The organism is Streptomyces sp. NPDC019443 (genome assembly GCF_044389785.1).
GTDB lineage: Bacteria > Actinomycetota > Actinomycetes > Streptomycetales > Streptomycetaceae > Streptomyces.
Genome location: NZ_JBIRYJ010000004.1, coordinates 343353 through 400861 on the forward strand (window position 1 = coordinate 343353; position 57509 = coordinate 400861).

Sequence of the window (57509 nt, forward strand, 5' to 3'; positions counted from 1 at the left end):
CTGCGTTCACATTTATGACCGCACATCCTCTTGACCCGCCACCCGGCCAGGCGGTTCAATCCCCGAAGTCCCCACTCCCGCACGGGGGCGCCGCTGATCGGACGTACTGACGAAGAGCTTTGACGTTCACAAGGCGGACCCAAGGAGGGGGCACATGAACAGTCTCGACTGGACCGTGCTCATCAGTTACTTCGGTGTGATGGTCGCGATCGGACTCTGGTCGCACAAGCGCGTCGACAACGTCAGCGACTTCTTCACCGCCGGCGGCAAGATGCCGTGGTGGCTGTCGGGCATCTCGCACCACATGTCCGGCTACAGCGCGGTGATGTTCACCGGCTACGCGGCCATCGCGTACACCTACGGCGTCACCTCGTACGTCACCTGGTCCTTCCCCATCGCGATCGGCATCGCCATCGGCTCGCGGGTGTTCGCGCCCCGGCTCAACCGGGTGCGCTCACGGCTGCATGTGGCCTCGCCGCTCGAATACCTCAAGAACCGCTACAACCTGCCCACCCAGCAGGCGCTCGCCTGGTCCGGCGTACTGCTGAAGATCGTCGACGTCGGCGCCAAGTGGGCCGCCATCGCCACACTGCTCTCCGTCTTCACCGGTGTCTCCCTCAATACGGGCATCCTGATCACCGGAGCGGTCACCGCCGTGTACTGCACCGTCGGCGGCCTGTGGGCGGACGCCCTCACCGAACTCGGCCAGTTCATCATCCAGTTCATCGCCGGCATCGCGATGCTCGTCGCGGTCATGGCCGAACTGGGCGGTTTCGGCTCCCTGTGGAACGTCTGGGACGAGCCGCAGCTCAAGGGCCACGCGGAGCCGCTGGCCGGCCCGTACATGATGGTCTTCCTGATCGCGTACCTCTTCATCAAGACCTTTGAGTACAACGGCGGCATGTGGAACCAGGCGCAGCGCTACATGGCCACCGACTCCGCGAAGTCGGCGGAGCGGTCCGGCCGGCTGTCCGCCGTGCTGTGGCTCATCTGGCCGCTGGTGCTGTTCTTCCCGATGTGGGTGGCGCCGCTGATCATCGACACGAAGGTGCCGGCCGACTCGTACGCGCTGATGGCCGAACAGCTGTTGCCGCACGGTCTGCTGGGCCTGGTCATCGTGGGCTTCTTCTCCCACACCATGGCCATGTGCTCCTCCGACGCGAACGCGATCGCGGCGGTCGTCACCCGCGACATCATGCCCGCCGTGTCCCACAAGGTCCGCGAGTGGGACACCCGCGCGGGGCTGCTGGCCGCCCGCTGGGCCACGCTGCTCTTCCTCGGTCTCTCGATGGCCATCGCGACCCAGGTCAACTCGGACTTCTTCGGTGACATCATCACGGTCGTCATCAAGTGGGTGGCGGGGCTCATGGGTCCGATCGCGATTCCGCTGATGCTGGGCATGCTGCCCTGGTTCCGCAAGAGCGGACCTACGGCGGCGCTGGTCAGCTGGGGACTCGGCCTGATCACCTTCTGGCTGGTCAACTACCCGATCAGCTGGAGCGTCGACGGCGGCGTACCGCTGCAGTACCAGGTCTCCATCCCGCTGGCGGTCTCACTCGTCCTCTACATCCTGATCGGCCTCGTCAAGCCGGAGGACACCCCCGAGCGCGACGACCTCATCGCCCGGATCAACTCGGACGGAGACGGCCCGGGCCCGGCGTTCGCCGCGGCGACCGTGCCGGCGCCGGCCCAGCCCGCCGAGGCGAAGGTCCTCGGCCGCGAGGGCGCGGACGGCTGACGCTCTCGCGCTTCGCTGCGGACGAGGGCCCGGCTCCCGAGGAGGGGGGCCGGGCCCTCGTACGTACATCAGCTGCGCGGGTAGCGCGACAGCCAGCCGGGCGCGGTGACCGTCGGGCCGTGCAGGGCCGGGCCCTGGGTCATCTCCATCGCGAAGTCGTCGGCCAGCTCGAGGATCGTGGGGCGGCCCTCCAGCTCGCAGAGCCAGGCGGGCGGCAGCGCCGTTTCGCCGTGCAGCGCGCCCAGCAGCGAGCCGGTGACGGCGCCGGTGGTCTGAGAGGGGCCGTCGTGGTTGACGGCGAGACGCAGGCCGTGCCGGATGTCCTCGCCGACGAGAGCGGAGTAGACAGCGATGGCAAGGGCGTCCTCGGCGTTGTGGCCCTCGCCGAGCGAGGCGATCCTGGCGGGGCTCGGAATGCCCTGGCGTACGGCGCCGAGCGCGTGCTTGAGGGCGTCCGTGACGGGCTGGTGGCCGGGGCGCGCGGCCAGCTGGGCGAGGGCGCGCTGCACCGAGCCGTCGAGGGTCTCGCCGCGGGCCAGACCGTGCACGATGACGGCGAGCGCGCCGGCCGAGAGATACGCGGTGGGGTGGCCGTGCGTCTGCGCCGCGCACTCCACGGCCAGCTGGCACACCAGCTGCGGCTCCCAGCCGACGAGCAGCCCGAACGGCGCGGAGCGCACCAGCGCGCCCGCGTCGCGCGCGGCGGGGTTCTTGGGTGCTTCGAGGGTGCCCATGGTCTCGTCGCCGAGCCCGATGAGGCAGACCTTGGCGGGGTCGCGGCGGGTGTAGAGCCATTCCTCGCGGGCGAGCCAGCCATTGTCCTTGCGGCGCTCGTCGGGGCCCCAGTCGCGCTGGGTGGCGGCCCATCTCAGATAGGCGCGGTGCACATCGGTGGGCGGGTGCCAGGCGCCGGTGTCCCGGCGGACCTGCGCGCGGATCAGCCCGTCGACGGTGAACAGGGTCAGCTGGGTGGCGGCGGTGACGGCCCCGCGGCGGCCGTGGGCGGGCACGAGGTCGCCGAGGCCGTCCGGGCCGTGGGCGGCGCGGATCTCCTCCACGGTGAGGGCGGCGACCCCGGCGCCGAGCGCGTCGCCGATGGCACCGCCGAGCAGGGCGCCGCGCACCCGGGCGCGGAAGTCCTGCTGCTCGGCACGGCCCCAGACGGCTGTGGCTGTTGCGCTCACCGCGCGTCCCTCCCTGGACGTCGAACGTATGCCTGGCGCAGCACTGTAATCGAACGGGAATGGGGGGTTCGGGGGCGCGAGGGGTGACCGGGGCCGCCCGGTGGCCGGTTTGTCCTCAATCGCCGGACGGGCTGGAATTCGCGCCCCGGGCCCTGGTCAGGCGGCGCGCGCCCTGGCACGAAGGGTGACCCGGGACCACCCGGCACCCGTTCACCCTCTGCCGGACAGGCCGGAATTCGCGCCCCGGGCCGCGGTCAGGCGGCACACACCCCGGCACAAAGAATGACCCAGGACCACCCCGCGCCCGATTGCCCTCAAACGCCGGACAGGCCGGAAATCGCACCCCGGACCCTGGTCAGGCGGCGCAGCCGCGGCTCCAGTTCTGTCGGGTCCGCGCCCGGGCATGCGAGCAGCTCGGTCAGGTCGTCCGCCGCGTCCGCCACTGCGGTCCAGATGGGCGTCTCGGCGAGGAGGCCGGCGAGCAGAGTGTCGGCGCGGGGCCAGTCCCCCTGCGCACAGGCGACGACCAGCAGCTCAGGATCGGCGGCACGCCACAGCTCAGCAGCCTCCGCCAGCCCCTCCGTACGACTCACAGTGAGCGCCGGCTGGAGCGAGGTGGCGTCCACGGCGAGCAGCCTCTCGGCCGCCTCCCTCGCCAGGTCGAAGCGGCCGGTCCTGCGGTGGGCGCGGGTGAGCAGGGCGAGGTGGTTCACGTCGTCCCGGTCGTCCACGGTGGCCTCCCCCAGGGCTGTCAGCGCCTCCTCCGGGCGGTCGAGGTACAGATAAACCCTCGCCCGTGCGCGGTGCACCGCCGGGTCGTCGTCGCCGAGCTCCAGCCAGCGCTCGAGGTCCGCGAGCGCGGGCAGCAGACGGCCGGTCACCATGCGCACCGACGCCCGGCGTGCGTGCGCCCAGAGGTAATTCGGGTCGAGCGCGATCGCCCGGTCCAGCTCGGCCAGCGCCTCCTCGTACCGTTCCAGGTCCTGGAGGACCGCACCCCACTCGGCGGCGATCCATGCCTTGTCCGGCTGGAGCTCCGCCGCGCGCGCCAAGGCCGCCAGCGCCTCGTCGAGCCGGCCGAGGCTGCGCAGCGCCTGGCCGCGGCTGCCGATGGTCCAGCCGTCGTCGGGGCGGATCCCGTCCGCCCGGTCGTAGTCCGCGATCGCCTGCTCGTGTCGCCCGGCCCGGCGGTGGGCCTCGCCCCGCAGGGTGAGTTGGACCGCGTTGTCCGGGTCGAGGGCCACCGCTTCGTCGAGGTCGGCGAGTTCGCCGTCGGAGTCCCCGAGCGCCCGCCGCAGCCAGGCCCGTTCCAACAGCGCCAAGGGCGCTTGGGGGTCCAGCGCCACGGCGCGGTCCAGGTCCGCCCGTGCCTCCTCGTACCGGTGCAGCTGTCCGTACACCCGGCCGCGGGCGAAATACCCGTAGGCGTACTCCGGATCGTGCGCGAGCGCCCGGTCGTAGTCGGCGAGCGCGTCCTCCTGCCGCCCGGCTTCCCGGTGCGCGTACCCCCGCTGCGCCAGCGCCCAAGCCTTCGAGTCCGCCACCTCCACGATCCGGTCGAGATCGGCGAACTCCCTCACCGAATCACCCCGTTCGCGATGGATCTCGGCCCGCCGCAGCAGTGCCCACAGATAGTCCGGCTTCAGTTCCAGTGCTTCGTCCAGGTCCGCCAGCGCCTCCTCGCCGCGTCCCAGCGCGTGCTTCGCCATGGCCCTGCTGCCCAGTGCCCACGTGTACGCCGGGTCGAGCGCGAACGCCCGGTCGAACTCGGCGATCGCCTCCTCGTACCGCCCTTCGTGCCGCAGGACCTCCCCGTGTTCGCCAACGATCCACGGATTGCCCGGGTCGAGCTCCCGGGCCCGGCCGACATCCGCCAGGGCGCCGTCACTGTCACCGAGTGCGCGCCGGATCTGGGACCTGCGCACCAGCGACCAGACATGGCCGGGCCTGGCATCCAGCACCCGGCTCAGATCCGCCAGCGCCTCTTCGCTGCGTCCCAGCAGGTGCTTGGTCTGGGCCCGGCCGGAGAGCGACCAGGTGTCGACGGGGTCGAGTTCGAGGGCCCGCTCGAACTCGGCGAGGGATTCCTCGTACCGTCCCGTCAGGCGGTACGTCTCCCCCAGCCCGTAGTACGCCCGTTGGCAGCTCTCGTCCCGGCTGATCGCCTGCCGGTAGTCGAGCAGTGCCTGTTCGTACTGACCGGCATTGCGGTGGTCCCGGCCGCGGACCACCAGCGCCGCCACGCGCGTCTCGTCGTCCGGCTCCGGCCGGGCGAGGATCAGGTCCAGCACCCCGGCGCCCCGGCGCTGTTCGTCCTCCAGGGCCGCCAGGCAGTCCGTGCCCAGCGCGCGCAGCAGCCCGCTGTCGCCGTCGGCGCCCGCGTCCGCGACGGCCCGCGCCCAGCGCCTGGCCGCCACCGTGCCCGCGTCGCAGGCGTCGATCCCGTCCCGCAGCACCGCGGGCAGCGCCGTCCGCGGCCGCGCGCACAGAAGGTGGTATTTCTCCTCAAGACGTAACTCACGCCAGGCGTCCTGCCCCCACAGCTCGTTCGCGCCCAGGCCGTCGCCGGCCTCCGCCCGCCAGCGGGCGAACGCCTCCGCCAGCCGCGTGTGCCCGGCCCGCCAGCGCTCCGGCGAGGTGTTGCGCCGCAGCCGCAGCATCGGCTGCCGTACGACATCGTGGTACTGGGCCCGGCCGCCCCGGTCGCTGACGAACGGCAGCCCACGCAGCCACCCGAACAGCCCGGCCGCGTCGTCCCCTTCGACGGCCGCCCGGAAGACGTCCTCGTTCAGCCGGCGCGGCAGTGCCCCGTCGAGGGCGGCGGCGCGGCGGACCGGGTCCTGCTCCCACTTCAGGAAGCGCTCGACGGCGGTGGCGCTGGGGTCGTCCACCGCGCCCGGGTTCTCGGCGAGGGTGGAGACGAGTACGGGCAGCCGGCCGGAGAGCCTGAGCACGTCCCGTACCACCTCCTCGTCCACCACGCCCTTGGCGGCGAGGAGCTGGCGGGCCTCCGGCTCGGTGAAGGGTGCGAGCGGGAGGTCGGTGACGAAGTCGACGTAGTCGGCCCAGCAGTTGGGGTCGAGCGGCCGCTGCCCGGAGAGGGTGACGACGACATGGGCGGGCAGCGAGCCGTACTGCCCGGTGGTGATCAGATCGCGCAGCCAGGTGTCGAGGAAGGGCCCGGTGCGTTCGTACGTGTCGAAGAAGAGCGTGATCCAGGGGACGCTCGCCCCGACCCGGTTCAGCTCGGCGACCAGGACCGGAGTGAGGGCCCGGACGGGGTTGAGGACCAGCTGTACGTCCTCCTGCTTGCCGAAACGGGTGGTGAGGACGGCCCTTACGTGATCGGCACCGCGGGCGACCTGCGCCGGGTCCACGGCTCCGGCGAGCGCGCCGACGCCCGGCACCATGCCAAGTCCGATCAGAGAGGCCTGGGCCGCGGCCATGCTGCCCGCGGAGGGCTGCTGCGGCTGCGGCTGTCCGTCCGCCGCCGCGTTGGTCAGGATCTCCGCCTCGTACCGGCGCTGGCGGTAGGTCGCCAGCTGCCGGTCAAGGGCCTTGAGCGCCTGCCCCTGCTCGGCGAACTGGGCGCTGATCGCCTCCATCGCCTCCGGCACGCTGTTCACGGACTCGTCGAGGACGGCGGTGAGCGCCTGGCGCCGGCGCGCGGTCTGCACCAGTTCGCGCACGAGGGAGGTCTTGCCGACACCCGCGTTGCCGTGGATATGGAAGATGAAGCGGTGCCGCGGGTCCTCGGGGGGCACGTCGAAGTTCTCACGGAAGGCGGCGAGTTCATCGCGCCGTCCCACGAATCCCGCGCGCCTGCGGATGTTGATCAGTTCCTGCATCGACAGTCTCGCGGCACCGGCACTCATGGGGTCAGTCTGGCAGCAGCGGCAGCAGCTCGGGCAGATGTCCGTCGGACGCGGCGGCGGCACGCACCCGCTCCTGGGGGACCTCGCCGTACAGAGTCGTACGCGGCCTGGCCGGCCTGCCTGCCGCCTCCGCGATGGCGATCAGGTCCTGTACGGAGCGGTACGAGCCGTAACTGGACCCCGCCATCCGGGAGATGGTCTCCTCCATCAGCGTGCCGCCGAGATCGTTGGCCCCGGAGCGGAGCATCTCGGCCGCGCCCTCCGCCCCCAGCTTCACCCAGCTGGTCTGGATGTTGGTGATGTGGGGGTGGAGGAGGACGCGGGCCATGGCGGTGACGGCGCGGTTGTCCCGCGTGGTCGGCCCCGGCCGCGCGATCCCCGCCAGATACACAGGCGCGTTCGTATGAATGAAGGGCAGCGTCACGAACTCCGTGAAGCCTTGCCGCCCAGAATCCAGTGCGGCCTGCTGGATCCCGGCGAGCGTGCGGAGGTGGCCGAGCCAGTGCCGGGGCTGGTCCACATGCCCGTACATCATCGTCGAGGACGACCGGAGGCCCAGCTCGTGCGCGGTCTTGACGACCTCGATCCAGGTCGCGGTGGGCAGCTTGCCCTTGGTGAGGATCCAGCGGACCTCGTCGTCGAGGATCTCGGCGGCGGTCCCGGGGATGGAATCGAGTCCGGCCTCCTTTGCGGCAGTCAGCCACTCACGGATCGAAAGGCCGGTCCGCGACGCGCCGTTGACGACCTCCATCGGCGAGAACGCGTGCACATGCATGCCCGGCACGCGCTCCTTCACTGCGCGGGCGATGTCGAAGTACGCCGTGCCCGGCAGGTCGGGATGGATGCCGCCCTGCATACACACCTCGACCGCGCCGACGTCCCACGCCTGCGCGGCCCGGTCGGCGACCTGGTCGAGGGAGAGGGTGTACGCGTCGGCGTCCGTACGCCGCTGCGCGAACGCGCAGAAACGGCAGCCGGTGTAGCAGACGTTGGTGAAGTTGATGTTGCGCGTGACAATGTACGTGACGTCGTCGCCGACCGTGTCGCGGCGCAGCTCGTCCGCGATCCGCGTGAGCGCGTCGAGCGCGGGGCCGTCCGCGTGCAGCAGGGCCAGGGCCTCGTCGTCCGTCAGCCTGGTCGGATCGTCGGCGGCCTGCTTGAGCGCGGCTTTCACATCGGTGTCGATACGGGAGGGCACCATGCCGGGCACGGCGGCCTCGCGCAGCGCGTCCCAGTCGCCGTACACGTCGTCGAAGTCGTCGCGGCGGTCGGAGGTACGGCCTTCGGTGTCGATGGTCCGGTGAAGGTCCGTCCTGCCCGAGGCGGTGAAACCTTCGTCCGGCTCCTGCCAGGGATGGCCCTCGACGACGGCGTCCTCGCGGGCCAGCCCGGTCTCTTCGTCGACGAGCGCGCGGACGTGGGGAAGCAGCCGGGGATCGAGCCAGGGCTCGCCGCGCTGCACGAACTCCGGGTACACGCAAAGCCGTTCGCTCAGCTCAAAACCGGCCTTTGCCGACTCCTCGGCGAGCTGCTCGATCTGCGGCCAGGGCCGCTCCGGATTCACATGGTCGATGGTGACGGGCGAAACCCCGCCCCAGTCGTCGATGCCGGCGCCGATGAGCCGCGCATACTCGCCCGCCACCAGGTTCGGCGGCGCCTGCAGACACGCGGACGGCCCCATGATGTGGCGCGCGACGGCGACGGTGGCGACGAGCTCGTCCAGCTCGGCGTCCGGCATACCGCGCATCGCCGTGTCCGGCTTGGCGCGGAAGTTCTGCATGATGAGTTCCTGGATGCCGTGGTAGGCACGGGAGATGCGGCGCAGCGCGAACAGCGAATCCGCCCGCTCCTCGTACGTCTCGCCGATCCCGATCAGCAGCCCGCTGGTGAACGGCACGGAACTGCGCCCGGCGTCCTCCAGCACGCGCAGCCGCACGGCCGGCTCCTTGTCCACAGACCCGTAGTGCGGCCCGCCGGGCTCGCTCCACAGCCGGGTCGCCGTGGTCTCCAGCATCATGCCCATGGACGGCGCGACCGGCTTGAGCCGCTGGAAGTCGGTCCAGGTCATGACCCCCGGGTTGAGGTGCGGGAGCAGCCCGGTCTCCTCCAGGATGCGGATCGCCATGGCCCGTACGTACGCGATGGTGTCGTCGTAGCCCTCGGCCTCGAGCCACTCACGCGCCTCGGGCCAGCGGTCCTCGGGCTTGTCGCCGAGCGTGATCAGCGCTTCCTTGCAGCCCAGTGCGGCACCGCGCCGGGCGATGTCGAGGACCTCGTCCGGCGACATGAACGCCCCCAGACTCCGTCCGGGAGGTGCCCCCTCCGTAGCCCGTGCCCGGCGCAGCTTGCCGGGCACGGTGGCGAAGGTGCAGTAGTGGCACTTGTCGCGGCAGAGTCTGGTCAGCGGAATGAACACGCTCTTCGAGTACGTGATGACCCCGGGCCGCCCCGCGGCCTGCAGCCCGGCATCCCGCACGCGCGCGGCGGACGCGGCGAGATCCTTGAGGTCCTCCCCGCGCGCCTGCAGCAGCACGGCCGCCTCGGCGGTGTCGAGGGCGACGCCGTCCCTGGCCCGCTTGAGGGCGCGGCGCATGGCGTTCTCGGTGGGCCGTCCAGGTCGTCCGGGCTGGTGATCCGTCATGGATCGAGCATACGAGCGGAGGCTCCGGGCCCATCACGCCTGGGCGACGATTGCAGTCGCAGCGGTGATCTGCAGCATGAGCTGGGTGAGGACGAGCGATTTCCGCGAGCGCCTCGCCCAGTCGGCCGAGGAGGTCACGACCATCGCCGCGACTCCGGCTGCGGCACTCCCCCAGAACGCGTACCACGCCACGCCGGCCAGGATGTTGTAGCCGACGACGCACTCTTCGCGGTAGCTGATACAGCGCGCGAACCGTTCAGACATCAGGACGGACAGCCACGCGACAACCGCGGTCGGGAAGAGCGTCAGCAGCCCGATACGGGCCCGACGGCGCCATCGCCGATCAGTGTCCTGGCCGTGGAGGGGTGGAGCATCATTCATGCCTCCAGTTCGCCACAGGCAGCCCCGCCCGAGATCCGTTCATCAACTCATTCACGTACTCGCCTCGCTTCACGGCATCAGTCGGCGAAGTCCTTGAGCTTCTCTGTCTCCAGCGTGATCCCGACCGGGTCGGGGAGCTCGACGACGGCACCGAAGGGGCGGGTGGTGATGCTGCGGTAGGAACCGCCCTCGGGCTCGGCATGGACGGTAACCGAGCAGGTGTCGCGGTCGATGAGGAGGTAGACGGGGATACCTGCCTCCGCGTAGCCGCCGGGCTTCTCGACGCGGTCACGCCGGTCGGTGTCCGCATCGCGCGAGGTGACCTCGACGGTCATCAGGACGCCGTCGGGCGCCGCCCACTCGCCCTGCGGCACGAAGTGGTCGATGAGCGCGAGAGCCCCGTCCGGACGGGCCCGCCCCCCGCGAGACTCCTCGACCTTCAGACCCTGCTCGGGGTAGAGGCGATGATCGGGGCGGTGCTGCATGCACAGTTCGAGGAGCCACATCATGATGGCTCCGTGGACACCGTCCGGCACCGACTTGACCTGGACCTTTCCCTGGACGAACTCCAGCCGCACCAACTCTGGCGAACGACGGGCGAGTTCCTCGTACTCGTCGATGGACATCTGAGGCCGCATGCTCATGCGCGACTCCTCGGGGGCAGCCCGGCGGCGATGCGTGCGGCGTCGGCGTGCGCGGCCACGTCCGCCGGGCGGGGGCCGGGGAGGAAGGTGGCCGGGATGTCCTCCTCGTCCTCGCTGCGGCAGGCCTCGCACATGCCGTTGATCAGCGGCTCGTCCTCCTCGGTCGTGTCGCAGAACATGCAGACCATGACACTGCGCAGTACGGTCTCGGGCTCGCGGGCGGGCTTGGGCGGCATCTTGTCCTCCAGTCGTCGTTTCGCGATCCCCGCCGGGTTGTGGACCAGGACGGGCAGTCCGGCGGTGAGCGCGTGGATCAGGTGCTTCACGCTCGCGCCGTACTCCAGCCAGGACGCGGCGAGGGGTTCCAGCCGCTCGCAGTCGGCGGCGGAGAGGGTCATCCGGGAGTCGGTACGGCCGAGGGCAGCGAGGGTTCGGTAAGCCGTGGTGCGCTCCGGTGCGGGCTCGGCGGCGGCCGGCTCGTCGTCCGGGGCATCGTCCGGAGCGTCGAGCATCACGCCTCTTACGCTCTGGCAGAACTCCTGCCACCAGGCGGCACTGCGCGCGGTACGCGACCAGTACGTACGCGTCACCCAGCGCACCCCGTCGTCGCGGACTACCTGCTCCTTGATCCGGCGCAGATGGCCTGCGTTCGTAAGTGCCTTGAGCGCGCTGCGGATAGCCGCCTGCCCATAGTCGGCGATGTGTTTGGCAAGGGTCTTGTGGTCCATCGCCGCGCCCTCGGCGAGGCGGTCGATGAAGGCGGCGACGGCCGCTTCCCGCTTGGGCAGATGTGCGAAGTCGCCGCTGTGGCGCGGGGACTGATCGGGCGCGGGGCGCTTGCCGTAGCCCGGGCTGGCCATGGGGTGTGCGGGCGTGGGCAGGGCGCAGTTAGAGTTGATGTAAGCCACGAGATCGTCCTGTTCGATCTTGGAGGTCAGACCCCGGCTGGTGCTGGTAACACCGGTCGGGGTTGTTTATTGCTGCGATCGCTAGAGGCATATGACAGCGCGTGGCAACTTGAACACCGAAAGTCAACCCTTGTGGGCATGGCGCGAGTTGGGTGGGTGGGTGGGATCAATCCACCAACCATTCCTTGCAAAGAGAGCTCGGGACTCGAAGCCTCCATGGCAACACAGGCAAGATCGCCGCGAGTGTGAAGAACCTTCGGGACTTCAAGACCGCGTTCAACAACGTCGGCCAGGGCATGAAGCAGCTGGACTCCAGCCACTGGAAGGGCGAGGCGGCCGAGGCGTTCCGCGACAAGTTCTCCACGCTGCCCACCGACTGGCTGCATGCGTCGGACGCCTTCGAGGATGCGGCGAAGGCGCTGGAGACGTACTCAAAGACGGTCACGTGGGCGCAGGGTCAGGCGAAGGAGGCGATCGCCCTCTACAAGAAGGGCAAGGAGTCCTCGGAGAACGCGGTCGACTCGTACAACAAGAAGGTCGACGCCTACAACGCTGCGCGCAACGGCTCCGATCCGTTGCCAAAGACGGACCCCTTCTCCGACCCGGGCAAGGGCGAGCGGGATCGCGCGCAGGAGATCCTGACCGAGGCCCGGCGGCAGCGCAACGAGGCGGCGGACACCGCGAAGAAGGCGGTAGCGGCGGCGCTGGCGCACGCTCCGAAGGAGCCGACTGGGCTGGATCGGGCGAAGTTCGACCTGGCCGACTACGGCGTCGCGCAGGGTGTCGAGATGACGCACGTCGCGGCCGGCGTGGTCAAGGGCACGGCCGGACTCGTCAACTTCGTCCGCAGCGTGAACCCGATCGACGGCTACAACCTCACGCACCCGGCCGAGTACTGGAAGGGTGTGAACACGACCCTGGCCGGGCTGGCCACGACGGTGGCCCACCCCGACCGGGCACTCAAGGGCGCGTGGGACTCAAGAGTGACCCCGGCGAGTTCGGAGGCCGCCTGCTCCCCGAATTGCTCGGTACGAAGGGCGCGGGAGTCGTCCGCGGCGGCATCCGCGCCGGTGCGAAGGGCCTCGGCGACGCCCCGAAGGGCAAGGGCCGCGGTGGCCACGATGACGATCCCGACGGTACCGGGCGCAAGTGCACCGAGCGGACGTGTGAGAAGGACCCGGTCGATGTCGCGACTGGCCGGATGGTCCTGCCGCAGACGGACATCGCACTGCCGGGTTCGCTTCCGCTCGTGTTCCAGCGCACTTTCGAGTCGTCGTACCGCGCGGGCGGCTGGTTCGGCCCGACCTGGGCGAGCACGGTCGACCAGCGCCTGGAGATCGACTCCGAGGGTGTGGTGTTCGTCTGCGACGACGGCAGCCTGCTCGCGTATCCGCATCCGGCGCCCGGTGTTCCCGTCATGCCCACGCACGGCCGCCGCTGGCCGCTCGACCGCGACACCGACTGGGACTACACGGTCACCGACCCCGACACCGGCCGCGTCTGGCACTTCGCCACGCCGAGTTGGCGCTGCTCGTACAGATCGATGACCGCAACGGCCGCTGGATCACCTTCGAGTACGACGAGGCCGGGGCACCGACGTCGATCGTGCACCACGGCGGCTACCACCTGAAGCTCGCCACCAGCGAGGGCCGCATAGCCGCCCTGCAGCTGGCGGGAGCGGCCCCGGACGGCACCGACCAGGAGATCCTCCGCTACGGCTACACCGGAGGCCACCTCACCGAGGTCACCAACTCCTCCGGCCGCCCAATGGGCTTCGGCTATGACGAGCACGGCCGCATCACGTCCTGGACCGACACCAACGGCAGCCATTTCGACTACGTCTACGACGACCGCGACCGTTGTACGTTCCGATCCGGTGCGAACGGGCACCTCGAATCCCGTTTCACCTGGGACGACACTGACCGGGAAAGCGGCCTGCGCATCACCTCGGTCACTGACGGGCTTGGCCACACCAACCGCTACCTCATCAACGAACGGGTCCAGGTCGTAGCCGAGATCGACGCGACGGGGGCCGTCACCCGCTTCGAGCGCGACCGCTACAACCGGGTGCTGTCGGCGACCGATCCGCTCGGGCACGTCAGCCGCTACACGTACGACGAGCGGGGTCGACCGACCGAGATCATCCGCCCCGACGGTCGAGAGCTGTACGCGGATTACAACGAGCTTGGACTACCGGTACGCGTTACCAGCGCGGACGGGACGGTCGCCCGCCAGACGTGTGACGAACGCGGCAACCGCACGTCGGTCACCGATGCGTCGGGTGCAACGACGCGGTTCTCGTACGACGAGGCGGGACACCTCACATCGGTGACGGACGCGCTGGGCCACACCACCCGAGTGCGCTCCGACAGGTCGGGACTCCCCATCGAGATCACCGATCCATTGGGGGCGACGACGCGGTACGAGCGGGACGCCTTCGGCCGCCCGCTCACCATCACCGACGCCCTCGGTGCTGTATCACGCCTGGAATGGACCGTAGAGGGCAAGGTCGCCCATCACGTCGAGCCGGACGGCAGCGAGCAGTCCTGGGTCTATGACGGCGAAGGCAACTGCCTCTCCCACACCGATGCCATGGGCGGGGTCTCCACCTTCGAGTACGCGGACTTCGACCTGCTGGTGGCGCGTACTGGGCCGGACGGTGTGCGGTACGAGTTCAGCCACGACACCAATCTCAAGCTGACCCAGGTCACCAATCCTCAGGGGCTGGCCTGGAACTACGAGTACGACGCGGCCGGCCGACTCATATCCGAGACCGACTTCGACGACGTCGGGCAGTGTACTCGCTGGCCTGGTCCTCCAGGTGCCCGAGACAGAATCTAGAGCCGGGTTCGAACCATGGCTGAATACCCACGAACGGCGTGGCGGCCTCCGTGCACTCAAACCGGAGAATTTCACCTCCCCGCCGACAGACGCTCGCTGGGTGAGCAACGACGGAACCTACTTGGTTTGCGCCCATGAGGCGCTTGCCACACGAGGGGGAGGCGTAATTCGACTAGGGGTCACCCCTTCGCTTTCCCTCGCATTCGTCGACCAAATTTACTCTGGATGGATTCTGCAAGATCCTGTTGACTACCTGGTTCAAGAGTGGGAGTACCCTCCCCTCGATGCTGCACCAGATTCTCTGCGCGATCTACTAAAGGACTATCTAGCCCTCATCGTAGAACCCAAGATTGACAGGATGCAGGATGGTGATCCTGAGCTTCGTGAGGAACTAGAGAATCTCATCGAGCATTGTTCCTCTCACCCTGACGATCCCAGAAGAGACGTTCTCCGGGACCAAGTCATCGACCTCCGCGATAACTGGTACGAGGACGCCGTTTAGCAGCCTCCAACCTTTGGAGGGTGATTGGTGGCCTCGCTCGTCTATTTTCGCAGGGTTGCCGAATCTGATGACGCCGAGGCGGCCGCCGGGGCGCAGGACACGGGCTGCCGTCGACACAGCCGACGACGTGCAGTCGGCCCGTCGCTACGACTGTCCGTGTAGGGCAGTTGTTCGGCATCGCCCGTGACGAACACGGCCCGTTTCGCAACCCCCGCGGCCTGCGCCGCTCCTTGGGCGAGGGCAGTGTTGGCGGCGGAGTAGTCGACGCCGTCCACCCGTACCCCGCAGATGTCGGCGAGCAGGATTGCAGTGGTGCCGCGGCCAGAGGCGACATCCAGGACGCGAGACTGCGACCCCCGCGGCTGGGCGAGGGTCGCGACAGCGGTTACTCCTTGCCGGCCGAGCGGGCGCCCTGACGGCGTGCCCGGTGCGCACGTTTGGTCGACGTGCTCTCGTCGATTTGCTCGATTGTGTCGTAGTTGCGCCAGCCGGTGAGGCGTCCTTCGGGGTTGTACCTGGCTGACAGTCCGGGGGGATCCATGTGATTTCCGTGTTCCCGGACCAGGTTCTGGGGCAGCATGACCACTGCTGTGATGCCGCGGGGGGATGACCTGCGGAGCTGGACGCGGATGCCATGGCGGCCGGAGAGCTGGCCGACGACGAACACACCCATGCGCCGCGCCACCGAGACGTCGACAACTGGCGGGTTCAGGAGCCTCTCGTTGGCCTCCTCCAGGTCCTTTGTGGTCATGCCGATGCCGCTGTCCTGGATTTCGACCTTCGCGCCGCCGCCGGACAGCAGCTGGCTCGTGACGCGCACCTCGGTGTCCGGCGAGGAGAACGTGGCCGCGTTCTCCAGCAGCTCCGCGACGAGGTGAACGATGTCGTTCACTGCCCGGCCGTCGACGTCCGCGGTTACCAATCCGCGTAGCTGCACACGCTGGTACTGCTCGACCTCACTGGTGGCGGCCCGGAGGACATCCACGAGCCGGACTGGGGCGCTCCAGCGGCGGCCCGCCTCCTCGCCCGCGAGGACGAGTAGGTTCTCCCCATTGCGGCGCATGCGGGTGGCCAGGTGGTCGAGCTTGAAGAGGCTGGCGAGCAGGTCGGGGTCCTGCTCGCCGTTCTCCAGATGGTCGATCAGCTCCAGCTGCCGTTCCACGAGGTACTGGCTGCGCTGCGAGAGGTTGACGAACATCGCGTTGATGCGGCCTCGCAGTTGCGCTTGCTCGAACGTCAGCCGTACGGAGTCGCGATGGACTTCGTCGAACGCCTGGGCGACACGGCCGATCTCGTCGACCGAGTTGATGCCCGCGGGCTCGACCTTGATGGCCTCCAGTTGTGTGTCGCTGGAGCCCCGCAACAGCCGGACCACCTCGGGCAGGCGGCGTTCCGTGATATCGAGCGCGGAGGCGTGCAGGGTGTGCAGCGGGCCGACAATCGATTGCATGACGACGTGCGTCACACCGAACGTGAGCAGGAGGATCAACAGCACGACCAGCGAGGCGATGAACACTGAGCGCTCGGCCTGGTGCTGCTCGCGCGAGCTCTCGTCTTCGACCGATCCGACGAGCCGCTTCTCGACCAGACGCATCAGCTCGAGCTTGCTCGTCATGGTGTCGAACCACTCGTCGGCGTCGAGGCGGAGGCGGCTGGTGCCCTGCCGGGCGAGCACCTGTTTCTGGAGCACCTCAGTCTTGTTGACGTCCCTTCCGGTGACGGTGCGCTCGTAGAACTGACGCTGGGCCGGCGGCGCAGCGGACCGGAACTCGCCGATCAACGCCTGTTGCTGCCGGCCGGCGAGGGTCAGGCCCTGGGCTTCCTTCGAATCGAAGTGTCCCTGGGTCAGCACCCCGCCGAGCAGCGCGCGTTGCCGGGAGGCTGCCTCCGTGGCCTGTGCGAAGGTCTCGAGCTCACCGGCCCTCACGGCAAGGGTCTGGTGGGCGATGTCCGGCGTGAGAAGGTCAAGGGCGTCGGTGAGCTCGGCGATCAACGCCGTGTGTGCGTTGACCACGGGCAGCAAGCGCATTTTCGAGTGGGCTACCGTGTGGCGCAGTGACGCCACCTTCCCGCCAAAGGCGTTGAGCACCGCGAGCCGGGTGGCCAGGACGGGGTTCGTCCCGCGGTGGACATGGGCGGCCTCGGCACGGACCCGGGCGAGCGCCGCGTCGACCTGGGAGCGCTGAGTGTCCAGCTGGCTCGTGTCGCCCGTACGCCCGGCCGCAACGTAGAGCGCGGTGAGATCGCGTTCGTCCTCAAGCTCCTCCAACAGCCCCGTGCCCTTGTCGACGGTACGAACGAGCTGGCGGACGTTGTTGACGTCCTGTGCGTTCTGCACGGCCGAGCCGATCCGCAGACCGCCGAGTACGAGCGTGGTGATGATCGGGATGAGCACCACAGCCACCAGCTGGGTACGCACACTCCAGTTACTCGGGGCGAACTCCGCCTGGTTGCTGCCCCTGTACGGGCGACGCCCTCCACCTGCACGCGCGGGGCCCGGATCGGTATTGCCCGGCTCGGTACTGCCGTTGTCGGAACCGTTGCCTCTCGCCTGGGGCGTCTGCACCGGTTCCGTGCCGTGGCGATGCACCGCGGGTTGTGTTTGCACTTGCCCTCGCACCTTCTTCCCGCCATTGAACGTGCGCGATTCAGGGGCGCGTGCACGCATCGCGGACGCTCCACTCATCGCGCGAGTGCGCTTGTCGTGACGTCGCTGAACGAGGCCATGGCCTCGTGAGTCCCCTGGCAGGTGCCTGGGGCAGCGAATTACGCGTCGGTCTCGGAGCTGTTCAAGATCGCAACCACTTCGTCGGCGGTGTCGGGAGCCACCCCCGTGCTGGCCCACCGGCCGGACACCACGTTCATGACGCCGCCCCTGTGCCTGGCCACTCGCTCCTCCGCCCGCTCGCCGCGGTGACGGTCGCGAGGGCGGACAGGATGAGCACGGTCGACGCCGCGCCGGGGTCCTCGTGACCGATGGTGCGGGCGCCGAGATAGCTCGCGCGGCCCTTCCGGGCCTGCATGCCCACGGTCTGCTTCAGGCCCCGCACGGCGGCGTTGAATGCCGCGCGGGTGGCGTTGCTCAGGTCGCCGCCGGTGTCGATGACGGCCTGGTAGGCGGTCACGGCCGGGCTGAGGGCGTCGATCATCGTTTTGTCGCCCTCGAGTGCCGCGCCGATCCGCTGGATGCCTGTGAGGGCAGCCGTCAAGGCCGCCCCAAGTTGTGCCGCAGACACATCGGGTTCCTCGCCCAGGGTCCGCGCGGCCTGCCGGAACCCGGTGCCGTACAGCGGTCCCGAGGCGCCGCCGGTCTTGCTGATCAGTGCCCGGCCGACGGTGGCGAGCACCGCACCGGGGGTGGACGGGTTGGTTTCATCCAGCATTGCCACCGCCGCTTGCAGGCCACGGCGCATGTTGATGCCGTGGTCGGCGTCGCCGACAGCGGAGTCGAGGCGGGTCAGATGATCGGTGTTGTCGACCACCAGTCGGGCCGCCTCCTGGATCCAGGCCCGGAACATGCTCGCGTCCATTGTCGTCCTTCTCCCTCGTGGTGTCCGTCGCGGTGTCCGAGGCCGTTCAGCGTCCCCAGCGCAGCGCGGGGGTCTCGACGGGGGCATCCCACAGATAGGTGAGCTGCGGCGTGAGCCGGCACACCGTGATCGTGCAACCGGCCATGTCCAGGCTGGTGATGTAGTTGCCGACCAGGTTGCGGGTGATCCACACGCCATGGTCGGCGAGCCACTCGGCAACCGCGGCATACACCACGTACAGCTCAAGAAGCGGGGTGCCACCCAGGCCGTTGACCATCACGAGCACTTCGCCCGAGAGCGGCATGTCGGCGTGGATGGCGTCCAACGCGACACCGACGATCTCCTTGGCGGAGACGAGCCTGCCGCGGGCGCGACCGGGCTCGCCGTGGATGCCGACGCCCAACTCGATCTCGTCCTCGCCCAGCTCGAAACCGGGCTTGCCCGCCGCGGGCACCGTGCACGGCGTGAGCGCCACCCCGAACGAACGGGACCGGTCGTTGACCTCCCGGCCCCAAGCCGCAGCCGAGGCCAGGTCCGCGCCAAGCTCGGCAGCCGCACCGACGATCTTCTCCACGAACACGGTCGCCCCGGTACCCCGTCGGCCGGCCGTCCACGTACTGTTCTCCACGGCGACATCGTCATTGACCACGACGCCCTCCACCTGCACGCCGTCGTCGGCGGCCAAGTCGGCGGCCATCTGGAAGTTCAGCACGTCGCCGGTGTAGTTCTTCACGATGTGCAGCACCCCCGCCCCGCCGTCAACGGCCCGCGTGGCGGCGAGGATCTGGTCCGGCACGGGAGAGGTGAACACCTCACCAGGACAGGCCGCATCCAGCATCCCGTAGCCGACGAACCCGCCGTGCAGCGGCTCGTGCCCGGACCCGCCACCTGACACCAGGCCGACCTTCCCAGCGGTTGGCCCGCCCGCGCGGATGATGTAGCGGTCGGACGTGTTGACCATCAGTGAGGGGTGCGCGGCGGCCACGCCGACGAGAGCATCGGCAAGCACCTCGTCGGGCGAGTTGATGAGCTTCTTCACGGTTCAGGCCCCTTCTCGACTGGATAAGGACGTCGGCAGAAATCCATCACGTGGCATAGATCAGTGGGTTTCGTCAGGGCGTCACCTTGCGCGTCACACATGTCCATTGATGGGCCGGCCTCGGATCGGACCCGCCCACGCTCGACTGATCGCGCCATGTGCGCGGGTCGGGTCAGGGCAGCGACGGCTGGCAGCACTGCTCGACGAGTCGCCAGACCTCTTCGGGGGTTTCGCGGGTGAGCGCGATGGCCGCCAGGGAGGCGCAGGTGTCATGGCGCAGGCGGCGGATGCGGGCGCGGACCTCGTCGAGGGCGGCTGGTGCCACGGAGAGGCTGTCGCAGCCCAGACCGATGAGGAGGGGAGTGACGAGGGGGTCGGCTGCGGCGTCGCCGCAGACGGAGACCTGACGATTGTGGCGGTGGGCGGCGGTGACGACCTGGGCGATGGCGTGGAGTACGGCGGGGTGTGCCGCCATGGCGGGGGAGGCAGCGGGGTCGCGCCGGTCCAGGCCCAGGATCTGGCAGGTGAGGTCATTGCTGCCGATGGACAGGAACGCCGCCTCGCGGGCGAGGTCGTCGGCCGCGGCGACGGCTTCGGGAAGCTCCACCATGATTCCCAGCGGCGGAGTCGGGACGCCGGCTTCGTCGGCTGCGGCCTGGAGAAGGCGTCGACAGGCACGGAGTTCGTCGATGCTCGCGACCATCGGGATCATGATGCGCAGATCGGTCTCTGCTCCCGCGCCGAGCAGGCTGCGGAACTGATCGGCGAAGGCGTCCGGTTGGGCCAGCATGAGCGGCAGACCGCGGCCGATCCGCGCGCCCTGGAGGCTGGACAGGAACGGCGGCAGTTTGTCGTCGGCGAAGTCCAGGGTGCGGGCGGTGACGGTCTGTCCGGCGAGTGCGCGCAGGACGGGGACGAGGGTGGCCGCGTGCTGGTTGCGGGTGGGCCAGGCGGGGTGGTTGAGGAAGGGCAGCTCGGTGCGGAGCAGGCCGACACCCTCGGCGTTGGCCGCGAGGGCTGCGCGGGCGTCGGACGGGGTCGCCACGTTGGCCCGGAGCACCATGGGGTGGTGGTCGAGTGTGCGGGCGGGCAGGTGGCGCCCTTCGGCGAGCGCGAGCCTGCGGGTGCGGGCTGCGTCCATGGCGTGGAGCGCGGTTGCCCGTTCGTTGTCGTCGGGGTGGGCGACCGCGGTGGCCCGTTCGGCGTCGAGCAGGATCTCCTGCCCGTCCGGCAGGCCGAGCAGCTGGGGGTCGACGGCCAGGAGGAGGGGGATGCCCTGTGAGCGGGCGACGATCGCGGCGTGGGAGTTCGGGCCGCCGGTGACGGAGATGGCGGCGGTGACCGTCTGGCCGGGTTCCAGCAGGTCCGCCGCGCCGATCTCGTGCGCGACCAGGACGAGGGGCTGGTCGGGCGCGGGGCCCGTGTCGCCGTGCAGGTGAGCCAGGACGCGGCGGCCGACCTGCCGTACGTCGGCGGCGCGTTCGGCGAGGGTGGGGTCGTCCAGGGCGGCGATGACTGCGGCGTAGGTGTCGATGGCCTGCCGGACGGCGACGGCTGCCGGCTGCCCTTGGTGCGCTCGTTTGATGGCCTGGTCGCGCAGATCGTGGTCCTGCGCGATGTAGCTGTTGACATCCATGATGTCGGCCTGTTCGTCCTTGCCCTGTTCGCGCAGGGAGGTGGACAGGGCAAGCAGGCGGGTGGCGATGGCGTCGAAGGCGTCGGTGATCTGCGGTGCGGGGTCGCCACTGGTGCGGTGGGGGAGCGCGGTGCTGGTGGGCGGGCGGTCGGTGCGGTGGAGGAACCCCAAGGCTATTCCGGGTGCGGCGGTATGCCCGGCGTAGGTGCGGCGGTTGGTCATCGGGCCACCACCTCGGCGAGTGCGCGGAAGATCAGGGCGGTGGACGTGGCTCCCGGGTCCTGGTGGCCGATGCTGCGGGCGCCGAGGTAGGAGGCACGGCCCTTGCGTGCCTGCATGGGGGTGGTCGCGCGCATGCCCTCCGCGGCAGCGTCGGCGGCGGCCAGGGCCGCGGCGGCGAAGTCGGCTCCGGCACCGGCGTACCGCTGGAAGACGGCCAGCGCGGGAGCGTAGGCGTCGATCATGGTCTTGTCGCCGGGTGCGGCCGCGCCGAGCTTCTGGACACTCTCCAGGCCGGCGGCGAGTGCGGTGGCGAACTGCTGCGTGTCGGCGGTGGGTGCGTCAAGGGTCTTGCCCATGGCGCGGAACGCGCCGCCGTAGAGCGGGCCGGAGGCGCCCCCGACGCTGGAGATCAGGGTGGTGCCTGTTTTGACCAGCACGGCCCCGACGGTGTCCGGCTTGTAATCGGCCAGGGCCGTGGTGACGGCGGAGAAGCCGCGTTTCATGTTGACGCCGTGGTCGGCGTCGCCGATGGCCGAGTCGAGCTGAGTGAGGTGGTCCTTGTGCTTGTCCACGGCGGCGGCAATGGCCTGCACCCACGTGCGGGCGAGGTCGGTGTCCACGGAATCTCCGTTCATGGTCGGTGCGTGGCAGGTTCACGGTTGGGTGAGCCGGGGGCGGGGGCGGATGCGGGGGTGCGGTCCGGGCGAGCTGGCGCGGGAAGGATCCCGCCCGGCCCTCGCGTATCGCGCGGCCCCGCCCCCGGCTCGGTTCAGGCGCCCCAGCGCAGGGCTGGGGTGTTCACGGGTGCGTCCCACAGGGACAGCATGTCGGCATCGGCCTTGCACACGGTGATGGAAACACCAGCCATGTCCAGGCTGGTCACGTAGTTCCCGACGAGGTTGCGGGCGATGACGACGCCCTTGTCCGCCAGGGCGGCCGCGACGTCGTTGAAGACCACATACAACTCGATAAGCGGTGTGCCGCCCAGGCCGTTGACCATGACGATGGTCTCGTCCCCTGCGAAGAGCGGCTGGTCGGCCAGGATCGCGTCCAGGGCAGTGGCCACGATCTCCTTGGCCGGCCGGAGCTTTTCCCTGCTGCGTCCGGGTTCGCCATGGATGCCGACGCCGACCTCCACCTCGTCCTCCGGCAGGTCGAAGCCCGGCTTGCCCGAAGCGGGGGTGGTACAGGCGGTCAGCGCCACAGCGAAGGACCGGGAGGCGGCGTTGACCCGCTTACCCATCTCCGCCACCGCGGCGAGATCGGCGCCCTTCTCGGCGAGAGCGCCGGCGATCTTCTCGACGAAGACGGTGGCTCCGGTGCCCCGGCGCCCCGCGGTCCAGGTGGAGTCCTGGACGGCGACGTCATCGTCGACCAGCACGGTCTCCACCGTGATGCCTTCCTCGGTGGCCAGTTCAGCGGCCATCTGGAAGTTGAGGACGTCACCGGTGTAGTTCTTCACGATGAACAGCACGCCCGCGCCGCCGTTGACGGCCTGCGCGGCGGTCAGCATCTGGCCGGGTACGGGCGAGGTGAACACCTCCCCGGGACAGGCCGCGTCCAGCATGCCCAGTCCCACGAAACCGCCGTGCAAGGGCTCGTGCCCGGAACCACCGCCGGAGATCAGGGCCACCTTGCCCGTCCTGGTGCCGTCCGCGCGGGCGATCACCTTGTTCTCCGCGTCGACTTTCAGTTCGGGGTGGGCGGCGGTGATGCCGGCCAGGGCCTCCTCCAGCACCGCCTCGGGGGCGTTGATGAGCTTCTTCATGACAGGGCTCCTTCGGCAGAGGCCGGCTGGGCGGCCCGGTTCTCGGCTGCTGTTGCGGCGGCTGCTGTGCGGTGGGCATTGAGGGCGGTGTAGAGGAGGCCGGCGGCGAGGGCGCCGATCACCTCGGCGGCCAGGTAGACGGGCAACTGGTCCCAGTGGACCGTGCCGTTGAAGAGCTCGCCGGTGATCATCGGGCCGAGCGTCCTGGCCGGGTTGATGGACGCCGCGGTGGCGGGCGCCACAGGAATGATGATCGCGAACACGCCGAGGCCGATGGCCAGACCGGCGAAGCCGCCGGCCGCGCGCCGGTCGATGGCCCCGAAGACGACGAACGCGAGGATGAACGTGCCGATGGCTTCGGCGAAGAAGGCCTGGCCGGCGCCGACACCGGTGCCGTAGGCGGCGATACCGAGGCCGACGTCGACCGCCTTCTTCCCCAGCACTCCGACGATCGCAAGCGCGCCCAGCACCGCACCGGCCACCTGGGCCGCGATGTAGCCGGGGACGTCCCGCCAGGGCATCTTCTTCGTGGCGGCGAGCGCCAGGGTGATGGCCGGGTTGATCTGGCAGCCGGAGATATGGCCGATCGCGTAGACCATGGCGATGACGGCGGTGGCGAAGGCCAGCGAGATCATTCCCAACTGCGCCATGGTGAACGGGGCGTCGCCACCGACGATGAGCGTTGCGGGGACCGAACCGACACCGATGAACACCAGCACCGCGGTGCCCAGCATCTCGGCCACAAGCTTCTGTGAGTAAGAGTTTTCTTCCATGATGGCGCCCAGCGCCGAGCGGCAGCTTGGGCGTCTCACCTCCTCCGCGTGGAGCGGGCTATGAAGGGAGGTGGCCGCCAGGTGGTCAGGGGTCGGGCACCTGGCGGCCGGCTCAGGGGAACCGGATAACCAGCGGAATCCGGCAAGACGTTCACTATGGATGAACGTTGTTCCGGAAGTTAAGCCCGCGTTTCAGACCTGTCAAGAGGTTCGGCCACTATCGGGCACTACGGGCACGGGAAAGGCCCCACGGCGATGCGCCGAGGGGCCTGGGCAGAGCGGCAGGTGGCGGGGTCGGAGGCGCCGCCGCCGAGCTGCGGGTGAATGCGGAGTGTGCAGGTCAGGTGCCCGCGAGGCTGGTGATTGCGGGGCGGGCGGGTCAGGGGCCGGGCATGCGGGCGGCCCCCCGAGGGGCACCCAGGTCACGGGAGAGGTTGCGGGCGGTCTCCCGGACCGCGACCGCGAGCTCCTGACGTGCCGATTCGGCCAGCAGCCGCTCGACGGGGCCGACGATGCCGATGGCGCCGACCACCTCGCCGGAGCGGTCGAAGACGGGCGATGCGATACCCGCGTCCCCGATGGCGGACTCCTGATCCTCGATCGCGTACCCCGTCCTGGGGATCTCCTTCAGCTGGCCGGCGAGCTCCTGCGGGTCGGTGATGCTGGCGCCGGTGAGCACTGCCGGGTCGCCCGCGAGCAGCCGCTCCCGCTCGGAGGTCGGGGCGAAGGCCACGACGGCCTTGCCCAGGGCGCAGGTGCTCCACGGGATGCTGGCTCCCACCTCGAGGATCTGCACGGCACCCTCCGGCCGGAAGGCGTGGTGCACCACCAGGACGTGGTCGCCGGTGAGCACGGCCACCCACACCGCCTCGTTCGCCCGGGTGGCAAGCTGGTCCGCCCAGGTCAGTGAGCGGGTCCGCAGCTCCTGGGTGTCCAAGTAGGCGTTGCCCAGCTGTACCAGGTGCGGGCCGAGCTGGTACTTGGAGCTGTCCCGGTCCTGCACCACCAGCCCCTCGCGCTCCAGCGTTCGCAGCAGCGCATGGACGGTGGGTTTGGCCACGCCCAAGCGGTCGGCCAGCTCGGTCACACCCAGTCGGGGCCCAGTGGATGCGAGCTCCCGCAAGATCTGCACCGCCCGATGAACCGCTTGCACCATCGAAGAATTCTCCTCGTTCAGTATTGATGAACAGCGTTCTGAGATATAGCGTGGTTGTTCATGAGCAACCCTGTCGGCATCGTACTCGTGTCCCACAGCGCCGAGCTCGCCGCTGGCCTTCGCCTGCTGGTAGAGCAGATCGGCTCCGACACAGTCCCCCTCGCCACTGCCGGAGGAACCGACGACGGCCGGATCGGCACGAGCTACGACCTCGTCCTCGCCGCCATCCAGCAAGCCGACCGCGGAGCCGGCGTCGTCGTCCTTCCCGACCTCGGCAGCTCCGTCCTGACCGCCCGCACCGTCATGGAAGACCATCCCCGCACCGACGTCACGATCGTCGACGCGCCCTTCGTCGAAGGAGCCGTCGCAGCCGTCGTCACCGCCGCATCCGGCGCTGACCTGCAGACCGTCGTCACCGCCGCCAAGGAGGCCCGCAATGTCCTCAAGCTCTGAGACCACCACCACCACGACCACGGCGAGTCACGAAATCGCCGTTGTCCTGCCCGCCAACCTGCACGCCCGCCCAGCAGGCCAACTCGCCCGCGCCGCAGCCGGATTCACCAGTGCCATACAGCTGGAGCACAGTGGCCGGACCGTCAACCCGACTGGCGTCCTCGCCGTGATGGCGCTGGGCGCCACCGCCGGCAGCACCGTGACCGTACGCGCCGAAGGCCCCGACGCAGAACAAGCCGTCACGGCACTGACCGACATCCTCGCCACCGCCGAATAACCCGGCGCCCGGCCCACCGCACCGAACGAGCCGCCGATTCCGCCATGAGGATCCGAGACGAGTGGAGGTGGCCGAGGATGACCACCCCGGCCATGCCCACGTCCGACATCGACGTGGACCTGCCCCCACGGACCGAGCACATCTGCCCGCTGCCGCACATCCCTGAGAGCCTCTCCGCCGTGCGCCGCCGCGCACGCACAGTCCTGGCCCACTGGGCCCTGCCCACGGAGACAGCCGACGACGCCCTCCTGGTGATCTCCGAACTGATCACCAACGCGATCGCCCACGCACTGCCCCCAGCAGTGCTGCGGCTGTCGATGCTCGTGATCGGCGGCCGTCGCGGCCTCCGCATCGAGGTCACAGACGCTGGGCCCCTGCCCCGGCCGTGCCCATCACCCGACAGCCCGCACTCTGCGGAATATGAGGAACACGGCCGCGGGACCGGCATCATCGCCGCCCTCTCCGTGCGGCACGGCGTATCCCATCACCTCCACAGAATCACCCGATGGGCGGACCTCCACGTGGCGTCCGGCCACACCGGATGTGCTGCGGCTGCAAGCCCTTGAGGACCTCCCGGCGCGGACAGGAACGGCCGGACTTCATGCTGTCCGTCGCACCCTAGGGCCGGCGGGCGCCGAAGGCACCCCGGGCGCCGCACCGCTGTGCCGCGGGTCTCACCACCGCCGCGGAGCTGGCTCGACGAGCTCCTCCGCACCGCCGCCGAGCGGGGCCAGGACACCTTCGGCAGACTGCTGGTCACCGACACCGGGTCTTTCGCCAGGGCCTGGCCGGCCGCCGTCCTGTACACCGAGGAGGTGGCAGCCGAGCTGTGCCGCGCAGCATGGAGCGATACCGGTGAAGCGCGCGAGTACGGTGGTTGAACCGGTGCCCCCCGATACCCCGACGACTCGGGAGCCGAGACGCCCAGCCCCTGACCTCAACCCCCAAACCCCCACCCACAGCCGACGAGCACCCCAGAAGCCCGGGAGTGAGCGATGCCCTTCGCCCGCCTAGCAGCCGCGACGACCCCCACCGCCCACATCGGCCTCGGCCTTGCGGCTGTAGGCCGCCCCGGGTACATCAACCTCGGGAGGGACGCCGATCTGCCGGCCGAGCGCAGTGTCGAGGCCCTGCGCCGCCGGACGCACGAACTGCTGGACGCCGCCTATGCCCAGGGCGTCCGCTACGTGGACGTGGCCCGCTCCTACGGCCGCTCCGAGGAGTTCCTCGCCGACTGGCTGGCCCGGCGACCCGACATCGACGACCTGGTCGTCGGCAGCAAGTGGGGATACCGGTACACGGCGGACTGGCGCACCGACGCCGACGTCCACGAGGCCAAGGACCACAGCGTCAGCACCTTCGAGGAGCAGCGCGCCGAGACGGCCGCGCTGCTGGAGGACCGGCTCGACCTGTACCAGATCCACTCCGTCACGCCCGACAGCCCTGCCCTCTCCGACAAGGAACTCCACACCAGACTTGCCCAGTTCGCCGCCGAGAGCGGAGTGAGCGTGGGCTTCACCACCAGCGGCCCCTCCCAGGCCGAGACGATCCGGGCGGCCCTCGCCGTCACGGTCGACGACAAGCCGCTGTTCCGTACGGTGCAGAGCACCTACAACGTTCTCGAGACCTCGGCCGGGCCCGCGCTCGCCGAGGCCCACGACTCGGGCGTTAGCGTCATCGTCAAGGAGGCCATGGCCAACGGACGCCTTGCCGCGCCGCACGCCCCGGCCGCGCTCCGGGAGATCGCCGAACAGACCGGCCTGGGCTGTGACGCGGTCGCGCTGGCCATGGTCCTGCACAAACCCTGGGCATCGATGGTCCTCTCGGGCGCCGCGACGGCCGTGCACCTGTCCTCGAACCTGCACGCGGCGGTCGTCGACCTCGATGACGAACAACTGGGCCGCCTGGCCGACATGGCGGAGAAACCGTCCGACTACTGGCGTGAGCGAGCCGCACTCCCCTGGACCTGAGCGCCAGACCCGCTGCGCCCCGCGGGAGGTCCGGGCGGCGCTCGGACCCTGCCGGCTGCCGGCAGCCCAGTCAGGGCGTCGAAGTCAGCGCGGGTCGGCCCGATCGCCGGATGGATCGTTGTCAGCAGCACGTGCCCGAGGTGGCAGCCACGCTGCCGCTGAGACCCGAAACCGCCGACTACCCCCGCCGGAACAGCTCCCCAAGCTCTCGCTCATGCCGCTATCCCGGCCGCGGTTCGGACCGTGGTGGGTCGGCTGCGAGACGGCCTCTGGTTCCGCCGTGATCGCGAAAGCGGCTCCCGTCAACAGTGGTTCACCGATAATGACGATCAGCCGTGTGGCGGAGCGGATGCACACGCACATACGGATCGGTGGCCGACGACGGCTCGTGACGACTGGGGGACGACCAAATGCGTATAGGGGTGTACCTCGCACACCCGAGGCCGGGGAGCTTCAACCACGCTGTGTTCGATGCCGTGGTGGAGGAGCTGCGCGGGCGAGGGTGCCAGACAATCGCCCATGACCTCTGCGCTGAAGGATTCGCACCGCTGCTGTCCGCCGATGAGACGGGCACGGTCCAGTCAGCGCAGTACGCCCACGACGCGCAGGTGGCGCTGCACCGGACAGAGGTGGCCACCCTTGATGCCATGGTGTTCGTCCACCCGAACTGGTGGGGTATGCCACCCGCTGTCCTTACGGGCTGGGTGCAGCGCGTACTCGCGCCCGGCGTCGCCTACAAACTGGGTACCGCGCAGGGGGAGCCCGCGGGACTCCTGAAGGCCGGGAGGGCCCTCGTCCTGAACACCTCCGACACTCCCGCCGACCGTGAAGAGAGCGAGTTCGGCGATCCACTGCAAAGGATCTGGTCGGCGTGTGTCCTGCCGTACGTAGGAGTTACCGACGTACGCCGCATCGTCTTCCGTACGGTCACCGATTCCAGCGACGAAGTACGCGCGGCCTGGCTGGACCAGGCACGCCGGCAAGCCGCCGCGCTGTTGGCATGAACCGTGGCGTGCGGAGCGCTGTGCAGCTTCGCGTGTGCTTCCGAGGTACCGCCGCCCTCGCCCGGCGCCCACAGCACCCTCATGACACCACCAGTTCCGCCCAGACCGTCTTGCCGATCACTCGTTCCCTCGTGCCCCAGGACATGGCGAGCGCCTCGACGAGTTGAAGTCCACGGCCGTCCTCGGCCTCCGGCGCCGACTGCCGCGGCTCCGGTTCGCGCTCCCCGCGCGGGTCCGAGACCTCGATACGGAGGGCCGTCGGGGCGAGGGTCAGGCGCAGCTCGAAGTCTCGGCCGGGGACGCGGCCGTGCGTGACCGCGTTCGCCGCCAGCTCGGCGACGATCACCGCGGTCGAGTCGTAGAGGTCGCTGCCGTACGGAATGCCCCACGCGTCGAGCTGGTGCAGGGCAAGGCGCCGAGCGAGGCGGGCGCCGCGGCGGGTGGCGCTGAACCGCTGCGTGAACTCGGCGGTGGGGAGAGTGATTTCGGCCTTCATGTCACTGAGCGTGGCCGGTTCGCCGTACCCTGACCAGGAGTGAAATCGCGACGCTGGGTAACTGTACGGGTACGGATGGCGGGCTGTACGGGACGTCGGCCGTGACCGAGAAAGCGGTACGGCATGACGGAAGAGCGGCCGGAGCGGCCGGCTGAAGTGGACGGCACGGCGCATCTCTTCAGCGCTCTCGGCAAGCAGATCAAGGTGCTGCGGGAGAACGCTGTGATGAGCCAGCGGGAGCTGGGGATTGCAGCGCATTGCGGAGAGGACCTGATCTCCTCGATGGAGCGGGGTGTACGGACTCCGCAGCCCGATTTCCTGGTGCGTGCTGATGAGTTGCTGGGTGCCGGGGGCGTGCTGAGGGCGGCAGTCGAGGACGTGCGGGAGGCGCAGAAGAAGGCACGGACGCGGCACCCCGAGTGGTACCGCGACTACGCCAAGCTGGAGGCGGAAGCCATCGAGCTGCACGATTACAGCAACCAGGTCGTGCACGGGCTTCTGCAGACCGAAGACTACGCACGGGCGATCTTCTCCCAGCGGCGCCCATTGCTGGACGGGGAGACCATCGAGAAACGCGTGGCCGACCGGCTTGCCCGTCAGCAGATGTTCGAGCGCTGGCCGGCACCAACGTGCAGTTTCATCCTGGAGGAAGCCGCGATCCAGCGGCCGATCGGAGGACCCGCTGTTCACGAGGCCCAGTTGCAGCAGTTGCTGCGCATCGGACGACTCCGGACCGTGGAGCTTCAGATCATGCCGACCGATCGCGAGGAACACCCCAACGTAGATGGGGTGTTCACCCTGCTCACGGCCAAGGCCCGTCAACAGGTGGCTTACACGGAGGTCCAGGGATACCCCCGCCTGATCACCGATACGGAAGAGGTCCGGCTCATCACCGCCCGCTATGGCATCCTTCGGTCGCAGGCTCTCAACGCCCGGGAAACCCTGTCCCTGATCGAGAAAATGCTGGGAGAACGATGAGCACCGAGCAGCTTCACTGGTTCAAGTCCAGCCACAGCGGCGGCGAGGGCGGATCGTGCGTCGAGGTCGCCGTCGCCTGGCGCAAGTCCAGTTACAGCGATGCTGAAGGCGGCGCCTGCGTCGAGGTCGCCACCTGCCCCGCCGCCATCCACGTCCGGGACTCCAAGGTCACCGAGGGCCCCCAGCTCGCCCTCACCCCCGCCACCTGGTCCGCCTTCGTCTCCTACGCCCGGCGGCACCCGACCGGCTGAGGCCCGTGCGTGTCTTCGGCACCCCGTCGGGCCTGGTCGGCAGGCTCGGGTGCATGAAGACATCACGCCTGATCGCCGTCGCCACGCTGGCCGCCGCCGCGCTCCCCGCTGCCGTCCTGCTCGCCGCCAACAGCGCCGCCGCGTCCCGGGCGCCCACCGTGCAGGCGCCCGGGCCGGCCGGGGGTCACACGTACTGCGCGTACTCGTCCAGCACCCCCAGCACCTCCGCCTCCCCCGCCGGCGGCAGCTGCAGCACGACCTCCTCCACGCCCAGTTCCGCGTAGTGCGCCAGCTTCCCGGGGCTCGGCAGGACCGCGTACGGAACGACCTGCAAGGTGCCCGGGTCACGCCCCGCCTTCTCCCACACCTCGCGCAGCACCGGCACCGACTCCGTCAGGCCACGCCCGCCGATCGGGAGCCAGCCGTCCGCGTACTCCGCGATGTGCGAGAAGAGCTTCGGACCGGCCGCCCCGCCGATCAGCGTGCGCGGCGCGCCGCCCGCGGGCTTCGGGTACGCGTACGACGCCCGCACAGCCCCGAACTCGCCTCTGTACGTGGTCGGTTCGGCCGCCCACAGCGCCCGCATCAGCGCCATCCGCTCCCGCCCCAGCTCGCGCCGCGTCGCCCACTCCACGCCGTGGTCCGCGGCCTCCTCCTTGTTCCAGCCAAAGCCGACGCCGAGCGTGAACCGCCCACCCGACAGATGGTCGAGGGTCGCGATCTGCTTGGCCAGATCGATCGGGTCGTGCTGGGCAACCAGCGTGATGCCGGTGCCCAGGCCGAGGCTCGACGTGACCGCCGCGGCCTGGCCGAGGGCGACGAAAGGATCCAGGGTGCGGCCGTACTCGGGCGGCAGCTCGCCGCCCGCGGGGTACGGGGTCGCGCGCTCCACCGGGATATGGGTGTGTTCCGGCAGGTAGAGCCCGCCGAAGCCACGCTCCTCCAGCTCCCGGGCCAGCCGTACGGGCGTGATCGTCTCGTCCGTGAGGAAGATCGTCGTCGAGATCCTCATGAGGCTCCTCCGTCATCGTCGGCGCTGGTGGCGGGCCTAAGGTACGCCGTCCCACGCCAGATGCCGAGTACACGCCGGGTGCAGGCCAAAAGCGGCCGCCGAGTGCACGCCGAGCACACGCCGAGTCCAGGCCAAGCACTGTCCGGCCATCGCCCCGCCCCCTGCCACCCCCCTTCCCTTGCACGGCAGTTCACGGCTCAATACGAGGGTTTGAGTACACCACTTCTGTCCCTCTCACCAGCCTGGGGAGCCGACGGCATGTGCAACGACGGACACACAGAACACGCCATGGACAGACGCGGCCTGCTCGTGACGGGAGCGGCTGCGGCGCTTACGTTGGGCACTGTGAGCTTCGCGAACGCGGCACCGAACAGCGACGGACAGGCCGGCCAGAGCGACGGGCAGACCGAGGTCGTACGCGGCACGCTGCCGCCCGGCTCCCCCGACTTCGTGTATCTGCCGGTCGAGGTCCCGCGAGGTGTACGCGAGATCCACGTCGCGTACACCTACGAGCGCCCCGTCGTCCCGGCCGGCACCCAGGGCAACGCCCTCGACATCGGCATTTTCGACGAGCGCGGCACGGAGCTCGGCGGGGACGGCTTCCGCGGCTGGTCGGGCGGGGCGCGAACCGAGTTCTTCATCCGCGCGGACGAGGCGACGCCGGGCTACATCCCGGGCCCGGTACGGGCCGGCACCTGGTACATCGCGCTGGGCCCGTACACGGTCTCGCCGCAGGGTCTCGCGTACGAAGTCACCATCACGCTCCGGTACGGCGCGCCCGGCAAGACCCCCAAGCCGGTCTACCCGCCGGAGCGGGCCAAGGGGCGTGGCCGCGCCTGGTACCGCGGCGACTGCCATCTGCACTCCTGGTACTCGGACGGCAAGCGCACCCCGGCCGAGATCGCCGCGCTCGCCCGCGACGCCGGGCTCGACTTCATCAACACGTCCGAGCACAACACCCATGCGGCGCACCGGGCGTGGCAGGGACAGTGGGGCGACGACCTGCTGATCCTCACCGGCGAGGAGGTGACGACACGCAACGGCCACGTCGTCGCGCTCGGCACCGACCCCGGGACCTTCGTCGACTGGCGCTACCGGGCACGCGACAACCGTTTCGGCCGCTACGCCCGCGAGATCAGGCGCTCCGGCGGCCTGGTCGTCCCGGCCCACCCGCACGCCACCTGCATCGGCTGCAACTGGAAGTTCGGCTTCGGCGAGGCGGACGCGGTGGAGGTGTGGAACGGCGCGTACACCCCCGACGACGAGGTCTCGCTGCAGGCCTGGGACAACACGCTGGTCGCCTCCGTACGCTCCGGGAAGCCCTGGACCCCGGCGATGGGCAACAGCGACGCGCACCGCCACCCGGACCCGGTCGGCACGCCGCAGACCGTGGTCCTGGCCGATGAGCTGTCCCGCGAGGCGATCCTGGACGGCATCCGGGCGGGACGCTCGTACGTCGCCGAGTCCTCCGCGGTGTCGCTGTCCTTCTCGGTGGCGGCGGGACACGGCCAGCACGCGGGCATCGGCGAACGGCTGCGCGTCGACGCCGACGACCCGGTGACGGTACGCCTGGAGGTCAGCGGCGCGCCGAACTGCTCGGCCCGCATCGTGACCGATCAGGGCGTGCTGCACACGGTGGCGCTGCCGGCGTCGGGAACGGGCACGGTGGAGTGGGGGACGACGGCGTCGTACGCGGCGTACGTACGGGCGGAGGTGCGGCACGCGCCGGTGGTGCCGGGACTGCCGGGCCCACTGGCGGCGTTCACGAACCCGGTCTTCCTCGGAAGCTGAGGGAGTAAGGGCGTGGCCGAGGGAGTATCGGGAAACCCGGCGGATCGAAACACCCTCAAAGGCGGCGCACCTCGAAGTGGAAGCAGCCGTACTCCACAGCCCTGACATGTACGAGGACCACCTCGGGATCGGCAAAGGCTTCCGCGAACGCCGCGTCGAACCCTTCGGTGGCCGTCTCCGGAATCTCCAGGAGGCGGCCGCCCACGATGTGGCCTTCTGCGTCGTAGCGCCGCAGCGTCCGCAGGGCCCCGGCACGGGCGAAGGGGTAACCGTCCCGCTCCCCCGGCCCCGCGCACTCCTCGGCATGGATGAAGACGGGCCCCTGCTCGTCGTACGCTCCGGGCCTGGCCCACGTCTCGGCGGCCCATCGCCGCAGCGGCGCGTACGAGACGAGCGCGATCCGCTCCCCGATCCCGCTCGGCCGCAGACAGCAGCGCAGGGGTGCGCCGCCCTCGGTGTCGGTGTACGGGACGCAGGGCCGGCCCGCGTCGTCGGTGTCGCGGAGCTGCTTGAGAGCGGCGGGCTCGATGGGGCGGGCGGTCCAGAGAGTCGATGTCATGCCATCAGCGTGGCGCGCGAGGCGTCGCGCTTCCGGCGGGAAACGGACATGGCGTTCAGCGGGCGCTGCCGGACTGCGCGTCGGCCGTTCGGTGCGATGTGCCGGCCATGCGCCGGTAGGCAGGTGCAGCGAGGACTGCGCCAAGAGGCCGCCCGTGCCGCGAACTTGATCCGTACAACCATGTGATCAACCGGTGTGTCTCCTCTGTGCAAGGGCCCGGCGGTCGACCGCCGGGGCGGGGGGGAAGAGCAGAGGAGACATATGCGTACGCAGCGACACTCCGGGCGCGTCCGGCGGCGGTTCGCCGCCGTCGCGACTACGGCCACGGCGCTTCTGTCGACCGGCGGATTCGCGTACGGCGCGCCGACGCCGGCCCCGCAGCTGCCCACGATCAAGCTCGAGACGCCGGACGTCGCCGCCGGAGGCTCGGTCACCCACACCATCAAGGTGAGCGTCTCGGAGAAGGGCCGGGTCGAGCTGCACATGCAGCCGGCCGAGGACTTCCGCTGGTGGCACCTCCAGTCGGAGGCCTCCGACCTGCACAGAGGCCCGGTCACCGGCACGAACGCCTCGTGTCGCGAGGAGCCGTACTCGAACGGGGAACTCCTGGCGGTCTGCGACATCGCCCCGGGCGAGACCACCCTCACGTACTCCGTGGCAGCCGCCACGGACATGGAGGCATGGACGATCGAGGCGCGCGCCAGCTTCCAGCCGACGGGCGACCCTGTGAAGTACAAGGAGATGAGCGAGTTCTCGGTGCTCAGCGACGACCCGGTGGAGATGTCGTACCGCGTCTTCGGCCGGGACACGGCCGCCCGGCTCTGGTCGCACGAGACCTACCCGGTGGAGGTTCCGCCGCTCCAGCTGGGCTGGCGCCGGGACCACGGCTCGGGCTGGAACGCCTTTGACGCGCTGAGCAAGCTGTCCCCGATCAGCATCGTCAACCGTGGCGGTGGCGTCGTCGCCCGGGAGCCTTCGGGTCTCCTGTGGTACTACCCGGTCTCGGGCACGAAATACGCCCCCGTGTTCAAGCCGCGCGTGCGGGTGGGCACCGGCTGGAGCATCTACAACTCGGTGCGCGGCACCGGCGATGTCACGCGCGACGGTCACGCGGACCTCATCGGCCGTGACAAGGCCGGGGTGTTGTGGCTCTACAAGGGCACGGGTGTCGAGTCGAAGCCGTTCGCGGCGCGCACCAAGGTCGGCTCGGGCTGGAACGTCTACAACGCGATGACCGGCGGCGTCGACGTCACCAAGGACGGCATCGCGGACCTGTACGCCCGCGACACGTCCGGCGTGCTGTGGCTCTACCAGGGCACCGGCAACGCGGCGAAGCCCTACGCCGCCCGCATCAAGGTGGCCACCGGCTGGAACGCGTACACCGCGATCATCGCGCCGGGCGACGGCTCGGACATCGGCAAGGGCGCGCTGCTCGTGCGCGACAAGTCCGGCGCGATGTGGTGGTTCCGGGGCACGGGCGTCGCGACGAGCCCGCTGGCACCGCGGTCGTCCGCCGTGGCGGAAACCTACCCGTACACCGCCTGGATGTAGTCCACAACTCGCCTGTGCGGTACGCATCATCGAAGGGTCCGCACAGCGCACGGTGCGGACCCTTCCAGATCTGCTGCCTCAGGCACATCAGCCGGCCGGGGCCGGGTGACCCGGGGCCGGGCACCCCGCGGACAACGACCCGGGCCAGGGCCCTGGAAGACCCTTCGCGCTTTTAGTCGTTGACGACCAGCGCCGGGGTCTCCCGCGTCAGCACCTCGCCCCGGAAGAACGCCGGGCTCCGGCGCCGCATCGCCACCATCAGGACCACCCCGAGCAGCAGCAGCCGTCTGGGCGGCGACGGCGACCGTCAGGTACGAGGCGACGATCACGACGATGCCGAGCAGCGTGGCTCGGCCGGGGGGTCCTCGAGGCTTCAGCCGGGCCAGACGATCGACTGCAGCTCGCTGTACGCATGCAGCGCGTACGAGCCCACATCCCGCCCCACTCCGCTCTTCTTGAACCCGCCGAACGGCGCCTCCATATTGCGGCCGATGGTGTTGACGCCCACCCCGCCCGCCCGCAATTCCCCCGCCACCCGGAACGCCCGGGCCACATCCCCCGACCAGACGTAGTCGATCAGGCCGTAGTCGCTGTCGTTCGCCAGCGCGACGCCCTCCTCCTCGTCGTCGAAGGGCACCACGACCACCACCGGGCCGAAGATCTCCTCCCTGACCACCCGCATGTCGTTCGTGCAGTCGGAGAAGAGCGTCGGCGCGACATAGAAGCCCCGGTCCAGTGACGCCGGGCGCTCGCCGCCCGCGACCAGCCGCGCGCCCTCCTTCTTCCCCAGTTCGATGTACGACTCGACCCGGTCACGGTGGGCCGCGGAGATCACCGGGCCGACCACCGTGCCCTGCTCCGCCGGGTCGCCCACCTTCATATGGGTGAGGTAGCCCGACAGCTTCTCGATCAGCAGGTCGTAGATGCCGCGCTGCGCGATCACCCGCGTCGGCGCCGTACAGATCTGGCCGCTGTAGAAGGAGAACGTGGTGCCGATGCCCATCACCGCGGAATCCACATCCGCGTCGTCGAAGACCAGCGCCGCACCCTTGCCGCCCAGCTCCATCAGCTGGCGTTTCATCCCGCGGCCGCAGACCTCCGCGATGAGCTGTCCGACCGCCGTCGAGCCGGTGAAGCTGACCATGTCGACGTCCGGGGAGTCGACGGCGGCCTCGCCTACGGACGGCGCTGAGCCGGTCACGACATTCACGACGCCGGGCGGCGCGCCCGCCTCCGCGAGGGCCTCGGCCATCCGGTACACGGAGAGGGGGTCCTGGGGAGCGGGCTTCACGACGACCGTGTTGCCCATGGCGAGCGCGGGCGCGACCTTGCCCGCCGGGTTGGCCCAGGGGTTGTTGTACGAGGTGATGCAGGTGACGACGCCGACCGGGCGGCGTACGGCGAGCGCCCCGAACACGCCCGCCCTGCCCATCGGACCCGCGGCATTGATCTGCGGCGGCAGCCCCTGCTCCACAGGTTCCAGCGCGCCCTTCGCATACCGCTGGAAGCGGGCCGCGCCCACCGCGACCTGCATACCGCGCGCGGTCGCTGTGGTCGCGCCGGACTCGGCACGGGCCAGGAGGGCGTACGGCTCGGCCTCGCGCTGGATGACGTCGGCGGCCGCGTCGAGGATCCGGGCGCGCTCCTCGGGGGCGGTACGGGACCACGTGCGAAAGGCCTCGCGGGCAGCGTCCGCTGCCGCGTACACCTGGTCGCGGCTCGCCTCGGGCGCGAGGCCGACGACCTCCTCGGTGGCCGGGTTGAGTACTTCGTAGTGCCCGCCGTCGGGCTCGACCCACTCGCCACCGATGAACAACCGCTGCGGGTCCCTCACTTGGTACTCACCGTCTTCGTGTCGCGGCCGGACCTGAGGACCGTGCCCGGCACGGCTCCGGTGACCTGGTCGTCCCGTATCGTCTCCACGCCGTTGACCCGCACCGACACGATCCCGATCGCCTTCGCGTCCAACCGCGGGCTGTCGCCCGGCAGATCGTGTACGAGGGTCGCCGGGCCCGCCTCGATCCGCCGCGGGTCGAAGAGGACGAGGTCGGCGTGGAAGCCCTCCTGGACGCGGCCGCGTTCGCGCAGGCCGAAGAGGCGCGCCGGATCGTCGGTCAGCATCTTCACGGCCTCCTCCAGGCCGACGAGCTTGCGGCCGCGCAGACAGTCGCCGATGAAGCGCGTGGTGTACGGCGCGCCGCACATCCGGTCCAGGTGCGCGCCCGCGTCGGAGCCGCCGAGCATGACGTCCTCGTGCTGCCAGGTCTGCTGGCGCAACTCCCAGCTCGCCGGGTCGTTGTCGGTGGGCATCGGCCACAGGACCGTACGCAGCTGATCGTTGGCGCAGATGTCGACGAGGCACTGGAAGGCGTCCTGGCCGCGCTCGGCCGCGATGTCCTTCAACACCCGCCCGCTGAGACCCTCGTTCTCCTTGGAGTACGTGTCGCCGATGACGTAGCGGCCGAAGTTCGCGAGGCGGCGGAAGACTCCGGCCTCCTTGGAGTCGGCGCGGCGCAGCATCTCGGCGCGTACGTCCGCGTCGCGGAGCTTCTCGATCCGCTCGGGGACGGGGAGGGAGAGGATCTCGCCCCAGCCGGGGATGAGATTGAGCGCGCAGAAGGTCCCCAGCGACATGTTCATCGGGGTGAGGATCGGCATGGTCAGGGCGACGATGCGGCCGCCGGCCTTGCGGGCGCGCTCGCTCGCTGTCAGCTGGCGCGGTACGCGCTCGGGCACGGACGCGTCGATGGTGAGAACGTTCCAGTTCAGCGGCCGTCCGGCCGCCGCCGTCATCTCGACGAACAGATCGATCTCCTCGTCGGCGAACTGGTCCAGGCAGCCCGCGACGATCGCTTCGAGCTGCGTGCCCTCGTGCTCGGCGACGGCCCTGGACAGTGCGAGGAGTTCATCCGGCTTGGCGTGCCGGGACGCGACCGGATTTCCGTCGCCGTCGGAGTGGGTGGATGACTGTGTGGTGGAAAGCCCCCACGCGCCCGCGTCCATCGCGTCGTGGAAGAGCCTGAGCATCTCGTCCAGTTGCTCGGGCGTGGGCTGCCCGCCGACCGCGTCGGGCCCCATGACATGCCGCCGCAGGGCGCAATGGCCCACCATGAAGCCCGCGTTGACGGCGATCCGGCCCTCCAGGGCGTCCAGATACTCACCGAAGGTGTGCCAGTTCCAGGGCGCGCCGTCCTCCAGGGCGACCAGCGACATGCCTTCGACCTTGGACATCATGCGGCGCGTGTAGTCGGCGTCCTCGGGACGGTCGGGGTTGAGCGGGGCGAGGGTGAAGCCGCAGTTGCCGCCCGCGACGGTGGTCACGCCGTGGTTCATGGAGGGCGTGGCGTACGGGTCCCAGAACAGCTGCGCGTCGTAGTGCGTGTGCGGGTCGACGAAGCCGGGGGTGAGGACGAGCCCGGACGCGTCCTCGCTCGTCCTGGCCTCCTCGGCGACGGTGCCGGGGGCGGCGATGAGGGCGATGCGGCCGCCGCGTATCCCGACGTCGGCGACGTAGGCGGGGGCGCCGGTCCCGTCCACGACGGTCGCGGAGCGAATGAGGTGGTCGAGCATGACGGGTCCCTTCACTGCGTCGGTGATTCGTGGCTCCGGCCGGGGCGCGGGCGGCAGGCCGCTGCCGCGGACGCGCTCCGGCCGGGGCCGGGACGGCGGTCCGGGAGGCCGCCGCCGTTCTGTGGGCCGGGGGCCGGCATCCCGTGACTGGGGGCAAGCCCCCAGACCCCCGTACGGCCTTCGGCCGTGTCCTCAATCGCCGGACGGGCTTGAGTTTCCGCCCGTCCGGCGGCATTCAAGGTCCGGCCGGACTTTCAAGCCTCGCCGGCGATTGAGGCGCGGGGCCCGGGGCGGAGCCCCAACATTCAGCCCCGCCGGCGATTGAGGCGCGGGGTCTGGGGCGGAGCCCCAGTTCACGCCCCGCAGAGGCCTCCTCAGCCCGCCGCCCGGCGGAAACGCGTCGTCCGGTGGACCGGATCCGTGTCGATCTTCGGGATCACGTGCTCCCCGACCAGCCGTATCGACTGCAGCGTGTCCTCACGCGAGATCCCGATCGGGAGCCCGAACGAGAGCTGGTCCGCCCCCGCCTGCTCCCAGCGCTTGCACTGGGTGAGCACCTCGTCCGGATCACCGCAGATCAGCAGCTCCTCGGCGATGAGCAGCTCGATGATCTCCTCGTTGAACTCGGGCAGAGTCTCCGGCCACACCGGGAAACCCTCCGGCCGCGGGAAGGTGTCGTGGTAGCGGAAGACCAGCGACTGGAGGTAGTGCAGCCCACCACCCGCCGCGATGCGAACCGCCTCCTCGTGCGTCGGGGCGCAGATCGCCGTCGACGTCACCATCACGTTGTCGTTGACGAAGTCCCCCACCGGCTCCGCCTCGATGATCGCCGTCTTGTACTGCTCCAGCACCCACTCCATGTCGGAGACCTTCTGCACGCTGAAGCCCAGCACCCCCAGCCCCTTCTTCGCGGCCATGGCGTACGACGGCGGCGATCCGGCCGCGTACCACATCGCCGGGTGGGACTTCCCGTACGGCTTCGGCAGCACCTTGCGCGGCGGCAGCGACCAGTGCTTGCCCTGGAAGCCGACGTACTCCTCCTGGAGCCACATCTTGGGGAACTCCGCGATGGTCTCTTCCCAGAGTTCCTTGGTGTGGTTCATGTCGGTGATGCCCGGCAGGAAGCCTAGGATCTCGTGGCTTCCTGCGCCGCGGCCCGAACCGAACTCGAAGCGGCCTTCGGAGAGATGGTCGAGCATGGCGACCTTCTCCGCGACCTTCACGGGGTGATTCACGGGCGCCAGCGGGTTGAAGATGCCCGAGCCCAGATGGATCCGGTCCGTCGCGTGCGCGAGATAGCCGAGGAACACGTCGCTCGCCGAGAGGTGCGAGTACTCCTCCAGGAAGTGGTGCTCGGAGGCCCAGGCGTACTTGAACCCGGACTTGTCCGCCTGGATGACGTACTCGGTCTCCTCCATCAGCGCCTTGTGCTCGGCGAGCGGGTCGGTCTCGGCGCGCTTGCCGACGTATCCCTGTACAAAGAGCCCGAATTCCAAGGTGGTTCACCGCCGTCCTATGTTTCTGACGAACCGTCAGATCTGAGGGCTCGACTGTTCCACCGCGCGGGTGAAGCGTCAATAGATGTCCCTGACGCTCAGTCAGAAAAGGCTCACTCCGGCCAGCCAGCCGCCGTCGATGACGAACGGCTGGCCGGTGATGTACGAGGAGTCCTCGCCGCTCAGGAAGAGCGCCAGCTTGGCCACCTCCTCCGGCAGCCCGACGCGGCCGAGCGGCACGAGCTTGCTGTAGAGCTCGGCAACGGCCCCCCGGTCCACGCCGTCCGGATTGCTCATCGGGGTGTCCACCGCGCCCGGGCAGACCGCGTTGACACGGATCTTCTTCGTGGCCAGTTCCAGCGCGGCGACCCGGGTCAGGCCGAGGATCGCGTGCTTGGTCGCGGCGTACGCGCCCACGCCCGCCATGCCCGTCAGGGCCGTGTACGAGGCGGTGTTGACGATCGTCCCGCCGCCGGCCGCCTCGATCTCGGGCGCGACATTGCGGATACCGAGGAAGCAGCCGACCTGATTGACCTGGATGATCTGCTGGAACTCCTCCAGCGGCGTGGACGCCAGCTCGTTGAAGCGCAGAATGCCCGCGTTGTTGACCAGCCCGTCGATCTTCCCGAACGCGTCCTTCGCCGCGGCAACGGCGGCGATCCAGTCGCCTTCCTGGCCGACGTCGAGGTGGCTGTACACGGCAGTGCCCTCGCCCAGCTCCTTGGCGAGGGCCTCGCCCTGGTCGTCGAGCACATCGGCGAGCACCACCCTGGCGCCCTCCGCCGCGAAGAGCCGCGCCTCCTGCTCGCCCTGCCCCCGCGCGGCGCCCGTGATCAGGACGACGCGTCCGTCGAGCTTTCCCATTCCACTCTCCTCAGTTCAGGTGCGGAGCCACGTCGGCGCCGAACGCCGCGATCTGGTCGGTGAGCTCGGTACGGCTCCGGCTGCGGAACCGCACCTGGATCTGGTGAACGCCCATCGCGGCATACGCGCGCAGCGACTCGGCGATGGCGTCGGGCTTGCCGGTCAGGGTGCGGCGTCCGACCTCCCAGTCCGGCTCCCCCACGTACAGGGGCTCGGTGATCGCCCCGATCTCGATGGGTTCGGTGATGCCGGCCTCTTCGCGCAGGGCCTTCAGCTTGGCGATCTGGTCGGGGAGTTCCGTACGCGGGTCACCCTGGGGCAGCCAGCCGTCGCCCCGTACGGCGGCCCTGCGCACGGCGGCGGGCGAGGAGCCTCCGACCCAGAGGGGGATCCGCGGCTGGGCGGGCCTGGGGCGCTGGCCGAGCCCGCCGAAGGAGAACCGTTCCCCGGCGAACTCGGGGTACTCGTCCTCGCCGAGCGCCGCCCTGAGCGCGTCGATCGTCTCATCGAGGACGGCCCCGCGCGCGGCGAAGTCGACGCCCAGCGCCTCGAACTCCTCCGTCACATGCCCGGCCCCGACCCCGAGGATCAGCCGCCCGCCGGAGAGATGGTCCAGGGTGGCGTACTGCTTGGCGGTCACAAGGGGGTGCCGCAGCCCGACGACGGCGACATGGCTGAGCAGCAGGACGCGCTCGGTGATCCCGGCGAGGAAGGAGAGGGTAGCGACCGGGTCGTACCAGACGGTGGACATGGCACCGGCGAGCCGCCGCGGTATCGCGACATGGTCGCAGCTCGCGAGATAGGCGAATCCGGCGCGGTCGGCGGCCCTGGCGATCTCGCCGAGGTCCTCGGCGCCGGCGTCGGCCTCCCACGGCTCGGCGTAGATGGTGCTCTGCGACTGGACGGGGAGCTGCATCCCGTACGACAGCCGTCCTTTGGGCAGTACCTGCACGTGCACCGTGCCGCCTCCTCCGCCTTGACCTGACGCTCCGTCAATTAGCCGGGCGGGGCCATCGTCGTACCTGACGGCCCATCAGGCAAGGGGTGTGCGGGCCGTAAGTGCGCGGGCGGCAACCGGTCTCAGCTCACGTCGAACCCCAGCGTGGTGGCGATGACGGCGGCCTGCTCCAGATCGATTTTCGCGCCCGCGAGTTCGACGGTGAGAGGATCAAGGGCGGACAAGTCGCTGCCGCGCAGATCCGCACCGGTGAGCTTCGAGCCGTGCAGCATGGCCCCGGACAGATCCACGCCCGCGAGTCTTGCCCCTTCCAGCCGGGCGGCGGTGAGGTCGGCCTCCCGCATCCGCACACCTTCGAAGACCGCCTTGCGCAGATCGGCACCGGACAGCCCGACGAAGGACCAGTCACCGCCGGTGACGGAGAAGAGGTTGAAGGTGGACCGCTGGAAGAGGCTGCCGACGGCCTTGCACTGCTCGAACCGGGTGTCGAAGAAGGTACAGCTCTTGAAGGTGCAGTTGGTGAAGGCTGCGTTGGTGTGCCGGGAGGCATTGAACCGTACGCCCGAGAAGGTGCACTCGTCGAAGATGCCGCCGTCGTTGACGACCTCGGTCCAGTCGGTGTCGTAGAAGGTGTGGCGGGTGAATCTCTGCCCGGACAGATCCCGTCCGTACCAGTCCTCACCCCTGATGACGAGCCCTTCGTCGGGGACGGGGGGCCGGTGCGAGAAGGGGTCGGCATTGGCACGCTCGCGTCTGATGGACATGCCTCCGATTGAACACCCGGCCACTGACATCGGCGGTCGCCCGTCGCCGGTTTCGGCGGTCGGCTGCCTCAGCCGAGCAGGGCGTACACGGTGGAGGCACGGGCGGCGACGTCCTCGGAACCGTCGGCCGTCATCGTGACGTCCGCGAAGGCCATGCGGCGCCCGAGCTTGGTGATGCGGGCGTCGAGGAGTACGCCGGCGCCGAGAATCGCGCGCTGGAAGGTGGTGGACTGCTGGACGGTGGTCATCGGCCCGTACGCACCGCGTGCCGACGCGACGGCGATCACGGTGGCGGTGTCCGCGGCGGCCATGAGCGCCTGCCCGGACAGCGCGCCGCCTTCGCGGGCGAGCCGTTCGGACCAGGGCAGCCGTAGCACGGCGTGGCACTCGCCGGTCTCGACGACGGCGAGCCCGAGATCGAGCACCCAGGGTGCGAAGTTGTCGGCGAGGATCTTCTCGGCTTCGGCGAGCGTCAGCGTCATGCCCTGATGGTGCCCCGGAAATCCGCTTCCGGGTACCGCGCTACGGGGCGGTGTTGCCCAGGCCGTCAGGCCCCGGGCCCCGCCCAGAGGCCCTCGCTCGTCAGCCCCAGCAGTTCGATCGCATTACCCCGCACGATCCGCTCCACCACATCCTCCGCCAGGTGGCCCATCTGGCTCTCCCCGACCTCCTTCGACTTCGGCCACGTCGAGTCCGAGTGCGGGTAGTCCGTCTCGTACAGCACATTCCCCACCCCGATCGCGTCCAGGTTCTTCAGCCCGAACGCGTCGTCGAAGAAGCAGCCGTACACATGCTCCGTGAAGAGCTCGGACGGCGGCCGGTGGACCTTGTCCGCGACGCCGCCCCAGCCACGGTTCTCCTCCCAGACCACGTCCGCGCGCTCCAGGATGTACGGGATCCACCCGATCTGGCCCTCCGCGTACATGATCTTCAGGCCGGGGAAGCGCTCGAACTTGCCGCTCATCAGCCAGTCGACCATCGAGAAGCAGCAGTTGGCGAAGGTGATCGTCGAGCCGACGGCCGGCGGGGCGTCCGCCGACGTCGAGGGCATCTTCGAGGACGAGCCGATGTGCATCGCGATCACCGTGCCCGTCTCGTCGCAGGCCCGCAGGAAGGGGTCCCACTCGTCCGTGTGGATGGACGGGAGGCCGAGGTGCGGTGGTATCTCCGAGAAGGCCACCGCCCGTACGCCCCGCGCCGCGTTGCGGCGGACCTCCGCCGCCGCCAACTCCGCGTCCCACAGAGGGATGAGCGTGAGCGGGATGAGGCGGCCGTGCGCCTGCGGGCCGCACCACTCGTCCACCATCCAGTCGTTGTACGCGCGCACCCCCAGCAGCCCCAGCTCGCGGTCCTTCGCCTCGGCGAAGGTCTGACCGCAGAAGCGCGGGAACGTCGGGAAGCAGAGCGCCGACTGGACGTGGTTGACGTCCATGTCGGCCAGGCGCTCCGGGACGCTGTACGACCCCGCCCGCATCTGCTCGTACGTGATGACCTCGAGCTTGATCTCGTCGCGGTCGAAGCCGACCGCCGTGTCCAGCCGGGTCAGCGGCCGGTGCAGATCCTCGTACACCCACCAGTCACCTATCGGCCCGTCGTCCCCCGGCGCGCCCATCACGGGGGCGAACTTGCCGCCCATGAAGGTCATTTCCTTCAGCGGGGCCCGGACGATCCGCGGGCCGGTGTCCTGGTACTTCGACGGGAGCCGGTCCCGCCAGACGTTGGGGGGCTCCACCGTGTGGTCGTCCACCGAGATGATCTCCGGGAAGGTCTCCATGCGTTCCACGGTAGCGCCGATCTGACGATCCGTCAGCTAGTGCGGCAGGAGCCGGGCTCGACTCCGGGCAACTATAAACCTCGTCTATACACAGTGTGTATAGTGCGACGCGCACGGTCGACCAGCGGCAGATCGCCGCATTCCGTGCGCCTGCCATCCACCGAGGGGGATATTCGCCATGCCCAAAAAGGCCATGCCCAAAAGGACCGTCGCCGCGGCCGTCGCCGCCCTCGCGCTCACGCTCACCGGCTGCTCCCTGGACACCACCTCACCCGGCGCCGCCCGGGACCAGGCCGGCAAGGCCGGACCCGACGCCAAACCGCTGACGGCGCACGGCGGCGTCGACTGCGAAAAGGCCAAGTGCATAGCCCTCACCTTCGACGCCGGGCCCGGCAAGGACACCCCGCAACTGCTCGACACCCTGAAGGCGAAGAAGGTTCACGCAACCTTCTTCCTGCTCGGCAAGAACCATGTCCTCAAGCACCCCGACGTCGTACGCCGTATCGCCGACGAGGGTCACGAGGTCGCCAACCACACCTGGTCGCACCGCCGTCTCGACGAGCTGAGCACCGACGAGATACGCGACGAGCTCTCCCGTAACCAGGACGCCATAGCGAAGATCACCGGCCGCAAGCCCACCCTGATGCGCCCGCCGCAGGGCCGGATCAACGACGATGTCACCGACGTCAGCAGGGAGCTCGGCCTCGCCCAGATCCTGTGGAGCGCCACCGCCAAGGACTACTCCACCACCGACTCCGAGCTCATCAAGAGCCGGATACTCGACCAGGCCGGACGCGACGGCATCATCCTGCTGCACGACATATACGACGGGACCGTGCCGGCCGTCCCCGGGATCATCGACGAGCTGAAGAAGCGCGGCTACGCCTTCGTCACCGTGCCCGAGCTGCTCGCGCCCGGAAAGGCCAACCCGGGTGAGGTGTACCGCCCCTGACCACCGCCCTCTCACAAAGATCACACACAACCGTTACCGGCGCGGGTTAGCACGCAGCCGGGCAGGGGCAGGGGCGAGGAGGAAGTGCCCCTCTGCTGACGGGGCCACCATGCACAGGGCAGACTGTCGAGGGCGATTCCGGCAGTACGGGGGCAGGGGGCAGCTATGGACCGTGACAGCGGGCCACGCGTACCGGAGCAGCGTGCTCCGGCGCAGAGCGGCGTCAGCGAACTGCGCTTCAGCGTGCTCGGCCCGGTACGCGCGTGGCGCGGCGGGGAGAGCCTGCCGTCCGGATCACCGCAGCAACGCGCCCTGCTGGCCGCGCTACTGCTCCGCGACGGCCGTACCGCGACCGCCTCCGAGCTGATCGACGCGATCTGGGGCGAGGACCCGCCCTCGCAAGCGCTCGCCGCGGTCCGCACGTACGCGTCCCGGCTGCGCAAGGTGCTCTCCGTGAACGCCCTGGTCAGCGAGTCGGGCGGCTATGCCATACGGGTCAGGCGCGATGCTCTCGACCTCGCGGTGGCACAGGAGTTGGCCACCGAGGCGGAGAAGTCCCGTGCCGCCGGGGACCGCGGCCAGGCCCGCGTGCTCATCAACCAGTCGCTGGGCCTGTGGGACGGCGAGCCACTGGCCAATGTGCCCGGGCCGTACGCCGAGAACCACCGGGCCCGCCTCGAGGAGTGGCGGCTCCAGCTCCTGGAGACCCGGCTCGACCTCGACCTGGAGGTCGGCAACCATGCGGAGGCGGTCTCTGAGCTGACCGCGCTCACCGCCGGGCACCCGCTGCGTGAGCGACTGCGCGAGCTGCTGATGCTGGCCCTGTACCGCAGCGGGCGGCAGGCCGAGGCGCTCGCCGTGTACGCGGACACCCGACGGCTGCTCGCCGAGGAGCTGGGCGTCGACCCGCGGCCCGAACTCGCCCGGCTGCAGCAGCGCATTCTGCAGGCCGACGCGGAGCTGGCCCGCCCCAGCGAAGAGCCCGCCCCCGCCCCGCAGGTCACCAGGCCCGCCCAACTTCCGGCCACCGTCCCGGACTTCACCGGACGTGCCTCCTTCGTACGCGAACTGGGCGGCCAGCTCGCCACCGCCGAGCGCTCGGTGATGGCCGTCTCGGCGCTCGCGGGCATCGGCGGTGTCGGCAAGACGACCCTCGCGGTCCATGTGGCGCACGAGGCGCGCCCGCACTTCCCGGACGGCCAGCTCTACGTCGACCTCCAGGGCGCGGGCAGCCGTGCCACCGAGCCCGAGACCGTACTCGGGGCCTTCCTGCGCGCGCTCGGCACCCCGGACTCCGCGATTCCGGAGACCCTGGACGAACGGGCCGCGCTCTACCGCTCGACGCTGGACGGCCGCCGCATCCTGGTCCTCCTCGACAACGCGCGCGACGCAGCGCAGATCCGCCCCCTGCTGCCCGGTACGGCGGGCTGCGCGGCCCTGGTCACCAGCCGCGTCCGGATGGTCGACCTGGCAGGCGCGCACCTCGTCGACATCGATGTGATGTCGCCGGAGGAGGCTCTGCAGCTGTTCACCCGGATCGTCGGCGAGGAGCGGGTCACCTCCGAGCGCAAAGATGCCCTGGATGTGGTCGCGGCCTGCGGTTTCCTTCCCCTCGCGATCCGTATCGCGGCATCCCGGCTGGCCGCCCGCCGCACCTGGACGGTCTCCGTCCTGGCCGCGAAGCTCGCGGACGAGCGCCGCCGCCTGGACGAACTCCAGGCCGGAGACCTCGCGGTGAAGGCCACCTTCGAACTGGGCTACGGCCAGCTGGAGCCGGCACAGGCCCGCGCCTTCCGCCTCCTCGGCCTCGCCGACGGCCCGGACATCTCGCTCGCCGCGGCCGCCGCGATGCTCGACCTGCCGGTCCAGGAGACGGAGGACCTGCTGGAGGCGCTGGTCGACACGTCCCTGCTGGAGTCGGCGGCGCCGGGGCGGTACCGGTACCACGACCTCGTACGGCTCTACGCGCGTGCGTGCGCCGAAAGGGACGAACAGCCTCCACAGGAGACGGGGTTGGCGCTGTCGCGACTGCTCGACTTCTATCTGGCGACGACCGCGAAGGTGTACGCGAGCGAGCGCCCGGGCGACCGGCTGGTCGCCCATCTGGAGCCGACCGGCCACGCGGGGCTCGAGTTCACCGACCGGCAGGACGCGCAGGACTGGTTCTACGCGGAGGCGCACTGCCTCCTGGCCTGTGCCCGGCAGGCTGCCGGTGGGGCGGCTCGGCTCCGGCCCGCCGTCGATCTGCTGTGGGCGGCACAGGATCTGGCGGAGTCCGGCGCCAACTCCAAGGTGTACGAGGCCGTCGCCTTCGCGGCGCTCGAAGCGGCACGCGCCGTCGGTGACGCCCGCGCCGAGGGGCGCGCACGGACTTCGGTGACCAATGTCCATCTGGTGGCGGGCCGTTACGAGGAGGCGGACGAGGAGGCCAAGCAGGCGGCCGTGCTCGCGCGAGGCGCGCAGGACCCGGCGCCCGTGTACTGGTCCGACAACGACCGCGGCATCATCGCCTTCATACAGGGGCGCAACGAAGAGGCCGAGGCACACCTGGGCCGGGCGAGGGAAGGGTCACGGGCCGACGGGAATCTGCCCGGAGAGGCCAGCGCCCTGTGCAACCTCTCACGCATCCACGTCGCCATGGGCCGCACCGCGCAGGGCATCGCACTGGCCGAGCAGGGCATCGCGATGTACGACCGGATCGGACACCCGCTCCGGCTGGCCAACGCGCGCTACGCCCTGGGGGTCGCGCTCACCCAGGCCGGGCGTCACACCGAGGCGCTGGAGCAACTGGCCGAGGCGCTGGACCGGTTCGAGGCGAACCGGCAGCGCCTGTGGGAGGGGACCACGCATTTCCGCATCGCGCAGGCCCACCTCTCGGCCCGCCGCGCCGCGCGGGCGGCCCAGCATGCCGAGCAGGCGCTCGCCATCGGATGCATCGGCGGTGACCGGATCCGGGCGAATGTGCTGGTCACCCTGGGCAAGGCGCTGGACAGCCTCGGCCAGGCGGACCGGGCGCGTGCCTGCTGGCGAGAGGCGCTGCTGCTGCACGAGCAGTCGGGCGCCCCGGAGGCCGAGGAAGTACGGGAGTTGCTCGCTCCCCTCAGCGGCGCGGCCTGACAACTCCGGGCCAGGGCGTTCATCGATTGTTTATGCTCGTCCGACATGCTCTAGAGCATTCGATCCGTCGCGTCGGGGGGCAGGCGGATCACGGGACCGTCACCTCAGCGGGGGGCGACAGGTCCACTGGCCTTCTGTCCGGCGACCCTCGGGGGAGTCTCCGGGCAGAAGGCCACATTCGGTCATGTCGAGCAATCCCATGGGGGACAGCATGAGCAGCAAGAAGAAGCCAGAAGAGATCACCACACTGGGCGACCACCACGCGCCCGTGCCGCCGCAGCTCCTGGGCGACGGTGAGGTCACGACGCTGGGCGACCACCACGCGCCCGCGCCGCCGCAGCTCCTGGGCGACGGTGAGGTCACGACGCTGGGCGACCACCACGCGCCCGCGCCGCCGGCCGACGGCACCATCACCACACTGGGCGACCACCACGCGCCCGTGCCGCCGCAGCTCCTGGGCGACGGTGGGGCCACCACCCAGGGTGACCACCACGCGCCGGTCCCGCCCAAGGGCTGATCAGGACTCCTCACTACGGGGTGCGGCCGCGGCGGCGCGGAGGGGAGCCGCCGCGGCCGCGGCATGTCCGGGGCCGGTCGGCCGGGCCGGTCAGCCGCCCGCCCGCGTCCGGGCCGGGCAGCCACCGCGTCCGGCCCCGGGCCGGTCAGCCACCGCGTCCGGTCCGGCAGGCCACCGCCCGTGCTCGTCAGGCTCGTTGTCGCGACCGCAGCTCCGTCTTCAGGACCTTCCCGCTCGCGTTCCGCGGCAGTTCGCTCACGAACTCGACCTCCCTCGGGACCTTGTAGTTCGCCATCTCCCGCCGCGACCAGGCGATCAGATCGTCCGCCGTGAGCGTCGAGCCCCTGTGCCGTACCGCATACGCCTTGCCCACCTCGCCGAGCCGCGCGTCGGGGACCCCGATGACCGCCACATCCGCCACGTCCGGGTGCAGGCCCAGCAGTTGCTCGATCTCCGCCGGGTAGGCGTTGAAGCCGCCGACGATGAACATGTCCTTGATCCGATCGGTGATACGGAGATTGCCCCCCTCGTCCAGAACGCCGACGTCGCCCGTACGCAGCCAGCCGTCCTCGGTGATCGCCTTCGCCGTCTCCTCCGGGTCCTCGAAGTAGCCCTGCATCACATGGTGTCCACGTACCAGAACCTCGCCCGGTTCACCGGCGGCGGCCGCCACACGGACCTCGGTGCCGGGGATCGCACGGCCCGAGGTGGTCGCGATCGTCTCCGGGGAGTCGCCACGGCGGCACATGGTGACGATGCCGCTCGCCTCGGAGAGGCCGTACGCGGTCAGCACCGTGGCGATGCGCAGCTCACTGCGCAGCCGCTCCACCAGCTGGAGCGGTACGACCGCCGCGCCGGTGACCACAAGGCGCAGCGCGGACAGGTCGTGCTGGTCGCGGGCCGGGTGGTCGAGCAGCGACTGGTGCAGGGTCGGCGGTCCTGGCAGCACCGAGATACGTTCGGACGCGATGTTCGCCAGGACCGTGTCCACATTGAAGACAGGCTGCGGCACCATCGTCGCGCCCCGCGTCAGACAGGCGATGATGCCCGCCTTGTAGCCGAAGGTGTGGAAGAAGGGGTTCACGATCAGATAGCGGTCGCCCTCGCGCAGTCCCGCGAGGTCGCTCCACACGTCGTAGCAGCGCAGCGTCTGCGCATGGGTGATGACCGCACCCTTGGGACGGCCGGTGGTGCCCGAGGTGAAGATGATGTCGGAGAGGGCCGAGGAGTCGATCGAGTCGGCCCGGGTGCGGACTTGTGCCGATGTGACGCCGTCGCCGCCCGCCAGGAAGTCCTTCCAGGTACGGAAGTCCTCGGGCGCGCTGTCGGCGAGCACCACGACCTGCTCCAGGTGCGGCAGGTCCACCTCCGCGCGGCGCAGGGACGCGACGTACGAGGTGCCGAGGAAGGTGCCGGTGACGAAGAGCAGTCTGGCCCGGCTGCGCTGGAGTACGTACGCGGCCTCCGTGCCCTTGAAACGGGTGTTCAGCGGCACCAGCACCGCACCGGCCGTGACCGCGCCGAGCGCCGAGACGATCCAGTCGAGGGTGTTCGGGGCCCAGATGGCGACCCGGTCGCCCGGTTCGATGCCCGAAGCCATACAGGCGGCGGCGGCCCGTTCGACCCGCTCGCCCAGTTCGGCGTACGAGACACGGGTGCGGCCATCGACGACGGCCTCCCGCTGCCCGTACCGTCCGGCAGCGCTCCGCACCAGCTTCGGGATGGTGCCCCACTCCAGGTCGCCGCGCATCGCAAGCCCTCCCACCACAGTAGCTGACTACCCGTCAGATTAGCTGTACTCTCCCCCTCATGGCGAGCCTCAAGGACGCAACCGCGATAGCCGGGATAGGGCAGACCGCCTTCGCGAAACACCTCCCCGAATCCGAGAAGACCCTGGCCTGCCGGGCCATCGTCGCCGCGCTCGACGACGCCGGCATCGACCCTTCCGAGGTCGACGGCTTCGCCTCGTACACGATGGAGGAGACGGACGAGGTCGAGATCGCGAAGTCCATCGGCGCCGGAGACGTGACCTTCTTCTCCAAGGTCGGCTACGGCGGCGGCGGTTCCTGCGCCACCGTCGCCCATCTCGCCGCGGCGATCGCGACGGGCCAGGCGAGCGTGGGGGTCGCCTGGCGCTCACGCAAACGCGGATCGGGCCCAAGGCCCTGGAAGAACACGGCCGTTCAGCTGCCGACCCCCGGCCAGTGGACCCGGCCCTTCGGACTGCTGCGCCCCGCCGACGAGATCGGCATGCTGACGCGGCGCTATATGCACGAGTACGGCGCCACCCGCGACCATCTCTTCAACGTCGCCCTCGCCTGCCGCAACCGCGCCAACCAGAACCCCGCCGCGGTGATGTACGAACGGCCGCTGACCCGCGACATGTATATGACCGCGCGCTGGATCAGCGAGCCGCTCTGCCTCTTCGACAACTGCCTGGAGACGGATGGCGCGCTGGCCTGCGTGATCGTGAGCGCCGAGCGCGCCCGCGACTGCCGCCACCGGCCGGTCTACGTCCACTCCGCAGCCCAGGGCCTGCCCGCCCAGCACCACGGAATGGTCAACTACTGGAACGACGATCCGCTCACCGGACCCGCCTGGACGGCGGCCCGCCAGCTGTGGAAGACCGCCGACTTCGGGCCGCAGGACGTCGATGTGGCGCAGATCTACGACGCGTTCACCCCGCTCGTACCGCTCTCCCTGGAGGGCTACGGCTTCTGCGGGAGGGGCGAGGGCGCGGCGTTCACCGAGGGCGGCGCGCTGGAGACCGGCGGCCAGCTGCCCCTGAACACGGGGGGCGGCGGGCTGAGCGAGGCGTACGTACACGGCTTCAACCTCATCAACGAGGGCGTGAAGCAGCTGCGCGGCATCTCCACCGCACAGGTCCCGGACGCCGCGACCTGCCTGGTCACCGCGGGCGAGGGTGTGCCCACTTCGGCCGTACTGCTGAGGAGTTGAGATGCTCACACCGGTTGTCGACGAGGACGGCGCACCCTTCTGGGAGTACGCCGCCGAGGGCGAACTCCGCGTTCAGGCCTGCGCCCCCTGTGGCGAGCTGCGCTTTCCGCCCCGGCCCTGCTGCCCGCACTGCCAGTCCTTCGACAGCGAGTGGCTCAGGATGAGCGGGCGCGGCCGCATCTGGTCGTACGTCGTTCCGCATCCGCCGCTGCTGCCCGCGTACGCCGCCCTGGCCCCGTACAACGCGGTCGTCGTCGAGCTACTGGACGCCCCCCGCATCCGGCTGGCCGGCAATGTGGTCGCAGCGCCGGACGCCCCCCTGAACTCCGTCGACCCGGCGCGGCTGCGCATCGGCGCGGGGGTAAGGGTGGCGTTCACCCGGCTCGGTGACATCACTGTGCCGCGCTGGCTGCTGGAGCGCTCATGAGTCTGCGCATCGACAGCGACAAGAAGACGGGCGTCGCGCTGGTCACGCTCGACCGGCCGGAGAAGCACAACGCGATCGATCTGGAGACAGCGGCCGAACTGACCGCCGTCTGGCAGGAGTTCCGCCGCGACGATGCCGTACGAGCCGTGGTGGTGACCGGCGCGGGCAGCAAGGCGTTCTGCACCGGCATCGACCGCTCGGTCCAGGTGCCGCAGCCCTCGTCCCCGTATTCGATCGACGATCCGCTGATCGCGATCGGGCCGAAGGCGAACGACCTGTGGAAGCCGGTGATCGCGGCCGTGGAGGGGATGGCCTGCGGCGGGGCGTTCTATCTGCTCGGCGAGAGCGAGTTCGTGGTGGCCTCGCGTGAGGCGACGTTCTTCGACCCGCATACGACGTACGGCATGGTCAGCGCGTACGAGACGATCTACCTGGCGCAGCGGATGCCGTTCGGCGAGGTGGCGCGGATGGCGCTGATGGGGACGGCGGAACGGATCTCGGCCCAGCGGGCCTACGAGACGGGCCTGGTCTCGGAGTTGACCGAACCGGGCGAGGCGGCGGCGGCCGCGCTGCGGGCCGCGGCGGTGGTGGCGTCGTACCCGACGGAGGCGGTGCAGGGGACGGTACGGGCGGTGTGGGCGTCGCGGGAGGCGGCGAGGACGCAGGCGCTGGGGCATGCGCCGCACTTGATTGCGCTCGGGAACGTGGCGCGGGAGCGGCAGGCGGAGCGGTTTGCGGGGCGCCGGGGCGGGGGCGGGTACCGGTTGCGGTGACTTTCCCCTACCCGCCCCTTCCCGAACTGGGGGCAAGCCCCCAGACCTCCGTACGCCCTTCGGGCGTTGTCCTCAATCGCCGGACGGGCTTGATTTTCCCCCCGGTTCGGCCTGAATCTTCAGGCCGACCGGCGGAAATCAAGCCCCGCCGGCGTTTGAGGCGCGGGGCCCGGGGCAGAGCCCCGGGTCAGGCGGAGGTGCGGCTCGCGCTGATTACTTCGCACTTCTTGTACTCGGAGCCGTCGCCAGATCCCGTGTACGGCGTCGTCGCCACGCTCGTCTCCGACGCACCCGCCGCGACCTTGAGGTCGTTCACCTTCGCGATCGCCGTGTTCACGCTCTCGCCGAGGTCGCCCTTGAACTGCAGGCTCACGTCGTAGTCGTACGTCAGCGAGTCATTGTTCGTGACAGTGATCTTCGCGGTGAGGTTCTTGCCCGAGGCGTCCAGCTTGCACTCGTCGATCCTGACGTCCCGCTCCGCCTTGTTGGCGCTGGAGCCACCCGTCACCGAGCCCGTCGAACCGCCGGACGTGGTGGTGTCGTTGTCGTGGCTGCCACCGCTGCTGCTACTGCTGCTTCCATTGTTGCTGCTCCCGCCGCAGCTGCCGCCGTGGGAGCCGCGGGCTCCGGTCAGGGCGACGATCGCGATGCCGAAGACGGCGATGGCGCGGACATGACGAATCTTCACGTTTCAACCCCCGTTGAACGTATGAGTGAATGGCTCGCTTTGACGAGCGCACGTCACACTAGCAGCGCCTGATCTCTGCCACCGCCGACTCAGTCGTCGAGCAGGGCGTCGGCTTCGCACTTCTTCACGCGCGACACCTTCTTGGGGCTCTGCATCCTGACCGTGACGGTTTCGGTCTCCCCGCCGTCCAGCGTGACCTTGGTGTAACCGCGGTCGACGACATCGCCCACGGCGTCCAGGAACACCACGTCGACCTCGTACTGATGCGCCACCGAGGAGTCCGAGACGACCTTCACCGTGGCCGACGTATCCGCCTTGCGCTTGCCGCGGCCCTTCTTCACGCAGTCGACCACATACGCCTGGGCGGCGCCGCTCTCCGTCGCGGTGGGGGTGGGGTCGTCGGTGTACGTGTCCGAACCGGAGGAGGAGCCGGAGGAGCTGTAGTCGTCATCGTCGTAGTCGCGGTAGCCGCTGTTCGACTTCTTGGAGCTGGAGCAGCCGCCTCCGCCGCTGCCCTTCGACCCGCTCTTTCCGCCCCTGCCCTTGCCGCCCGATGACGAGCTCGAGAAGCCGGTCAGCGCGAGCACCACAACGACAAGTACGGCCGCGAGCTTGAGACGTCGGCGCACCATGGCCACTCTCCCCCTGGAACTGAGGTACTTGATGTACCTGACAACCGCGCGACACCGTAGCAGTCGCGAATCAGGCGCGGCCGGGCGGGGATTGGTCCCCGGGGTGCGTCGGGGGCCCGTCCAGCCTGGGAGCGGTGTGAGGCTCGGTCTCCGGCGGCTCTCTGCGGATCCGGCCGCTCATCACGACCGCGGCAACAAGCAACAGCAAACCGCCGCCGACTGCGCATGCAACTCCGTCACCGAGGCCACCGCCGTCGCCGCCGACGGTCAGGGTGCCTGCCTCCTGGCCCAGGCGGACCATCCACAGCAAGGTGAAGCCGAGCACGATCACCCCGGAGAGCGCGACCAGCAGCCGCGAGCGCAGGACAAGGCCGATCAGCGTCACGAGGGCCGCGAAGGCGAACGGCAGGAGAATCGAGACGATCAGTTCGGGCTTGGTCTCGGTGATGCCGGTGAACAGGTCCTGGACGCGGTAGTAGCGCCCGTGACGGCCGTCGTACCAGGCACGGAAGGGGCTCCATACGGCGGCCGCCGCTCCGATGAGAGCGAGGATCGAGCCGATGATGTTGCGTGTCATCGTCGGCCTCCCTGGGTACGCCGCGCTCTCGATCACGACGCTACGCCCGGGGGATGGGCCCCGCCATCGGGCGCCGGAAGGGCCCGGGAACGACTACCGAGCCCCGCCCCGCCCGGTCGCCGTCCCCTTGACCGCGTCCAGCGCGTACACACACCGGTCCTTGCTGCACGCGTACACCACACCGCCCTGCGCCACCGGCGACCCGGTGATCTCGCCGCCGGTCGCGAGCTTCCAGCGCAGTTGGCCGCCGCTCGCGTCCAGCGTGTAGAGCACATGGTCCGCGGAGCCGAAGTGCACCCGGCCGTCCGCGACGACCGGCGCGCCGGTGACCTCGCCGCCTGCGGCGAACCGCCACATCGGGGTGCCCGTCACCGCGTCCAGCGTGTAGAGCGCGCTGCCGCTGCCGACATGGATGTTGCCGTCGGCCACGAGGACCGGCTCGACGGACTGGCGCGACTCGGTGGCGATACGCCAGCGGTCCTTGCCGGTTGTGGCGTCCAGGGCGTACACCGTGCCGAGGTAGTCGGCGAGATAGACGCCGCCGCCCGTCACCGCCGGGCCCGGTGCGAAGACCGGCGGCGAGAGGAACACCGCGGGGGCCTCGAAGTGCCAGCGGACCAGGCCGTTCGAGATGTCGATGGCGAGGACGCGGGTGCCGGCCGCGACGTACACATAGCCGTCGGGCGCGGGATGCACCCTTACGGGCACATTGCCGCAGGACGCCGCGTCACCGACGGGGTAGGACCAGCGCTCGACGCCCGTACGGGCCTCCAGCGCGCGCAGCCTCGCGTCCTGCCACACGTACACCGTGTCGCCGAAGATCGCGGGACCGGCCTCGGGGGTCTCGAAGTCCGTCTGCGCCCCGGTCGTCTCCCACAACTTCTCGCCGTTGGAGGCCTCCCAGGCCTGTACGCCGCCGCCGCGGGTCCCGGTGAGGACGGTGCCGCGGTCGACCTTGAGGGAGTACACCCAGGCGTCGGCCTGGAGCCGCCACCGCTCCTGGCCGCTGGTCGCGTCGAGTGCGTACAGCGAAGGCCCGTCGGAGGCGTGGATACGGCCGCCCGCGACGGCCATCGCCCAGGCCACGTCCCGGGTCTTGAACTGGCGGCGGCCGCTGCCCACGTCCAGCGCGTGCACCTCGAAGGAGGTGACGTAGAGGAGATCCCCGGCGACCACGGGAGTGCCCCAGACGTCGTTCGACATCCGGAAACGCCACGGGCGCCAGTGTCCGGAGGCCGCGTCCGGGGGCGAGGCGGGCGGCGGCACGGGTGCCTGGACGGGGGCCGGTCCGGGTGACGGGAGGGCGCTGGTCGCGGCCTCGGCGCCGTTCAGCCCGCCGGGCGGGCGGATCCAGCCGGTCGCGGGGCCGGTCTCGACGACCCCGCCGCGGCCGGCATCGGCGACGCGCGGGCCGGGGCCGATCGGCACCTTGGCGCCGGGCAGCCGTACGGGTCCCGCGGCGGCGGGAGAGGTCACCGCAACGGGTGACGGCGAGGCCTGTCCCGTACGCGGATCGCTGCCGCCGCGCCAGGCGGAGTCCCAGTCGGCGCCCTGCCGGGGCGGCTGCTGGGGCGGTGCCTGCGGAACGGGCGGGGCGGGCTCGGCGGGGCGCGGCGCGGCGACCGGGGCCGGGACGGCGGGCCTGCCGCCGCGGCGCTGCTCGATCATCGCGGTGGCCCGCGACGGCAGCCATGCGGACGCGGTCCCGCTGTCGTCGCTGCCCGAGGAGAACAGATGCGGGGCGAGCTGCGCCTGCAGATCCTCGGGCGTGGGCCGCAGCCCGGCCTCCATCTGCATACAGGACTCGATCAGCGGCCGGAGCTCGTCCGGCAGCCCCAGAAGGTCCGGGCCCTCGCGCAGCAGCATGAAGACGGTCTCGACCGGGTTCGCGCCGTGGAAGGGGGCGTGGCCGGTCGCCGCGAAGACGAGCGTGGAGCCCAGCGAGAACACGTCGCTCGCGCCGGTCACGCTGCGGGAGTCGCGCGCCTGCTCCGGCGACATGTACGCGGGCGTGCCCACGGCGACATTGGTCATGGTCAGCCGGGTGTTGGAGACGCCGGACGCAATACCGAAGTCGATGACGCGCGGCCCGTCCTCCACGACCAGGACGTTCGACGGCTTGAGGTCGCGGTGGACGAGGCCGGCGCCATGGATGGACTGCAGCGCCTCGGCGACGCCGGCTGCCAGCCAGCGCACCGCCTGGGCCGGCATCGGCCCGCACTCATTCACTATCTCTTCGAGGGAGGGTGCGGGGACGTACGC

49 protein-coding genes and 1 pseudogene (1 of these 50 only partly in view) are annotated in these 57509 nt (G+C 70.1%); 19 read left to right on the forward strand and 31 right to left on the reverse strand.

Annotated features, from left to right (window positions below):
• Positions 1-154 precede the first annotated feature (154 nt).
• Entirely contained in the window at positions 155-1738 is a 1584-nt protein-coding gene (locus ACH492_RS15725; protein ID WP_398986759.1) for a sodium:solute symporter family protein, read from the forward strand.
• A gap of 68 nt (positions 1739-1806) precedes the next feature.
• On the opposite strand, the gene ACH492_RS15730 is transcribed toward ACH492_RS15725, so the two are convergent.
• The 6 genes from ACH492_RS15730 to ACH492_RS15755 all read right to left on the reverse strand — a co-directional run bounded on the left by ACH492_RS15730 (position 1807) and on the right by ACH492_RS15755 (position 11371).
• A complete protein-coding gene (locus ACH492_RS15730; protein ID WP_398986761.1) occupies positions 1807-2922 on the reverse strand; it encodes an ADP-ribosylglycohydrolase family protein in 1116 nt (371 codons plus the stop codon).
• A gap of 314 nt (positions 2923-3236) precedes the next feature.
• Positions 3237-6797, reverse strand: coding sequence for a tetratricopeptide repeat protein (locus tag ACH492_RS15735; protein ID WP_398986763.1), 3561 nt, complete (start codon positions 6795-6797; stop codon positions 3237-3239).
• A gap of 4 nt (positions 6798-6801) precedes the next feature.
• Positions 6802-9438: a bifunctional FO biosynthesis protein CofGH gene (locus tag ACH492_RS15740; RefSeq protein ID WP_398986765.1), complete on the reverse strand. Its 2637-nt coding sequence runs from the start codon at positions 9436-9438 to the stop codon at positions 6802-6804.
• Between the two features lie 33 nt (positions 9439-9471).
• Entirely contained in the window at positions 9472-9819 is a 348-nt protein-coding gene (locus ACH492_RS15745) for a hypothetical protein (RefSeq protein ID WP_398986767.1), read from the reverse strand.
• Between the two features lie 77 nt (positions 9820-9896).
• A complete protein-coding gene (locus ACH492_RS15750) occupies positions 9897-10463 on the reverse strand; it encodes a Uma2 family endonuclease (RefSeq protein WP_398986769.1) in 567 nt (188 codons plus the stop codon).
• Positions 10460-11371 (reverse strand): hypothetical protein, encoded by a 912-nt coding sequence (locus tag ACH492_RS15755; protein ID WP_398986771.1) that lies wholly within the window; start codon positions 11369-11371, stop codon positions 10460-10462. The genes ACH492_RS15750 and ACH492_RS15755 overlap by 4 nt, the downstream gene beginning before the upstream one ends.
• Positions 11372-11514: 143 nt before the next feature.
• Here ACH492_RS15755 and ACH492_RS15760 point away from each other — a divergent pair.
• A pseudogene (locus ACH492_RS15760) lies at positions 11515-14155 on the forward strand (putative T7SS-secreted protein); the annotation flags it as partial.
• A 157-nt stretch (positions 14156-14312) separates the two neighbouring features.
• A complete protein-coding gene (locus ACH492_RS15765; RefSeq protein ID WP_398986773.1) occupies positions 14313-14714 on the forward strand; it encodes a hypothetical protein in 402 nt (133 codons plus the stop codon).
• A 41-nt stretch (positions 14715-14755) separates the two neighbouring features.
• On the opposite strand, the gene ACH492_RS15770 is transcribed toward ACH492_RS15765, so the two are convergent.
• The 9 genes from ACH492_RS15770 to ACH492_RS15810 form a co-directional block, all read right to left on the reverse strand.
• Entirely contained in the window at positions 14756-15202 is a 447-nt protein-coding gene (locus tag ACH492_RS15770; RefSeq protein WP_398987344.1) for a class I SAM-dependent methyltransferase, read from the reverse strand.
• Positions 15100-17133 (reverse strand): nitrate- and nitrite sensing domain-containing protein, encoded by a 2034-nt coding sequence (locus tag ACH492_RS15775; protein ID WP_398986775.1) that lies wholly within the window; start codon positions 17131-17133, stop codon positions 15100-15102. Before ACH492_RS15775 ends, ACH492_RS15770 begins: the two co-directional genes overlap by 103 nt.
• 442 nt (positions 17134-17575) lie before the next feature.
• The gene (dhaL, locus tag ACH492_RS15780) at positions 17576-18244 is read right to left on the reverse strand and encodes a dihydroxyacetone kinase subunit DhaL (RefSeq protein WP_398986777.1); all 669 of its coding nucleotides are present in this window, start codon (positions 18242-18244) and stop codon (positions 17576-17578) included.
• Between the two features lie 46 nt (positions 18245-18290).
• Positions 18291-19283 carry a dihydroxyacetone kinase subunit DhaK gene (dhaK, locus tag ACH492_RS15785; RefSeq protein ID WP_398986779.1) on the reverse strand — a complete coding sequence of 331 codons (993 nt, stop codon included), beginning with the start codon at positions 19281-19283 and terminating at the stop codon, positions 18291-18293.
• Between the two features lie 172 nt (positions 19284-19455).
• Positions 19456-21141, reverse strand: coding sequence for a phosphoenolpyruvate--protein phosphotransferase (locus ACH492_RS15790; protein WP_398986781.1), 1686 nt, complete (start codon positions 21139-21141; stop codon positions 19456-19458).
• Positions 21138-21776: a dihydroxyacetone kinase subunit DhaL gene (dhaL, locus tag ACH492_RS15795; RefSeq protein ID WP_398986783.1), complete on the reverse strand. Its 639-nt coding sequence runs from the start codon at positions 21774-21776 to the stop codon at positions 21138-21140. Before dhaL (ACH492_RS15795) ends, ACH492_RS15790 begins: the two co-directional genes overlap by 4 nt.
• A gap of 134 nt (positions 21777-21910) precedes the next feature.
• Positions 21911-22909 (reverse strand): dihydroxyacetone kinase subunit DhaK, encoded by a 999-nt coding sequence (dhaK, locus tag ACH492_RS15800; protein ID WP_398986785.1) that lies wholly within the window; start codon positions 22907-22909, stop codon positions 21911-21913.
• Complete coding sequence (locus ACH492_RS15805) at positions 22906-23682, reverse strand: MIP/aquaporin family protein (RefSeq protein ID WP_398986787.1); 777 nt, start codon at positions 23680-23682, stop codon at positions 22906-22908. Before ACH492_RS15805 ends, dhaK (ACH492_RS15800) begins: the two co-directional genes overlap by 4 nt.
• Positions 23683-24061: 379 nt before the next feature.
• Entirely contained in the window at positions 24062-24838 is a 777-nt protein-coding gene (locus tag ACH492_RS15810; protein ID WP_398986789.1) for an IclR family transcriptional regulator, read from the reverse strand.
• A 60-nt stretch (positions 24839-24898) separates the two neighbouring features.
• On the opposite strand from ACH492_RS15810, the gene dhaM reads away from it, so the two are divergent.
• The 6 genes from dhaM (at position 24899) to ACH492_RS15840 (ending at position 28542) form a co-directional block, all read left to right on the forward strand.
• On the forward strand, positions 24899-25291 hold the full coding sequence (gene dhaM, locus ACH492_RS15815; protein ID WP_175260553.1) for a dihydroxyacetone kinase phosphoryl donor subunit DhaM: 393 nt from the start codon (positions 24899-24901) through the stop codon (positions 25289-25291).
• Positions 25275-25568, forward strand: a complete 294-nt coding sequence (locus ACH492_RS15820) for an HPr family phosphocarrier protein (protein WP_108150580.1) — start codon at positions 25275-25277, stop codon at positions 25566-25568. The genes dhaM and ACH492_RS15820 overlap by 17 nt, the downstream gene beginning before the upstream one ends.
• Before the next feature lie 77 nt (positions 25569-25645).
• On the forward strand, positions 25646-26134 hold the full coding sequence (locus ACH492_RS15825) for an ATP-binding protein (RefSeq protein ID WP_398986792.1): 489 nt from the start codon (positions 25646-25648) through the stop codon (positions 26132-26134).
• Positions 26135-26230: 96 nt separating this feature from the next.
• Entirely contained in the window at positions 26231-26449 is a 219-nt protein-coding gene (locus ACH492_RS15830) for a hypothetical protein (protein WP_398986794.1), read from the forward strand.
• Between the two features lie 114 nt (positions 26450-26563).
• The gene (locus ACH492_RS15835; protein WP_398986796.1) at positions 26564-27538 is read left to right on the forward strand and encodes an aldo/keto reductase; all 975 of its coding nucleotides are present in this window, start codon (positions 26564-26566) and stop codon (positions 27536-27538) included.
• A gap of 410 nt (positions 27539-27948) precedes the next feature.
• On the forward strand, positions 27949-28542 hold the full coding sequence (locus tag ACH492_RS15840; protein WP_175257980.1) for an NAD(P)H-dependent oxidoreductase: 594 nt from the start codon (positions 27949-27951) through the stop codon (positions 28540-28542).
• A 79-nt stretch (positions 28543-28621) separates the two neighbouring features.
• Here the strand turns inward: ACH492_RS15840 and ACH492_RS15845 are convergent, their stop codons facing one another.
• Positions 28622-29038 (reverse strand): ATP-binding protein, encoded by a 417-nt coding sequence (locus ACH492_RS15845; protein ID WP_398986798.1) that lies wholly within the window; start codon positions 29036-29038, stop codon positions 28622-28624.
• A 123-nt stretch (positions 29039-29161) separates the two neighbouring features.
• Between ACH492_RS15845 and ACH492_RS15850 the strand changes: the two genes are divergently transcribed.
• Together ACH492_RS15850 and ACH492_RS15855 are read left to right on the forward strand one after the other, a co-directional pair.
• The gene (locus tag ACH492_RS15850; RefSeq protein ID WP_398986800.1) at positions 29162-30016 is read left to right on the forward strand and encodes a helix-turn-helix domain-containing protein; all 855 of its coding nucleotides are present in this window, start codon (positions 29162-29164) and stop codon (positions 30014-30016) included.
• Positions 30013-30267: a DUF397 domain-containing protein gene (locus tag ACH492_RS15855; protein WP_398986802.1), complete on the forward strand. Its 255-nt coding sequence runs from the start codon at positions 30013-30015 to the stop codon at positions 30265-30267. Before ACH492_RS15850 ends, ACH492_RS15855 begins: the two co-directional genes overlap by 4 nt.
• 184 nt (positions 30268-30451) lie before the next feature.
• Here the strand turns inward: ACH492_RS15855 and ACH492_RS15860 are convergent, their stop codons facing one another.
• Complete coding sequence (locus ACH492_RS15860; protein WP_398986804.1) at positions 30452-31279, reverse strand: LLM class F420-dependent oxidoreductase; 828 nt, start codon at positions 31277-31279, stop codon at positions 30452-30454.
• Between the two features lie 258 nt (positions 31280-31537).
• On the opposite strand from ACH492_RS15860, the gene ACH492_RS15865 reads away from it, so the two are divergent.
• Positions 31538-33070: a CehA/McbA family metallohydrolase gene (locus ACH492_RS15865; RefSeq protein ID WP_398986806.1), complete on the forward strand. Its 1533-nt coding sequence runs from the start codon at positions 31538-31540 to the stop codon at positions 33068-33070.
• A 55-nt stretch (positions 33071-33125) separates the two neighbouring features.
• Here the strand turns inward: ACH492_RS15865 and ACH492_RS15870 are convergent, their stop codons facing one another.
• Positions 33126-33629, reverse strand: a complete 504-nt coding sequence (locus ACH492_RS15870; protein ID WP_398986808.1) for a DUF1203 domain-containing protein — start codon at positions 33627-33629, stop codon at positions 33126-33128.
• Between the two features lie 261 nt (positions 33630-33890).
• On the opposite strand from ACH492_RS15870, the gene ACH492_RS15875 reads away from it, so the two are divergent.
• Positions 33891-35180, forward strand: coding sequence for a hypothetical protein (locus ACH492_RS15875; RefSeq protein WP_398986810.1), 1290 nt, complete (start codon positions 33891-33893; stop codon positions 35178-35180).
• 373 nt (positions 35181-35553) lie between these two features.
• Here the strand turns inward: ACH492_RS15875 and ACH492_RS15880 are convergent, their stop codons facing one another.
• The 8 genes from ACH492_RS15880 to ACH492_RS15915 all read right to left on the reverse strand — a co-directional run bounded on the left by ACH492_RS15880 (position 35554) and on the right by ACH492_RS15915 (position 44606).
• Entirely contained in the window at positions 35554-37014 is a 1461-nt protein-coding gene (locus ACH492_RS15880) for an aldehyde dehydrogenase family protein (RefSeq protein ID WP_398986812.1), read from the reverse strand.
• The gene (locus ACH492_RS15885) at positions 37011-38750 is read right to left on the reverse strand and encodes an amidohydrolase family protein (RefSeq protein ID WP_398986814.1); all 1740 of its coding nucleotides are present in this window, start codon (positions 38748-38750) and stop codon (positions 37011-37013) included. Before ACH492_RS15885 ends, ACH492_RS15880 begins: the two co-directional genes overlap by 4 nt.
• A 374-nt stretch (positions 38751-39124) precedes the next feature.
• A complete protein-coding gene (locus tag ACH492_RS15890; protein ID WP_398986816.1) occupies positions 39125-40246 on the reverse strand; it encodes an LLM class flavin-dependent oxidoreductase in 1122 nt (373 codons plus the stop codon).
• A gap of 102 nt (positions 40247-40348) precedes the next feature.
• Positions 40349-41110, reverse strand: coding sequence for an SDR family NAD(P)-dependent oxidoreductase (locus ACH492_RS15895; protein WP_398986818.1), 762 nt, complete (start codon positions 41108-41110; stop codon positions 40349-40351).
• Positions 41111-41120: 10 nt separating this feature from the next.
• Positions 41121-42026: an LLM class F420-dependent oxidoreductase gene (locus tag ACH492_RS15900; RefSeq protein WP_398987346.1), complete on the reverse strand. Its 906-nt coding sequence runs from the start codon at positions 42024-42026 to the stop codon at positions 41121-41123.
• Between the two features lie 164 nt (positions 42027-42190).
• Complete coding sequence (locus ACH492_RS15905; RefSeq protein ID WP_398986820.1) at positions 42191-42832, reverse strand: pentapeptide repeat-containing protein; 642 nt, start codon at positions 42830-42832, stop codon at positions 42191-42193.
• Positions 42833-42900: 68 nt separating this feature from the next.
• Positions 42901-43314 (reverse strand): PaaI family thioesterase, encoded by a 414-nt coding sequence (locus ACH492_RS15910; RefSeq protein ID WP_398986822.1) that lies wholly within the window; start codon positions 43312-43314, stop codon positions 42901-42903.
• A 65-nt stretch (positions 43315-43379) separates the two neighbouring features.
• Positions 43380-44606 (reverse strand): amidohydrolase family protein, encoded by a 1227-nt coding sequence (locus ACH492_RS15915; RefSeq protein WP_398986824.1) that lies wholly within the window; start codon positions 44604-44606, stop codon positions 43380-43382.
• A 178-nt stretch (positions 44607-44784) separates the two neighbouring features.
• Between ACH492_RS15915 and ACH492_RS15920 the strand changes: the two genes are divergently transcribed.
• The 3 genes from ACH492_RS15920 to ACH492_RS15930 all read left to right on the forward strand — a co-directional run bounded on the left by ACH492_RS15920 (position 44785) and on the right by ACH492_RS15930 (position 49192).
• Positions 44785-45558: a polysaccharide deacetylase family protein gene (locus tag ACH492_RS15920; protein ID WP_398986826.1), complete on the forward strand. Its 774-nt coding sequence runs from the start codon at positions 44785-44787 to the stop codon at positions 45556-45558.
• 165 nt (positions 45559-45723) lie between these two features.
• Positions 45724-48675: an AfsR/SARP family transcriptional regulator gene (locus ACH492_RS15925; protein WP_398986828.1), complete on the forward strand. Its 2952-nt coding sequence runs from the start codon at positions 45724-45726 to the stop codon at positions 48673-48675.
• Between the two features lie 211 nt (positions 48676-48886).
• On the forward strand, positions 48887-49192 hold the full coding sequence (locus ACH492_RS15930; RefSeq protein WP_398986830.1) for a hypothetical protein: 306 nt from the start codon (positions 48887-48889) through the stop codon (positions 49190-49192).
• 187 nt (positions 49193-49379) lie between these two features.
• Here ACH492_RS15930 and ACH492_RS15935 read toward each other — a convergent pair whose 3' ends face one another.
• Positions 49380-50942 (reverse strand): FadD3 family acyl-CoA ligase, encoded by a 1563-nt coding sequence (locus tag ACH492_RS15935; RefSeq protein ID WP_398986832.1) that lies wholly within the window; start codon positions 50940-50942, stop codon positions 49380-49382.
• A gap of 59 nt (positions 50943-51001) precedes the next feature.
• Here ACH492_RS15935 and ACH492_RS15940 point away from each other — a divergent pair, with 59 nt between their 5' ends.
• The 3 genes from ACH492_RS15940 to ACH492_RS15950 are packed head-to-tail and all read left to right on the forward strand — an operon-like array spanning position 51002 to position 53350.
• Positions 51002-52150, forward strand: coding sequence for a lipid-transfer protein (locus ACH492_RS15940; RefSeq protein ID WP_398986834.1), 1149 nt, complete (start codon positions 51002-51004; stop codon positions 52148-52150).
• A gap of 1 nt (position 52151) precedes the next feature.
• Positions 52152-52577: a Zn-ribbon domain-containing OB-fold protein gene (locus ACH492_RS15945; protein WP_398986836.1), complete on the forward strand. Its 426-nt coding sequence runs from the start codon at positions 52152-52154 to the stop codon at positions 52575-52577.
• Complete coding sequence (locus ACH492_RS15950; RefSeq protein WP_398986838.1) at positions 52574-53350, forward strand: enoyl-CoA hydratase/isomerase family protein; 777 nt, start codon at positions 52574-52576, stop codon at positions 53348-53350. The genes ACH492_RS15945 and ACH492_RS15950 overlap by 4 nt, the downstream gene beginning before the upstream one ends.
• Positions 53351-53537: 187 nt before the next feature.
• On the opposite strand, the gene ACH492_RS15955 is transcribed toward ACH492_RS15950, so the two are convergent.
• The 4 genes from ACH492_RS15955 to ACH492_RS15970 all read right to left on the reverse strand — a co-directional run.
• Positions 53538-54038 (reverse strand): hypothetical protein, encoded by a 501-nt coding sequence (locus tag ACH492_RS15955; protein WP_398986840.1) that lies wholly within the window; start codon positions 54036-54038, stop codon positions 53538-53540.
• 89 nt (positions 54039-54127) lie between these two features.
• Positions 54128-54670, reverse strand: a complete 543-nt coding sequence (locus ACH492_RS15960; protein WP_398986842.1) for a hypothetical protein — start codon at positions 54668-54670, stop codon at positions 54128-54130.
• 70 nt (positions 54671-54740) lie between these two features.
• Entirely contained in the window at positions 54741-55247 is a 507-nt protein-coding gene (locus ACH492_RS15965; protein WP_398986844.1) for a hypothetical protein, read from the reverse strand.
• A 93-nt stretch (positions 55248-55340) separates the two neighbouring features.
• Positions 55341-57509: the 3' portion of a PQQ-binding-like beta-propeller repeat protein gene (locus ACH492_RS15970; RefSeq protein ID WP_398986847.1), read on the reverse strand. The gene runs 276 nt beyond the window's last position; only the last 2169 of its 2445 coding nucleotides appear in the window; its start codon lies beyond the right edge, outside the window; the stop codon is at positions 55341-55343.

Coding starts and splice junctions, on each gene's coding strand:
- ACH492_RS15725 (WP_398986759.1), top strand. CDS start 155: ATGAACAGTCTCGACTGGACCGTGCTCATCAGTTACTTCGGTGTGATG.
- ACH492_RS15735 (WP_398986763.1), bottom strand. CDS start 6,797: ATGAGTGCCGGTGCCGCGAGACTGTCGATGCAGGAACTGATCAACATC.
- ACH492_RS15740 (WP_398986765.1), bottom strand. CDS start 9,438: ATGACGGATCACCAGCCCGGACGACCTGGACGGCCCACCGAGAACGCC.
- ACH492_RS15745 (WP_398986767.1), bottom strand. CDS start 9,819: ATGAATGATGCTCCACCCCTCCACGGCCAGGACACTGATCGGCGATGG.
- ACH492_RS15750 (WP_398986769.1), bottom strand. CDS start 10,463: ATGAGCATGCGGCCTCAGATGTCCATCGACGAGTACGAGGAACTCGCC.
- dhaL (WP_398986777.1), bottom strand. CDS start 18,244: ATGGACGCGAGCATGTTCCGGGCCTGGATCCAGGAGGCGGCCCGACTG.
- ACH492_RS15790 (WP_398986781.1), bottom strand. CDS start 21,141: ATGACCAACCGCCGCACCTACGCCGGGCATACCGCCGCACCCGGAATA.
- dhaL (WP_398986783.1), bottom strand. CDS start 21,776: ATGAACGGAGATTCCGTGGACACCGACCTCGCCCGCACGTGGGTGCAG.
- dhaK (WP_398986785.1), bottom strand. CDS start 22,909: ATGAAGAAGCTCATCAACGCCCCCGAGGCGGTGCTGGAGGAGGCCCTG.
- ACH492_RS15805 (WP_398986787.1), bottom strand. CDS start 23,682: ATGGAAGAAAACTCTTACTCACAGAAGCTTGTGGCCGAGATGCTGGGC.
- ACH492_RS15810 (WP_398986789.1), bottom strand. CDS start 24,838: ATGGTGCAAGCGGTTCATCGGGCGGTGCAGATCTTGCGGGAGCTCGCA.
- dhaM (WP_175260553.1), top strand. CDS start 24,899: ATGAGCAACCCTGTCGGCATCGTACTCGTGTCCCACAGCGCCGAGCTC.
- ACH492_RS15820 (WP_108150580.1), top strand. CDS start 25,275: ATGTCCTCAAGCTCTGAGACCACCACCACCACGACCACGGCGAGTCAC.
- ACH492_RS15825 (WP_398986792.1), top strand. CDS start 25,646: ATGACCACCCCGGCCATGCCCACGTCCGACATCGACGTGGACCTGCCC.
- ACH492_RS15835 (WP_398986796.1), top strand. CDS start 26,564: ATGCCCTTCGCCCGCCTAGCAGCCGCGACGACCCCCACCGCCCACATC.
- ACH492_RS15840 (WP_175257980.1), top strand. CDS start 27,949: ATGCGTATAGGGGTGTACCTCGCACACCCGAGGCCGGGGAGCTTCAAC.
- ACH492_RS15845 (WP_398986798.1), bottom strand. CDS start 29,038: ATGAAGGCCGAAATCACTCTCCCCACCGCCGAGTTCACGCAGCGGTTC.
- ACH492_RS15850 (WP_398986800.1), top strand. CDS start 29,162: ATGACGGAAGAGCGGCCGGAGCGGCCGGCTGAAGTGGACGGCACGGCG.
- ACH492_RS15855 (WP_398986802.1), top strand. CDS start 30,013: ATGAGCACCGAGCAGCTTCACTGGTTCAAGTCCAGCCACAGCGGCGGC.
- ACH492_RS15860 (WP_398986804.1), bottom strand. CDS start 31,279: ATGAGGATCTCGACGACGATCTTCCTCACGGACGAGACGATCACGCCC.
- ACH492_RS15865 (WP_398986806.1), top strand. CDS start 31,538: ATGTGCAACGACGGACACACAGAACACGCCATGGACAGACGCGGCCTG.
- ACH492_RS15870 (WP_398986808.1), bottom strand. CDS start 33,629: ATGACATCGACTCTCTGGACCGCCCGCCCCATCGAGCCCGCCGCTCTC.
- ACH492_RS15875 (WP_398986810.1), top strand. CDS start 33,891: ATGCGTACGCAGCGACACTCCGGGCGCGTCCGGCGGCGGTTCGCCGCC.
- ACH492_RS15885 (WP_398986814.1), bottom strand. CDS start 38,750: ATGCTCGACCACCTCATTCGCTCCGCGACCGTCGTGGACGGGACCGGC.
- ACH492_RS15895 (WP_398986818.1), bottom strand. CDS start 41,110: ATGGGAAAGCTCGACGGACGCGTCGTCCTGATCACGGGCGCCGCGCGG.
- ACH492_RS15900 (WP_398987346.1), bottom strand. CDS start 42,026: ATGCAGCTCCCCGTCCAGTCGCAGAGCACCATCTACGCCGAGCCGTGG.
- ACH492_RS15905 (WP_398986820.1), bottom strand. CDS start 42,832: ATGTCCATCAGACGCGAGCGTGCCAATGCCGACCCCTTCTCGCACCGG.
- ACH492_RS15910 (WP_398986822.1), bottom strand. CDS start 43,314: ATGACGCTGACGCTCGCCGAAGCCGAGAAGATCCTCGCCGACAACTTC.
- ACH492_RS15915 (WP_398986824.1), bottom strand. CDS start 44,606: ATGGAGACCTTCCCGGAGATCATCTCGGTGGACGACCACACGGTGGAG.
- ACH492_RS15920 (WP_398986826.1), top strand. CDS start 44,785: ATGCCCAAAAAGGCCATGCCCAAAAGGACCGTCGCCGCGGCCGTCGCC.
- ACH492_RS15925 (WP_398986828.1), top strand. CDS start 45,724: ATGGACCGTGACAGCGGGCCACGCGTACCGGAGCAGCGTGCTCCGGCG.
- ACH492_RS15930 (WP_398986830.1), top strand. CDS start 48,887: ATGAGCAGCAAGAAGAAGCCAGAAGAGATCACCACACTGGGCGACCAC.
- ACH492_RS15935 (WP_398986832.1), bottom strand. CDS start 50,942: ATGCGCGGCGACCTGGAGTGGGGCACCATCCCGAAGCTGGTGCGGAGC.
- ACH492_RS15940 (WP_398986834.1), top strand. CDS start 51,002: ATGGCGAGCCTCAAGGACGCAACCGCGATAGCCGGGATAGGGCAGACC.
- ACH492_RS15945 (WP_398986836.1), top strand. CDS start 52,152: ATGCTCACACCGGTTGTCGACGAGGACGGCGCACCCTTCTGGGAGTAC.
- ACH492_RS15950 (WP_398986838.1), top strand. CDS start 52,574: ATGAGTCTGCGCATCGACAGCGACAAGAAGACGGGCGTCGCGCTGGTC.
- ACH492_RS15960 (WP_398986842.1), bottom strand. CDS start 54,670: ATGGTGCGCCGACGTCTCAAGCTCGCGGCCGTACTTGTCGTTGTGGTG.
- ACH492_RS15965 (WP_398986844.1), bottom strand. CDS start 55,247: ATGACACGCAACATCATCGGCTCGATCCTCGCTCTCATCGGAGCGGCG.